General features: G+C 72.9%; 37 protein-coding genes, 1 tRNA gene and 2 pseudogenes. 20 read left to right on the top strand and 20 right to left on the bottom strand.

The window, feature by feature from the left end; genetic code table 11:
- Window positions 1–122: 122 nt before the first annotated feature.
- From ACWFQ8_RS24200 to ACWFQ8_RS24185, 4 genes are read right to left on the bottom strand one after another with little or no spacing between them, the layout of a single operon-like run.
- Window positions 123–1,523: an O-antigen ligase family protein gene (locus tag ACWFQ8_RS24200; protein WP_453788350.1), complete on the bottom strand. Its 1,401-nt coding sequence runs from the start codon at window positions 1,521–1,523 to the stop codon at window positions 123–125.
- Window positions 1,523–3,067: an exopolysaccharide biosynthesis polyprenyl glycosylphosphotransferase gene (locus ACWFQ8_RS24195; RefSeq protein ID WP_453788349.1), complete on the bottom strand. Its 1,545-nt coding sequence runs from the start codon at window positions 3,065–3,067 to the stop codon at window positions 1,523–1,525. Before ACWFQ8_RS24195 ends, ACWFQ8_RS24200 begins: the two co-directional genes overlap by 1 nt.
- The gene (locus ACWFQ8_RS24190) at window positions 3,064–4,251 is read right to left on the bottom strand and encodes a glycosyltransferase (RefSeq protein ID WP_453788348.1); all 1,188 of its coding nucleotides are present in this window, start codon (window positions 4,249–4,251) and stop codon (window positions 3,064–3,066) included. The genes ACWFQ8_RS24195 and ACWFQ8_RS24190 overlap by 4 nt, the downstream gene beginning before the upstream one ends.
- Window positions 4,252–4,267: 16 nt before the next feature.
- Window positions 4,268–5,362, bottom strand: a complete 1,095-nt coding sequence (locus ACWFQ8_RS24185) for a DUF3344 domain-containing protein (protein ID WP_453788347.1) — start codon at window positions 5,360–5,362, stop codon at window positions 4,268–4,270.
- Between the two features lie 399 nt (window positions 5,363–5,761).
- Between ACWFQ8_RS24185 and ACWFQ8_RS24180 the strand changes: the two genes are divergently transcribed.
- The 4 genes from ACWFQ8_RS24180 to ACWFQ8_RS24165 all read left to right on the top strand — a co-directional run bounded on the left by ACWFQ8_RS24180 (window position 5,762) and on the right by ACWFQ8_RS24165 (window position 8,264).
- Window positions 5,762–6,172 carry a rodlin gene (locus ACWFQ8_RS24180; protein ID WP_453788346.1) on the top strand — a complete coding sequence of 137 codons (411 nt, stop codon included), beginning with the start codon at window positions 5,762–5,764 and terminating at the stop codon, window positions 6,170–6,172.
- Between the two features lie 262 nt (window positions 6,173–6,434).
- On the top strand, window positions 6,435–6,668 hold the full coding sequence (locus tag ACWFQ8_RS24175; protein WP_453788345.1) for a chaplin: 234 nt from the start codon (window positions 6,435–6,437) through the stop codon (window positions 6,666–6,668).
- Between the two features lie 121 nt (window positions 6,669–6,789).
- Window positions 6,790–7,746, top strand: a complete 957-nt coding sequence (locus tag ACWFQ8_RS24170) for a chaplin (RefSeq protein WP_453788344.1) — start codon at window positions 6,790–6,792, stop codon at window positions 7,744–7,746.
- A 170-nt stretch (window positions 7,747–7,916) separates the two neighbouring features.
- The gene (locus ACWFQ8_RS24165) at window positions 7,917–8,264 is read left to right on the top strand and encodes a hypothetical protein (protein ID WP_453788343.1); all 348 of its coding nucleotides are present in this window, start codon (window positions 7,917–7,919) and stop codon (window positions 8,262–8,264) included.
- A 69-nt stretch (window positions 8,265–8,333) separates the two neighbouring features.
- Here ACWFQ8_RS24165 and ACWFQ8_RS24160 read toward each other — a convergent pair whose 3' ends face one another.
- Both ACWFQ8_RS24160 and ACWFQ8_RS24155 read right to left on the bottom strand, forming a co-directional pair.
- A complete protein-coding gene (locus ACWFQ8_RS24160) occupies window positions 8,334–8,573 on the bottom strand; it encodes a chaplin (RefSeq protein ID WP_453788342.1) in 240 nt (79 codons plus the stop codon).
- Window positions 8,574–8,718: 145 nt separating this feature from the next.
- The gene (locus ACWFQ8_RS24155; RefSeq protein WP_453788341.1) at window positions 8,719–9,123 is read right to left on the bottom strand and encodes a hypothetical protein; all 405 of its coding nucleotides are present in this window, start codon (window positions 9,121–9,123) and stop codon (window positions 8,719–8,721) included.
- Window positions 9,124–9,392: 269 nt separating this feature from the next.
- Here ACWFQ8_RS24155 and ACWFQ8_RS24150 point away from each other — a divergent pair, with 269 nt between their 5' ends.
- Window positions 9,393–9,803 carry a rodlin gene (locus ACWFQ8_RS24150; RefSeq protein ID WP_453788340.1) on the top strand — a complete coding sequence of 137 codons (411 nt, stop codon included), beginning with the start codon at window positions 9,393–9,395 and terminating at the stop codon, window positions 9,801–9,803.
- Between the two features lie 130 nt (window positions 9,804–9,933).
- On the opposite strand, the gene ACWFQ8_RS24145 is transcribed toward ACWFQ8_RS24150, so the two are convergent.
- Window positions 9,934–10,575 carry a vitamin K epoxide reductase family protein gene (locus ACWFQ8_RS24145; RefSeq protein ID WP_453788339.1) on the bottom strand — a complete coding sequence of 214 codons (642 nt, stop codon included), beginning with the start codon at window positions 10,573–10,575 and terminating at the stop codon, window positions 9,934–9,936.
- A gap of 192 nt (window positions 10,576–10,767) precedes the next feature.
- Here ACWFQ8_RS24145 and ACWFQ8_RS24140 point away from each other — a divergent pair, with 192 nt between their 5' ends.
- Entirely contained in the window at window positions 10,768–11,535 is a 768-nt protein-coding gene (locus ACWFQ8_RS24140; protein WP_453788338.1) for a DUF6227 family protein, read from the top strand.
- A gap of 24 nt (window positions 11,536–11,559) precedes the next feature.
- Here ACWFQ8_RS24140 and ACWFQ8_RS24135 read toward each other — a convergent pair whose 3' ends face one another.
- The 4 genes from ACWFQ8_RS24135 to ACWFQ8_RS24120 form a co-directional block, all read right to left on the bottom strand.
- Window positions 11,560–13,560, bottom strand: a complete 2,001-nt coding sequence (locus tag ACWFQ8_RS24135) for a PTS fructose transporter subunit IIABC (RefSeq protein ID WP_453788337.1) — start codon at window positions 13,558–13,560, stop codon at window positions 11,560–11,562.
- Window positions 13,561–13,580: 20 nt separating this feature from the next.
- Window positions 13,581–14,531 (bottom strand): 1-phosphofructokinase, encoded by a 951-nt coding sequence (gene pfkB / locus ACWFQ8_RS24130; RefSeq protein ID WP_453788336.1) that lies wholly within the window; start codon window positions 14,529–14,531, stop codon window positions 13,581–13,583.
- Window positions 14,528–15,289 (bottom strand): DeoR/GlpR family DNA-binding transcription regulator, encoded by a 762-nt coding sequence (locus ACWFQ8_RS24125; protein WP_453788335.1) that lies wholly within the window; start codon window positions 15,287–15,289, stop codon window positions 14,528–14,530. Before ACWFQ8_RS24125 ends, pfkB begins: the two co-directional genes overlap by 4 nt.
- 132 nt (window positions 15,290–15,421) lie before the next feature.
- Complete coding sequence (locus ACWFQ8_RS24120; RefSeq protein ID WP_453788334.1) at window positions 15,422–17,068, bottom strand: MFS transporter; 1,647 nt, start codon at window positions 17,066–17,068, stop codon at window positions 15,422–15,424.
- Window positions 17,069–17,131: 63 nt separating this feature from the next.
- Here ACWFQ8_RS24120 and ACWFQ8_RS24115 point away from each other — a divergent pair, with 63 nt between their 5' ends.
- Window positions 17,132–18,118 (top strand): helix-turn-helix transcriptional regulator, encoded by a 987-nt coding sequence (locus ACWFQ8_RS24115; protein WP_453788333.1) that lies wholly within the window; start codon window positions 17,132–17,134, stop codon window positions 18,116–18,118.
- A gap of 165 nt (window positions 18,119–18,283) precedes the next feature.
- On the opposite strand, the gene ACWFQ8_RS24110 is transcribed toward ACWFQ8_RS24115, so the two are convergent.
- The 4 genes from ACWFQ8_RS24110 to ACWFQ8_RS24095 all read right to left on the bottom strand — a co-directional run bounded on the left by ACWFQ8_RS24110 (window position 18,284) and on the right by ACWFQ8_RS24095 (window position 23,079).
- Window positions 18,284–19,261 (bottom strand): sigma-70 family RNA polymerase sigma factor, encoded by a 978-nt coding sequence (locus ACWFQ8_RS24110; RefSeq protein WP_453788332.1) that lies wholly within the window; start codon window positions 19,259–19,261, stop codon window positions 18,284–18,286.
- 442 nt (window positions 19,262–19,703) lie between these two features.
- Window positions 19,704–20,552, bottom strand: a complete 849-nt coding sequence (locus ACWFQ8_RS24105) for a dioxygenase family protein (RefSeq protein ID WP_453788331.1) — start codon at window positions 20,550–20,552, stop codon at window positions 19,704–19,706.
- Window positions 20,553–20,661: 109 nt separating this feature from the next.
- Window positions 20,662–22,200 carry an MFS transporter gene (locus ACWFQ8_RS24100; RefSeq protein ID WP_453788330.1) on the bottom strand — a complete coding sequence of 513 codons (1,539 nt, stop codon included), beginning with the start codon at window positions 22,198–22,200 and terminating at the stop codon, window positions 20,662–20,664.
- 69 nt (window positions 22,201–22,269) lie between these two features.
- The gene (locus tag ACWFQ8_RS24095) at window positions 22,270–23,079 is read right to left on the bottom strand and encodes a TetR/AcrR family transcriptional regulator (RefSeq protein WP_453788329.1); all 810 of its coding nucleotides are present in this window, start codon (window positions 23,077–23,079) and stop codon (window positions 22,270–22,272) included.
- A gap of 257 nt (window positions 23,080–23,336) precedes the next feature.
- On the opposite strand from ACWFQ8_RS24095, the gene ACWFQ8_RS24090 reads away from it, so the two are divergent.
- The 3 genes and pseudogenes from ACWFQ8_RS24090 to trxA all read left to right on the top strand — a co-directional run bounded on the left by ACWFQ8_RS24090 (window position 23,337) and on the right by trxA (window position 25,539).
- Window positions 23,337–24,614, top strand: coding sequence for a M6 family metalloprotease domain-containing protein (locus ACWFQ8_RS24090; RefSeq protein ID WP_453788328.1), 1,278 nt, complete (start codon window positions 23,337–23,339; stop codon window positions 24,612–24,614).
- A 156-nt stretch (window positions 24,615–24,770) separates the two neighbouring features.
- A pseudogene (locus ACWFQ8_RS24085) lies at window positions 24,771–24,986 on the top strand (helix-turn-helix domain-containing protein); the annotation flags it as partial.
- A 220-nt stretch (window positions 24,987–25,206) separates the two neighbouring features.
- Complete coding sequence (gene trxA / locus ACWFQ8_RS24080) at window positions 25,207–25,539, top strand: thioredoxin (RefSeq protein WP_453788327.1); 333 nt, start codon at window positions 25,207–25,209, stop codon at window positions 25,537–25,539.
- A 71-nt stretch (window positions 25,540–25,610) separates the two neighbouring features.
- Here trxA and ACWFQ8_RS24075 read toward each other — a convergent pair whose 3' ends face one another.
- Window positions 25,611–25,940, bottom strand: a complete 330-nt coding sequence (locus ACWFQ8_RS24075) for a hypothetical protein (protein ID WP_453788326.1) — start codon at window positions 25,938–25,940, stop codon at window positions 25,611–25,613.
- On the opposite strand from ACWFQ8_RS24075, the gene ACWFQ8_RS24070 reads away from it, so the two are divergent.
- The 3 genes from ACWFQ8_RS24070 (at window position 25,939) to ACWFQ8_RS24060 (ending at window position 27,771) form a co-directional block, all read left to right on the top strand.
- Window positions 25,939–26,331 (top strand): TOBE domain-containing protein, encoded by a 393-nt coding sequence (locus ACWFQ8_RS24070; protein ID WP_453788325.1) that lies wholly within the window; start codon window positions 25,939–25,941, stop codon window positions 26,329–26,331. The genes ACWFQ8_RS24075 and ACWFQ8_RS24070 overlap by 2 nt on opposite strands.
- A 159-nt stretch (window positions 26,332–26,490) precedes the next feature.
- Window positions 26,491–26,563 (top strand) — tRNA-Arg (locus tag ACWFQ8_RS24065).
- 362 nt (window positions 26,564–26,925) lie between these two features.
- A complete protein-coding gene (locus tag ACWFQ8_RS24060) occupies window positions 26,926–27,771 on the top strand; it encodes a nitroreductase/quinone reductase family protein (RefSeq protein ID WP_453788324.1) in 846 nt (281 codons plus the stop codon).
- A 109-nt stretch (window positions 27,772–27,880) separates the two neighbouring features.
- On the opposite strand, the gene ACWFQ8_RS24055 is transcribed toward ACWFQ8_RS24060, so the two are convergent.
- From ACWFQ8_RS24055 to ACWFQ8_RS24045, 3 genes are all read right to left on the bottom strand, one after another.
- Window positions 27,881–28,084, bottom strand: a complete 204-nt coding sequence (locus tag ACWFQ8_RS24055; protein ID WP_453788323.1) for a hypothetical protein — start codon at window positions 28,082–28,084, stop codon at window positions 27,881–27,883.
- Window positions 28,085–28,192: 108 nt separating this feature from the next.
- Window positions 28,193–30,082, bottom strand: coding sequence for an MFS transporter (locus ACWFQ8_RS24050; protein WP_453788322.1), 1,890 nt, complete (start codon window positions 30,080–30,082; stop codon window positions 28,193–28,195).
- 235 nt (window positions 30,083–30,317) lie between these two features.
- A complete protein-coding gene (locus ACWFQ8_RS24045) occupies window positions 30,318–33,122 on the bottom strand; it encodes a hypothetical protein (RefSeq protein ID WP_453788352.1) in 2,805 nt (934 codons plus the stop codon).
- Window positions 33,123–33,294: 172 nt separating this feature from the next.
- Between ACWFQ8_RS24045 and ACWFQ8_RS24040 the strand changes: the two genes are divergently transcribed.
- The 3 genes from ACWFQ8_RS24040 (at window position 33,295) to ACWFQ8_RS24030 (ending at window position 35,716) form a co-directional block, all read left to right on the top strand.
- Complete coding sequence (locus ACWFQ8_RS24040; protein ID WP_453788321.1) at window positions 33,295–34,029, top strand: GOLPH3/VPS74 family protein; 735 nt, start codon at window positions 33,295–33,297, stop codon at window positions 34,027–34,029.
- Window positions 34,030–34,409: 380 nt separating this feature from the next.
- Window positions 34,410–35,294 carry a helix-turn-helix domain-containing protein gene (locus ACWFQ8_RS24035; RefSeq protein WP_453788320.1) on the top strand — a complete coding sequence of 295 codons (885 nt, stop codon included), beginning with the start codon at window positions 34,410–34,412 and terminating at the stop codon, window positions 35,292–35,294.
- A 209-nt stretch (window positions 35,295–35,503) separates the two neighbouring features.
- Window positions 35,504–35,716, top strand: a complete 213-nt coding sequence (locus ACWFQ8_RS24030) for a DUF397 domain-containing protein (protein ID WP_453788319.1) — start codon at window positions 35,504–35,506, stop codon at window positions 35,714–35,716.
- A 168-nt stretch (window positions 35,717–35,884) separates the two neighbouring features.
- On the opposite strand, the gene ACWFQ8_RS24025 is transcribed toward ACWFQ8_RS24030, so the two are convergent.
- Window positions 35,885–36,736, bottom strand: coding sequence for a hypothetical protein (locus tag ACWFQ8_RS24025; RefSeq protein ID WP_453788318.1), 852 nt, complete (start codon window positions 36,734–36,736; stop codon window positions 35,885–35,887).
- A 156-nt stretch (window positions 36,737–36,892) separates the two neighbouring features.
- On the opposite strand from ACWFQ8_RS24025, the gene ACWFQ8_RS24020 reads away from it, so the two are divergent.
- The 4 genes and pseudogenes from ACWFQ8_RS24020 to ACWFQ8_RS24005 all read left to right on the top strand — a co-directional run.
- Entirely contained in the window at window positions 36,893–37,675 is a 783-nt protein-coding gene (locus ACWFQ8_RS24020; protein WP_453788317.1) for an SDR family oxidoreductase, read from the top strand.
- Between the two features lie 40 nt (window positions 37,676–37,715).
- Entirely contained in the window at window positions 37,716–40,313 is a 2,598-nt protein-coding gene (locus ACWFQ8_RS24015) for a bifunctional FO biosynthesis protein CofGH (RefSeq protein WP_453788316.1), read from the top strand.
- Window positions 40,314–41,105: 792 nt separating this feature from the next.
- A complete protein-coding gene (locus ACWFQ8_RS24010) occupies window positions 41,106–42,218 on the top strand; it encodes an ADP-ribosylglycohydrolase family protein (RefSeq protein ID WP_453788351.1) in 1,113 nt (370 codons plus the stop codon).
- Window positions 42,219–42,329: 111 nt separating this feature from the next.
- Window positions 42,330–44,577, top strand: a pseudogene (locus ACWFQ8_RS24005) (hypothetical protein); the annotation flags it as partial.

Genomic DNA, 44,577 nt, shown 5'->3' with positions numbered 1-44,577 from the left:
GGTGCTCGTCGGCTGTGTCTTTTGTGTATATCCGCCCGGCCGGGCCGGGGGGGGCGGAGGGCCCGCGGCGGCGGCGACAGAGGTCGCCGCGCCCGCGGGCCGCTGCCAGGGCGTCGTGTCCGTCACCGGGCCGCCGGCCCGTCGTGGGCCGCACGGCCCGGTCCGCCACCGCCGCCGCCGGGGGAGGGCAGGGCCCACCAGGCGGCGAGCCCGATGATCACTCCGGTCAGGACGGTGGACGGCCCGCCGATGTCCGCGTAGAGGAAGTCGATCAGCTGCCAGACGAGCAGGCCGACGGCGACGAGCCCGCAGTCCCGGATCGGGCTGTCGGCCCGGGAGTCCTTCGCGAAGACGGACCGGCGGACGCCGGCGACCAGCAGGGCCGCCCAGCCGCCCGCCAGCGCGGTCAGCCCGATCAGCCCCTGCTCGCTCAGGATCAGCAGGTACATGTTGTGCGGGGACAGCAGCGGCTGGCGGACGTACGCCTGGCCCGCGCCCGCGGTGTCGCTGCCGGAGGACAGCCCCAGCGAGGAGTGCCCGTCCCGGTGCGCCGGGAAGCCCTTGAGCCCCACTCCGGCCACCGGGCGCTCCCGCCACATCGACTCCGCGGCGGCCCACATCGTGTAGCGGTCGATCACCGACTGGTCGGGTGCGCTGGAGACCTGGGTGATGGACGTCAGCCGCTCCGCGACCATCTCGGAGCCGACCCCGAGCCCGCCCACCAGCACGACCCCGGCCGCGGCCAGCGCGAGGAGCACCTTGAGCGCCCGCCGGATCCCGGCCATCACCATGACCAGCACCGCGGCGGCGAGGGTGGCGATCCACGCGCCCCGGCTGAACGACAGCACCAGCGGCAGCACCAGCACCAGCGCCGCTCCCCCGGCGACCTGCCGGACCCGGCGCGGCAGCCCCGGCGCCAGCGCGACCGCGGTCGCCGCGACCAGCCCGTAGGCCACCACCGTGGCCATGCCCATGACGTCGCCGGGACCGAAGGTGCCCACGGCGCGGATGTGCTCGCCCTGGTACGAGGCCCCGGTGCGGGTGGCGTACTGCACCACGCCCACCGCGCCCTGCACGAGCGCCAGGACCACGAAGCACCCGGCGGCGATCCGGAACTCCCCGGCGTCGCGCACCAGCAGCACCACGGCCGCCGGCACCAGCACGAAGACCTGGAGGTACCGCACGAAGCCGGGGAGGGCCGCGTACGGGTCCCCGGCGGTCACCGTCGCCACCGCGAGCCCCACGGCCGGCATCCCGAGCACGAGCACGCCGAGCGGGGTCGGCGTCCGCACCCGGCCGCGCAGCGCCCGCAGGGCGCAGACCAACACCAGCAGCAGCGAGGCCGCGTCGGCCGGGCCCACCTTCCCCGAGGTGGTCGCGTCCCCGGCGGGCAGCGGGGTGAGGAGGAAGAGCACGGTCGCGGCGAGCGGCAGCAGCGGCCAGTGCCGGCGCAGCAGGACCGCCGCGGCGGGGCGGCGCCCGCCCTCCTTCCCCCACGGGGAGAGCGGTACGGCGAGGCTCATCAGCTGCCCCCCAGCCGGAAGCGGAAGAAGGAGGCCGCGGTGCGGGCGAGGATCCACAGGTCCTGCCACAGCGACCAGGTGTCGATGTAGTGGTTGTCGAAGCGGGCCCGGTCCTCGATGGAGGTGTCGCCGCGCAGGCCGTTGATCTGGGCGAGGCCGGTGATGCCGACGGGCATCCGGTGGCGGGCTTCGTAACCGGGGTGCACGGTGGAGAACTTGGCGACGAAGAAGGGCCGCTCGGGGCGCGGGCCGACCAGGCTCATGTCACCCCGCACCACGTTCCACAGCTGTGGCAGCTCGTCCAGCGAGGACTTGCGCAGGAAGGAGCCGACCGCGCTCATCCCGCGGTCGCCCGCCACGGTCCAGCGGGTGGCGGCCTCGTGCGCGTCGGCCCGCAGCGTGCGGAACTTCAGCAGGGTGAAGGGACGCCCGTACAGGCCGATCCGCTCCTGCCGGAAGATCACCCCGGGGCCGTCGCACAGCCGGACGGCCAGCGCGCAGGCGCCCATCACGGGCGCGGCGGCGACCAGCGCGACCAGCGCGAGCACGGCGTCGATGACCCGCTTGGCCGCGCGCTCGGCCGGCCGGGACGGGCGCGGCAGCAGCGGCTGTACGGCGTACCCCCAGAGCTGGTCGGCGGGCTGCGCCACCCGCATGCCGGTGACCTTGGCGGTGCCGGCCGGGTCGGCGAGCCAGAGCCGGCAGCCGTGGTCGTGGAAGAGCCGGACCAGGGAGGCGGTGCGCTCGTCGGCCTCCGGCGGGCGGGTGAACACCGCGTGCCGGACGGAGTTCTGGATGACCGCGCGGCGGATGTCCTCGTGGGTGGTCAGGACCGGCAGGGCATTTCCGCCGGCCCCGCCGCCGATCCCGTCGGCGGCGGTGTCGGCGAGCCCGACCGGGCGCAATCCGTACTCGGGCCGGCCGTGCAGGGCGGCGGCCACGGCGCCGGTGCCGGTGCCTGGTCCCACGACAAAGGCCGAGGCGGGCCTGCGGACCGCGCCGCGGCGGGCGAACTGGTTGACGAGGCCGCGTCCCGCGCAGGCCAGGACGACCTGGAGGCAGACGGCGGTGAGCAGTGTGCTCCAGCCCAGTGCCCGGCCCGGGTCGAGGGCGGCCACGACGGCGGCGGCCCCGCACCACAGGACGGCGGACCGCCCCGCCAGCGCGGGCAGTTCACGCAGCGCGGAGGGCGCGAGCCTCGGCCGGTACAGTCCGGCCTGCGCGTGCAGGACCGCGAGCAGTACGGCGGCGGGCGCCGCGGCCGCGGCCGGCAGGACCGGGCCGGGCAGAGCGGCCGCGGTGACGACGGCGGCCAGGACGTCGGCGGTGAGCAGCGGGAGCAGCGCCGTCGTGCTCCCGTGGCGGCGCAGCCGCTGCGACCGTACCGCCGGGCGGGACGGGTCCGCCCGGGGGCTGCGCGGCGGGTGGATCGCGGTCGCGGACCGGCGGGCCGTCGCGTGGGGCGCGGGCGCGAAGGCGCTGCCGCCGGTGGGCCCCGTACCGCCCTGCCCGGTGTGCCGGGCGGGTGCGCTGTCCATCGTCATCGGCTGATGCGCTCCTGGTTCAAGGGACGGGGCCTGCCCAGCAGTTCGTGGTACAGGCCGGTGACCGCGTCCGTGGTCCGCCGTACGTCGCATTCGGTCCGGGCGTGCTGCCGGGCCTGCTCGCCGAGTTCGGTGAGCAGCCGCGGCTCGGCGAGCAGCCGTCCCAGGGCCTTGGCCAGGGCCGCCGGGTCCTCCGGCGGCACCAGGCAGAGCCGTTTCTGGCCGGGCGGCAGACTCTCCCGGGCACCGCTGACGTCGGAGACCAGGACCGGGCGGCCAGTGGCCATGGCTTCGAGCGGCGCGAGCGCCATGCCTTCCCACCGCGACGGCAGTACAACGAGATCGGCGGCCCGAAGCCACGGTCGGATGTCGGAGGCGGCGCCCGCGAAGTGCACTCCGGGCGGGGCCGTCCGGCGCAGCCGTTCGGTGTCGGGGCCGTCGCCGACGAGGGCCAGGCGCGCGCCGGGGACGGCGCCCAGCACCTCCGGCCAGGCGCGCAGCAGGATGTCCTGGCCCTTCTGCGGGCAGAGCCGGCCCACGCAGACGGCGAGCGGGCCGTCGCCCCGGAAGGCGGCGGGCAGGGGCAGTTCGGCGCGGGCCGCGGCGCGGTCCTCGGCGGGGTCGCCGGCGCCGGGTCGGAAGTGGCCGAGGTCCACGCCGTTGCGGATCACCGACCAATGGGCGGCGATCCCCTCGGACTCGCCGGCGCGGCGTTCGGCCTCGCTGACGCAGAGCACCCGGTCGGCCCAGCGGGCCCCGTAGCGCTCCCAGCGCAGGGCGAGGGCGCCGGTGGCCCCGGCCACGGCGTCGAAGGACCACGCGTGGGGCTGGAAGACGGTGGGGACGGCCCGGCGGACGGCGAGCCGTCCGGCCAGTCCTGCCTTGGCGCTGTGCGCGTGCAGCAGGTCGGGGCGGACGCGGGCGACGATCCGCCGTGCGCCGAGGACTTCGGCCGGCAGTCCCGGCCCGGGGGCGCGGCCGGCGCGCCAGGTGAGCACGTCGGCTCCGGCCTCGCGGGCGGCGTCGGCGAGCATGCCGTCGCGCGGGCAGCCGACGACGGGGCGCAGGCCGGACGCGGACTGCGCGCGGACGAGGTCGACGACGACCCGGGCGACACCGCCTTCCACGGGCTGGACCAGGTGGAGGACGGTGAGGGGCGGTGCCGGCGGAGGTGGTGCGGTCACGGAGTGGTCCCTGCGTTCAGCGGCGCGCGTCTGTCTGAACGAAGAGCACACCGAGGAAATAACCCTGACTTTCGCCCGTGAACCTGAAGTTCAGGCTGCGGGCACCCTCGGACAGGGCGGGACTCAGGTCGAACACGTCCGCGTCATATCCGAGGTTATTCATATGTTCGGGCTGTCGCGCGAACGAGTGAGTTCCGAATTCCGTGATCGTGGAATTCATAACATCATTAAAAGGATTTTCTGAATCGCTGAGGCTCACGCGGCGCCCCCTGTCGGCCGTCACCGTGAGTGAGTCCCCCAGGGTCCCGCGGTCGCCGTCGTACGCGACCACCCCGGCCCGCCCCGACGCGCCGGCCGGCGCGTCCAGACCGGTGACCTCGACCGTCCCGTCACCGGCCCGGGCGGCGAGCGCTTCGAACCCGTCCCAGAGCGAGACCCGGCGGACCGGCTCGCGCGGGTGCTCGTAGGCAGCGACCAGCGTCCAGCCGCCCCAGGCGCCCACGTCGGAGTGCCCCATGGCGATGTTGAGCTGGGCCACCGTCCACATCCCCGCGCCGCCCTCGCGGACCAGCGGGGTCACGTCCGCGGATGCCTGGTAGGCGTCGCTGGCGGCGTCCGCGCGGTGGCCGATCACCGTGTCGGCGAGGACCTCCTTGTACGCGCCGCCCGGCTCGGCGACCAGCACCCGCCCGTTGTCCTCGGGCGGCTTCTGCTCGCCCACCCGCAGGTTCCCGCCCCAGTACAGGCGGGCGTACGCGATCCTCGCGCCCGGCGGGACCTTGAGTTCGGCCCGGGTGGAGTTGTAGGTGTCCGGGTCCTGGTCGACCTCGCTGTAGAACATGTCGAAGTCGCTGTTGACCCCCGCCGCGCCCCGCTTGACCTCGGGGCACGGCTCGGCCCGCGGGGACCTTTCCCCACGGCAGCTGATGCCGGCGTTGGAGGCGCGCACCAGCCCGCCGTTGAGCACCGCCTGATAACGCTCGGTGAACGGGACGCGGGGCAATTCCTTCGGCCCGGCGGGGGCGGCGACCCCCGCCGGAGCGATGTGCGCGGAAAGTGCGAGACAGGACAGCAGACCGATCGTGCCGAGGATTCTGCGGGAGGAACCCATGACCCTGACTCCATTGTGATCAAGGGGGACAAAACAGGAGTGCACTTTGTCAGAAATCAGGCTGGAAATCACGCCGGACTCGCCCGTACGGCCTTTTGGGCGATATCACGCACCCTTGAAGCGGGCGGGTCGTTATCCGGTGCACCGTGTTCCGAAAGGAAATGCGCCTCGCTTCCGCGCGGGCCGGGGCCGGCGCGTCGGCGGGCGGGTGCGCGGTCGGGTCGCCTGGTGTCCGCGCCCTGCCGGGTCCCGCGTTCGGCCAGACCCGCGTGACCGCCTGAACGTCAACGGAGGCGGCTGAAACGACGGCATCCGAGTGAAGCCACGCAACCCGAGCGGGGGGACGGCCGTTGATCCGGGTGCTCCAGCACCGGGCAATCCTGCAAAAAAGGGACGACAATGATCAAGAAGATGATGGCCACGGCAGCGGTTGCGGCCTCGGTCGTGGGCATGGGTGCCGCCATGGCGCCGCAGGCGATGGCCATCGGGAACGACAACGGCATCAACACCGTCAACGGCAACGGTGCCTCCCAGATCTACGGCAACCAGGCCACGTACGGGAACATGAGCCCGCAGATGGCGCTCATCCAGGGCTCCTTCAACAAGCCCTGCATCGCCCTGCCCGCCAAGGCCAACGTGCAGTCCGTGCTCGCCCTGGTCAACGTCGGCGTCCAGGACATCCCCGTCCTGTCCAGCCCGCAGAACCAGCAGTGCACCGAGAACTCCACGCAGGCCAAGGGCGACGAGGCCCTCTCCCACATCCTCAGCAACATCCCGGTGCTCTCCGGCAACGTCTCCCAGGGCAGCTGACCGGGCGTCGTGCCAGCGAGGCCGCCGCACCTTCGGGTAGCGGCGGCCTCGCCGCGTATGAGGCCCGAGCGGCCACGAAAGCCATGAGGCCCCGGACAGCGGCCTTCGCGAATAGCCAAACAATTGCGCCGGCCGCCTCGAATTGAAGCCCGGCAAGGGGCGAATGGGCGACTGGCCGCCGAAAACATGCGGTTTCTTTTCTTCGGCCCACTCGTTGTTGATTCTGCAGCGGATACGCCGCTGCGGGAAGGATCAAAATCAAATGAAGTACAAGAAGGCAGTGGTGCTGGCCGCCGGCGCGCTGATGGCAGCCGGTGCAGCCTCCCCCGCCATGGCCGACGCCGACGCCGCCGGTGCGGCCGTCGGCTCCCCCGGTGTCCTCTCGGGCAACCTGCTCCAGGTCCCGGTGCACGTCCCGGTCAACCTCTGCGGCAACACCGTGAACGTGATCGCGCTGCTGAACCCGACGTTCGGCAACACCTGCGTCAACGCCTGACGCAGCTCTTGTGCCCGCAAGGGCCGACCTCCTCGGGGTGGCCTCGGAGTGCACGGCGGTGCACTCCGGGGCCACCTTCGATTCAGCACCGGCGCCAGCGCCGGAAGACAGGGAAGGACCCATGCGACAGGTACTGAGCCGACAGGTACTGGGCAAGGGGATGCTCACGGCAGCGGCCGCGTCGAGCCTGCTGTCGATCGCGACGGGTGCGGCTTACGCGCATCCCGGCGCGACGTCCGAGGTCTCGCACTCGCCGGGCGTGCTGGCCGGAAACAGCGTCTCGGTACCGGTCACCTTCGCCCCGAACGTCTGCGGCAACAGCGTGGACGGCGGTGCGGCGCTGAACCCCACGACGGGGAACAACTGCGCCACCACCACCGGCTCGCACACCGGCCACGGCCACGACCACGCGCGCTACCTGAGCCCCGAGAACGCCGAGGCCTTCGAGCGCTACCTCGACGAACGCGAGGCGCGGCATGCCGTGCCGGAACAGCGCGACCGGGGGCCGCGCCACGCGAAGCCCCGCGAAGAGCAGCCCCGACACGAGGCGCCCCGGCACGCGGCGCCGCACCACGAAGCGCCCCGCCCCGAGGTGCTCCGGGGCGATGGGCCCCGGCACGCCGCGCCCCGCCACGAGGAACCGCGCGGCCGGGGTGGCTACGGCGGCCCGGGCGAACAGCCCGAGGAGGAGTGCGACGACCACCCGGAGTCCGCCCCGCCGCCGCAGCATGCTCCCCCGGCGTCCGAGCGGCCCCGCCCGATGCCGGAGCCCGTGGCGGAGCACCCGGCCCCGCTGCCCGCGCCCCCGGGCGCACAGACCCCGAAGCCGCTGCCCGCCCCGGCACCCGGCCCCGAGACCCCGAAGCCGCTCCCGAGGCCCGTACCGGAGCCCCCGGCGCCGGCTCCCGCCGTCGAGGAGGCGCCCGTCCCCGAGCGGCCCCCGTTCGAGCCGCCCGCGCGGGCGACCGGGCCCATGCTCGCCGAGACCGGCGCGGGCCGGCCCGCCGCGGCGGCGGCCCTCGCCTCGGCCCTGATGCTGGGCGGCGCCATTCTCTACCGGCGTTCCCGTATCGCCTGACGGCCGTACACCGGAATACCGCTCATCGGAAGAGATATCGGCCGGAGAATCCCTCGTCGGATTCTCCGGCCGCGATCATGTCCCGGTGCGTACGCGTTTCCGTAGCGGCGGGGAATCGTTACCCAGGGCGAAAGCGGCGCGACGGTCGCCGCTGGAAAAGGATTTCGATAATGAAGCTCTCGAAGGTCGCCGCTGTCGTCGTCGGCTCCGTCGCCGCCCTCGGCGCCGCCGCTCCCGCCTTCGCGGCAGAGACCCCGGCCTCGCTGCCCCCCATGAGCCTGACGGGCGGGGTGACGGAGACGCTGAACGCCGTCGGACCCGTCAGCGAGTCGCTGCCGCAGACCGTGGGCAACGGGCTGGCGGAGCAGAACGACACCGTCAACAAGGTCGCCGGGACGGCCCAGGGCCTCAACAAGATCCGCAACAACGCCCCGGGCGAGGTGCTGAGCCTGGCGAACGGCGCCACCCAGGCGTCCCCGCTCCTCGGCGGCGTACAGCTCAACGGCGGCAAGGGCTGAGCAGCCCCGACACGACTGTGGGCGCCACCGGCGAGGCCGGGGCGCCCACAGTCGTGTCTGCCGCTGACGTCAGTCGTTGACGCAGACGTTGCCGAACGCGGGGTTCAGCGCGCCGATGATGTTCACGGAGTTGCCGCAAATGTTGATCGGGATGTGGACCGGGACCTGAGCCAGGTTGCCCGAGAGGACACCGGGGGAACCCACGGCCGCGCCCTCGGCCGACGAGTCGGCGACGGCGGAGCCGGCGGCACCGGCCGCAGCGAGACCAGCGGTGGCCAGGACCAGAGCGGCCTTCTTGGCAGAGTTCATGGGAAGTGCACCTTCTGTTCGATGTTCTGCCCCGATCCGGGGCTCACACCGAGCGAAACGCTCCTTCTTCCCCGACGGACACGGCTGCGCACCCGATCGGACCTGTTCAGCCCAATAGTCGTAACCGTGGTGCGGGTCCGGACCGTTACGGTAGGCCCCCGCCTCCGGTCGGAAGGCCGGGGATCACGACGCCGGGGATCTCGGGGATGTCCGGTACGAGTTCCACCGGCGCCGGCGGCAGCGCCGGCGGGGTGAGCGGCAGCTCGGGGAGCGGGACGCCCGGCACCTGCGGCAGCGTCACGCCGGGGATCTCGGGCAGCTCGATCGACGGAATCTTGATGTCCGGCAGGCTGACGCCGGGCGGGAGGAGGCCCTTGACGGCTTCCAGGATGCCGTTCACGAGATCGTCGACGGGGCCGGCGGCCGCGGCCCGGGCGCTCACCCCGCGGTCCCCGCCGTCCAGAGCGCTCGCGGGGGCCGCGGCGCCGAAGAGTATGGCGGCGGTCAGGGCCGAGGAGACGAGGACGCGAGTCGCCTTCTTGAGTTCCATGGCTTTCCTTCTGTGTTGACGTGCGGAAAACGGGCCACAGCGCCCCGTTTCCTCACCCACCGTGCGAACACCCTTCACGGGCCGCAACCGGACGGCGGACCACTGCGGCTGCGTACGGGCTTCGCGCACGCGTCCGGGGGCCTCTCACCCTGGCGGGGAAAAATTCACCCCTCGCAGGCCGTTTGAGTGAAGGACCGGAACCAACCCCCGGGCGGGCCAGTTGACCAGGACGCTCCGCTAGCGGGCACTCGTGCGACAGAAGGATCAAGATGTTCAAGAAGTTCATGACCGCCGCCGCAGTCTCCGCCGTCGCCGTCGGCGCGGGCGCTGCCGTCGCGACCCCGGCCATGGCCATCGGCAACGACAACGGGATCAACACCGTCAACGGCAACGGTTCCCAGCAGATCTACGGCAACCAGAAGACCCACGGCGACCTGAGCCCGCAGCTCGGCCTGGTCCAGGGCACCTTGAACAAGCCCTGCATCGGCCTGCCGGCGAAGGTCAACGCCCAGTCGCTGGTCGCCCTGCTCAACATCGGTGTCCAGGACATCAACGTGCTGTCCAACCCGCAGAACCAGCAGTGCACCGAGAACTCCACCCAGGCCAAGGGTGACGAGCCGCTCTCGCACATCCTCAGCAACATCCCGGTCCTCTCGGGCAACGGCTCGGTCAACAGCTGATCACCGCTCTCCGCGCCCCTTCGGCGCCACCGGGCCCCCGCGCCCGTGGAGTGATGTGACGAGGGCCCCGGCGGCGTCCAGCTGCCGGGGCCCTCGCGCGCGTCCCGCCGTCCTCGCGGCCGGCCGGTGCTCAGCCGGTCCAGAAGTCCCACCAGCGGGTGAGGATCAGCATGCCGATCACCCCGATGTGCAGGGCGGGCGGGGCCCAGCCGAACTCGCCGAAGAACCCGCGCACCGCCCCGGGTGCGGGGAGCACGCCGGTACGGACGTTGTGCGCGGTGACCGCCCAGAACATCAGCAGCGTCGCGACCCAGGCCAGGCAGCACCACAGGCACAGGGCGTTGATCTCGTACAGCGACTGCACCATCAGCCAGGAGCAGAAGCCGACGCCGAAGAGGGTGCCGGCGTGCAGACCCAGCCAGAACCAGCCGCGGTAGCGGGCCCCGGCGAGCAGGCCGGCGCCCACGCACACCACGACCGCGTAAGCGACCAGGCCGAGCACGGGGTTGGGGAAGCCGAAGACCGCCGCCTGGTCGCTCTTCATGACGCTGCCGCAGGAGACCACGGGGTTGAGGCTGCACGCGGGCTTGAAGTCCGGGTCCTCCAGCAGGAGGAACTTGTCGAGGGTGATCACCCAGGAGGCCAGCACCCCTGCCGCTCCGGTAAGGGCCAGCAGCCAGGCCAACCCCCGCGGCGCGGCTTCCCGTTCGCCTTCGCGCCGGTCGAGGGACCGACCCTGCCGGCGGGGGACGTCCACTGTATTCGTTGCCATGCGGCCCATAGTCCCGCGCTTCGACACAGAGGGTGCCTAACCATGAGTATCTGTACGCAAGTTGACCTGAAGGTGTGGCGGGAACCCCTGATGCTTCCCGGACGTTTTACCGAACCCCGGACGTGATGTCAGAGCCAGGGGTTACGTTGAGCTTCCGTGAAGTGACGAGCTGCGACGGCCTGGAGACCCACCTTGAGCGATCCGTACGAGACAACCGAGGCCCACCTCGATCGACTCCTGGGCCGCGCCCTCAACTCCTTCGACCTGCCGGACCATGTGGTCGAGCGCGTCGGTGGCGCGCTCGCCCACAGCTCCTCGCTGTACACCACCCATCACGGACCGGGGGCGGGTGTGTGGCGGGAGACCAACCGGCACACCTACCTGCTGACCGACGGCGGCTCGGTGTCGCTGTGGGAGCTGGCGTACCGGCAGGGGCAGGACCGGGAGATACGGTACGAGGTCTTCGCGAGCAAGGCGGAGACCTGCCTGGCCGTGTCCCGGCTGTTCGGCGGGACCCCGGCCGAGGCCGGTGCGGATCCCGCGCTGCTGCCCGGTGACGAGGAGCCGGAGAACGACGCCGCGCTGCTGAGCGAGCTGTTCGCGGCGTCGGTGCCGTTACCGCGTCAGGAGTACATGGTGGAGCAGTCGGCCGACCACGCCCGCCGCGTGCTGCGCCGCGCGGAGAACCCGGACCGTCCCGGCGAGGCGGTGGCGGAGCGGCTGCGGTCGGCGTACGCGCACCGGATCACGCAGGCGTTCGGTGGGCGGCAGTGCCTCTCGGACGGGCGGGACGCCGGCTTCCACCTGTACGAGCACGCCTTCGTGCTGCTGGACGGGACCGAGATCAGTCTCTGGGAGGTCGAGCACACGGCGACGCCGGACGGACGGCACATGTGCGAGGTGTACGAGAGCGAGGCGGCCGCGCGCGGAGCCATGGAGCTCCGCGCGCGGGTCCGCTGAGCCTCGGCGTCCGCAGCGGCGGGGTCAGGCCGCGGTGGTGACGGTGACCGGGGCGGACTCGGGAGCCGTCGCCCCGGCCGGGCGGCGCATCCCCTTGAGGAGAATCACCAGGCCCGCGGTCGTGGCCGTGCCGGCGGCGATCGCGGTCAGGTAGAGCAGCGGGTTGCCGATCAGCGGGATGACGAAGATGCCGCCGTGCGGGGCCCGCAGGGTGCACTCGAAGGCCATCGACAGGGCCCCGGTGACGGCGCCGCCGGCCATGGCCGCCGGGATGACGCGCAGCGGGTCGGCCGCCGCGAACGGGATGGCGCCCTCGGTGATGAAGGAGGCGCCGAGGAACCAGGCGGCCTTGCCGTTCTCCCGCTCGGACCGGGAGAAGAGCCGGCCGCGGACGGTGGTCGCCAGGGCCATGGCGAGCGGCGGCACCATGCCGGCGGCCATCACGGCCGCCATCACCTTGAGGCTGCCCTCGTTGGGGTTCGCGAGGCCTCCGATCGCGAAGGCGTACGCGACCTTGTTGAGCGGGCCGCCGAGGTCGAAGCACATCATCAGGCCGAGGACGACGCCGAGGATGATCGCGTTGGCGCCGGAGAGGCCGGACAGCCAGTCGGTGAGGGCCCGTTGGAGCGAGGCCACGGGTTTGCCGACGACGAGGAACATCAGGAACGCGGTGACGGCCGAGCCGATGAGCGGCAGCACGACGACGGGCATGATGCCGCGCAGCGCAGCCGGGATCCTCAGCCGCTGGAGGGCGAGGACGGTGGCGCCGGCGATGAGTCCGGCGATCAGGCCCCCGAGGAAGCCGGCGTCGATGGTGAGGGCCACCGCGCCGCCGACGAATCCGGGAACGAGGCCCGGCCGGTCGGCCATGCCGTAGGCGATGTAGCCGGCGAGGACCGGGATCAGGAATCCGAAGGCGAGCCCGCCGGTCTGGAACAGCAGGGCGGCCCAGCCGGCGGCCTCGGTCCAGACGAAGTGCTCGGCGACGGAGGGCGCGTCGTTGATCTCGTAGCCGCCGATGGCGAAGGCGAGGGCGATGAGCAGCCCGCCGGCCGCGACGAAGGGGACCATGTAGCTGACGCCGGACATGAGCCAGGTGCGCAACCGGGCGCCGTAGCCGTCGGACTCCTCCCCGGCCCGCTCGACGGGGGTCGGGGCGTGGTCGGTCACCTCGCCCCGGGCGGCCTTGTCGCGGGCCTCGGCGAGGAGTTCGGCGGGCCGGTTGATGCCGGCCTTGACCCCGACGTCGACGGTGGGTTTGCCGGCGAAGCGGGCGCGGTCGCGGACGGGGACGTCGTGGGCGAGGACGACGGCGTCCGCCGCCGCGATGTCCTCGGGCGTGAGCCGCGTGAATCCGGCCGAGCCCTGGGTTTCGACACCGAGCTCGATCCCGGCCTCGGCGGCGGCCCGCTGGAGGGCCTCGGCGGCCATGTAGGTGTGCGCGATGCCGGTGGGGCAGGAGGTGACGGCCACGATCCGGAACGGTTGCCGCTGCCCCGCGGGGCTCTCCCCCACCCCGTCGTTTTCCGGAACCGGGGTCCGCGCTGCGGAGCCCCCGTCCGGGGGCTGCGCCCCGGACGTCGGCGGAGCCGGAGAGATCAGGGCCGCCGCCTCCCCCGGGGTGGTTGCCGCGCGCAGGGCGGTGGTGAACTCCGGGCGCATCAGGCGGCGGGCCAGCGAGGAGAGGATCGTCAGGTGCGCGTCGTCCGCGCCGGCGGGGGCCGCGATCAGGAAGATCAGGTCCGCCGGGCCGTCCGGAGCGCCGAAGTCGATGCCGGCCGGGGCCCTGCCGAAGGCCAGGGTGGGGGCGCTGACGTGGGCGGACCGGCAGTGCGGGATGCCTATCCCGCCGTCGAGGCCCGTCGGCATCTGCGCTTCCCGCGCCGCCACGTCCGCCAGGAAGCCCTCCAGGTCGGTGACCCGGCCCAGGGAGGCCATCCGCCGCGCCAGGGCGCGCGCGGCCTCCTCCTTCGAGTCGGCGGACAGGTCGAGGTCGACCAGTTCGGGGGTGATCATGTCGCTCATCACGGGCTCCTTCGCGCGCGTCAGACCGTGGCGGGTCCGGACAGGGTGAGGTCCAGGGGCAGGTCCTGGGTGACGTGGACCTCTGCGGGACGCAGGTCCGCGGGGGTCGGCATCGCGCTCCCGGGCAGCCGGACCGCGGCGGCGCCGTGGGCCAGGGCGGAGGCGAGCGCCTTCGGGCCCTCTCCCCCCGCTATCAGGAAGCCGGCCAGGGAGGCGTCGCCCGCACCGACGTTGCTGCGGACGACGTCGACGGGGGCGGTGCCGTAGTAGGCGCCCTCCTCGCAGACCAGCAGCTGGCCGTCGCCGCCGAGGGAGGCCAGTACCGCGCCCGCGCCCAGCGAGCGCAGCTCGTCCGCCGCCTTGACCACGTCGCCGAGGATGGCCAGCGGGCGGCCCACCGCGGCCGCCAGTTCCTCGGCGTTCGGCTTGACGACCTCCGGCCGGGCCGCCAGCGCCGCCAGCAGGGCCGGGCCCGAGGTGTCCAGGGCCACCCGGGCGCCGGCCTGGTGGGCGCGGGTGACCAGGTCGGCGTACCACTCGGGTCGGGCGCCACGGGGGAGGCTCCCGCAGCCGGCGATCCAGGTGGCGCCGGCGGAGCAGGTGCGGACGGTCTCCAGGAGCAGGGCGGATTCCTCCGGGGTGAGTTCCGGGCCCGGCGCGTTGATCTTGGTGAGGGTGCCGTCCGGCTCGACGAGCGAGATGTTCGAGCGGGTCCGGCCGGCGATCGAGACGACCGTGACGTCGACGCGCTGCGCGCCGAGGAGTTCGGCGACGAGCGTGCCCGGGAGGCCGCCGAGCGGGAGGACCGCCGTCGTACGGACGCCCGCGGCGGCGACGGCGCGGGCGACGTTGACGCCCTTGCCCCCGGGGTCGACCCGGTCGCCTCCGGCGCGCAGCACCTCGCCCCGGTCCAGCGAGGGGATCTCGTAGGTCCGGTCGAGGGAGGGGTTGGGCGTGACGGTGAGGATCATACGAGCGCAACTTCCGTACCGGCGGCTTCGATCGCCGCCTTGTGGGCGGGGTCGAGCCCCGCGTCCGTGATGAGGAGGTCGACGTCGGCGAAGGAGCCGAAGCGCGCGAAGTGCTCCTGCCCGGCCTTCGCCGAGTCCGCGAGGAGCACGACGCGGCGGGCGGCGGCGATCGCCGCCCGCTTGACGGCCGCCTCGGCGAGGTCGGGGGTGGTCAGGCCGCCCCCGGCGGTGAAGCCGTTGGTCGCCAGGAAGAGGACGTCGGCGCGGATCTCGGCGTACGCGCGCAGCGCCCAGGCGTCCACGGCGGCCCGGGTGCGGTGGCGGACGCGGCCGCCGACGAGGTGGAGGTCGATGCCGGTGTGGTCGGCGAGCCGGGCGGCGACGGGCAGCGCGTGGGTGACCACGGTGAGCGGGGTGTCGACCGGGATGGCGGCCGCGAGGCGGGCCACGGTGCTGCCGGCGTCCAGGACGACGCTGGCTCCGTCGGGCAGCTCGCGGAGGGCGGCGGCCGCGATGCGGTCCTTCTCGTCGGCGGCGGTGGCCTCGCGTTCGGTGAGGTCCGGCTCGAAGTCGAGGCGGCCGGCCGGTATGGCGCCGCCGTGGACCCGGCGGATCAGGCCGGCCCGGTCGAGGGCGGTGAGGTCCCGGCGGACGGTCTCGGCCGTGACCTGGAAGCGGTCGGCGAGGGAGAGCACATCGACTCGGCCCGCCTCGCGGGCGAGGCGGAGGATCTCCTGCTGGCGCTCCGGTGCGTACATGTGGGTTTACATCCGTTCGATGCCCGACTCTGTGGTTACTTTCCACAGTACGCCTGATCCTGGAAGTAAACAAAGAAAAACGGGCATGCCCGCCAACAAAGCGGACATGCCCGTGATGAAAGCAGTGCCGGGTCAGACCGCCGGGACCTTTTCGGCGTCCGGGGTCGCGGCGGGGCCGGGGACCGGGCCGGGGATCGGGCCGGGGATCGGGTCGGCGCCCTCGCGCCGCTCCGTCGGGACCTGCGCGCGGGGCAGCGTGAACATCACCGCGAAGATCACGACGAGGACGGCCACGACCCACCACAGCGCGCCACGGAAGGCCTCCACGTACGGCGGGCCGAAGACCATGTCGTCCTCGATCAGCCCGAAGAAGACGACGGAGGTCAGGCCGAGGCCGAGCGCGTTGCCCATCTGACCCGTGGTGTTGATCAGGCCGGAGGCGGAGCCGGCGTGCTCGCGCGGCACCTCGGAGAGCACCGTGTCGGTCAGCGGGGCCACGATCAGCCCCATGCCCACGCCCATGACCGCCAGCGGGAGGGCCATCTGCCAGGAGGCGATCTCCAGACCGTAGTGCTGCGACTCCCAGATGTAGAGGAGCAGCCCGGCGGCCATGGTCAGGGCGCCCGCCTGGAGCACCTTGCGGCCGAAGCGCGGTACGAGCTTCTGGACCGAGATGCCGGCGGCGACAGAGACGGCGATGGAGAACGGGATGCCGGTGGCGCCGGCGCGCAGGGCGCTCCAGCCGAGGCCCATCTGCATGTACAGCGTCCAGACCAGGAAGAAGATGCCGGTCGCGATGCCGAAGGTCAGCTGGACGGCGATGCCGCCCGCGAAGCTCTTCACCTTGAAGAGGGAGAGCTCGACCAGCGGGGAACCGTCCTTCCTGATCTTGTACTTCTCGTACGCGATGAACGCGGCGAAGACGAGCGGCGCCGCCCCCATGCACAGGAAGCCCCACAGCGGCCAGTCGTTCTCACGGCCGTGGGTGAGCGGGAAGATCAGCATGACCAGGGCGAGGGTGGCGAGGACGACGCCGACCAGGTCGAGGCGCAGGGCCTGCGGGGCCTTGGACTCGGTGATGAACTTGCGACCCAGGATCAGGCCGGCGATGCCGACGGGCAGGTTGATCAGGAAGATCGGGCGCCATTCGAGGCCGAAGAGGTTCCACTCCGTGAGCAGCGCGCCGAGCATCGGACCGGAGACGGCACCGAGGCCCACGATCGCGCCGAACATGCCGAAGACCTTGCCGCGCTCGTGGGGCGGGAAGGTGACGTGGATGATCGCCAGGACCTGCGGGACCATCAGGGCCGCCATCGCGCCCTGGAGGAGGCGGGCGGCGACGAGCATGCCCGGGTCGGCGGCGATGCCGCAGAGCAGCGAGGCGGCGGTGAAGCCCGCGATGCCGACGAGGAAGAGGCGCTTGCGGCCGTAGATGTCACCGAGACGGCCGCCCGTGATCAGGCCGGCGGCGAAGGCGAGGGCGTAGCCGGCGGTGATCCACTGGATCGCGCTGGTGGACGCGCCGAGGTCCTGGCGCATGCTGGGTATCGCGATGTTGACGATCGTGACGTCGACCAGGTCCATGAAGGCCGCGGTCATCACGATGGCGAGCGCCAGCCAGCGGCGGCGGTCGGCGGAGGAGGCAGCGGCGGCGGCAGCGGCGACTTCGGCCGGGCCGGGTGCGGGGGTCGGACCGGGTACGGCGGGTGGCGCGTTCCGCTCTTCTCGTACGGGCCCGTTCTCTCTTTCGGGCGATGTCTTGGGCGTCTCGGTGCTCATGAGGAGAAACCTAGACGGCATGTAGGTCAGTTGGTGTCCTATTTCACTGGCAACCTGGATCGCATGACCGACACCCCGGCACGGCTCCTGTCCCTGCTGTCCCTGCTGCAGACCCCGCGCGAATGGCCCGGGAGCGAGTTGGCGCAGCGGCTGCGGGTGAGCGCCCGGACGATCAGGCGCGACATCGAGCGGCTGCGGGAGCTCGGGTACCCGGTGGAAGCCACGCTGGGCGCGGAGGGCGGCTACCGACTGGTGGCGGGGGCGGCGATGCCGCCGCTGCTGCTGGACGACGAGGAGGCGGTGGCGATCGCGGTGGGGCTGCGGGCCGGGGCCGGGCACGCGATCGAGGGGGTCGAGGAGGCGTCCGTACGGGCCCTGGCGAAGCTGGAGCAGGTACTGCCCTCACGGCTGCGGCACCGGGTGAGCGCGCTGCAGTCGGCGACGGTCGCGGTCACGCGGGGCGACGGGGCGCGCGTGGATCCGCGGACGCTCACGACGATGGCGGCCGCGGTGGCGGGGCCGGAGCGGCTGCGGTTCGCGTACCGGGCGCGGGACGGGGTTGAGTCGCGGCGGCTGGTGGAGCCGTACCGGCTGGTGAGCACGGGCAGCCGGTGGTACCTGGTGGCCTACGACCTGGAGCGGGAGGACTGGCGGACGTTCCGGGTGGACCGGGTGGACGAGGTGCTCGCGACGGGGGCCCGGTTCGCGGGGCGGCCGATGCCGATGGACGCGGAGGAGTTCGTCCGGCGGGGGCTGGGGGGTGCGCGGACGTACGCGGTGGAGGTGTCCTTCGACGTGGCGGCCGGGTCGGATGCGCTGCCGCCGTGGCTTGCGGACCGGATCGTCTCGGTACCGGGAGCGGCGGCGGCGGGCGCTGAGGGGTGCCGGGTGCGGTTCGAGTCGACGGACAACGTGGAGTGGCTGGCGGCGCGGCTCGCCCTGGCGGGCGTGCCGTTCACGGTGCAGGGGCCGCCGGAACTGGCGGCGGCGGCCGGGGCGCTGGCCGCGCGGTTGGCCGGGGCCGTGCCGGTCCCGCCGCCGGGGGCGTGAGCTGCCGCTCGCGGTTCGGGGCCCCGCCCCCGCGACCGTGGCGGGCGTCCAAGACCCGGGGCTTCGCCCCGGCCCCGCGCCTCAAACGTCGGCGCGGGGCCGGATTCGGTCCAGGGAGCCCCGACGCCTGGGGGGGGTGGCGCCGGGGCTCGTACGGGGGGTGGGTCAGGCCACCGCGTCGAAGCCGGTGTCGCGGGCCATGCGCTTCAGTTCGAGCAGCGCGTGCTTCTCGATCTGGCGGATCCGCTCGCGGGTCAGGCCGTGCTGCTTGCCGACCTCCGTCAGGGTCCGCTCGCGGCCGTCGTCGATGCCGTACCGCATCTTGATGATCGACGCCGTGCGCTGGTCGAGCTTCCCGAGCAGTTCCTCCAGCTCCTCGCTGCGCAGCAGGGAGAGCACGGACTGCTCCGGCGAGATCGCGGAGGTGTCCTCCAGCAGGTCTCCGAACTGCGTGTCGCCGTCGTCGTCGACCGACATGTTCAGGCTGACCGGGTCGCGCGACCAGTCCAGTACGTCGCCTACGCGCTTCTCCGTCGTGTCCAGCTCCGCGGCGATCTCGGCGTGCTCCGGCTCCCGGCCGTTCTCGCGGTTGAACTCGCGCTGGACGCGGCGGATGCGGCCGAGCTCCTCGACCAGGTGGACGGGGAGGCGGATGGTGCGGGACTGGTCGGCGATGGACCGGGTGATGGCCTGCCGGATCCACCACGTGGCGTACGTGGAGAACTTGAAGCCCTTGGCGTAGTCGAACTTCTCCACCGCGCGTACCAGGCCGGCGTTGCCCTCCTGGATCAGGTCGAGCAGGGGCAGCCCGCTGCGCGGGTAGCGGCGGGCGACCGCCACGACCAGGCGCAGGTTGGAGCGGATGAAGACTTCCTTCGCGCGCTCGCCCTCGGCGGCCAGCGCCTCCAGCTCCTCGCGTGCGGGGGCCTTGTCCCGGGGCTCCACCGCGCCGTCGAGGATCTGCTGGGCGTACACGCCCGCCTCGATGATCTGGGAGAGCTCGACTTCCTTGGCCGCGTCGAGGAGCGGGGTGCGCGCGATCTCGTCCAGGTACATGCCGACCAGGTCGCGGTCTGCGATCTCCCCGCCCCCAGCGCGGGCGCTGCTCGCGGACTGACGACGGGCGACGGCGCGGGTTGCCATGCGTGCTCCCTTGCGATGAGTTCTGTCGCGGTGTCCCCGGACACTCTCCCGAGTGCCCGCTTCCGAAGGAAACAACGACTGGAATCGGGACAGAATTCCCACGTCGGTGCCTCTCTCGCGAGATCTTGCAGTATCCTGCCCCGCCACGAGAGCGGAGCTGGCACTTCCAGATCTTCAAGAGCGCAGGTCAGGGCCGGGATGACCGTTACTGCAAAGTCTCTTGCGGGCCCGCGCCACCCGGGCTGTGAGACCGCCGTCACACGTGACCCGGCCGTCGCACTCCGCCCCTGAAGACGGCGGGGACCGGTTTCCGGTTGCCTGGACAACTCTCGGATTTCCGGCCGTACGGGTACGGGCCGGGCACCCCCTCACTCGCACGGGTGAAGGGCCGGCAGGCCCCTCCGGCACGGGACGACGCCTCCTACCGTCGGGGAGGAGAGGATCACCGGGAAGCCGCGGGCCGGCCGAACTGGAGCGAGCGCTTCGAGAGGCCCATCCAGAAGCCGTCCACCGCGTCGCGGCGGATCCCGAGGTCACCCGCCGCCTCCGCCGCGCCGAGGGTGACGAAGAGGGGTGCGAAGTGCTCCGTGCGGGGGTGCGCCAGTCGCCCCGACGGGGACTTGGACTCGAAGTCGAGCAGGGAGTCGAGGTCGCCGGCGGCGAGTGCCTCGTGGCCCCAGGCGTCGAACTCGGCGGACCAGGCGGGGACGCCCGGGCCGGTGTGGCGCAGGGCGGCCAGGTTGTGGGTGAAGAAGCCGCTGCCGACGATCAGGACTCCTTCGTCGCGCAGGGGGGCCAGGCGACGGCCGATGTCCATCAGGCGGCGCGGGTCCAGGGTCGGCAGCGAGATCTGCAGGACCGGGACGTCCGCCTCCGGGTACATCTCCACCAGGGGGACGTACGCGCCGTGGTCGAGGCCCCGGTCGGGCATGTCCTGGACCTGGGTGCCCGGGGCGCGCAGGAGTGCGCGGACCGAGGCGGCGAGGCCGGGGGCGCCCGGGGCCTCGTAGCGGACCCCGTAGTAGTGCTCGGGGAAGCCCCAGAAGTCGTACACCAGGGGAACGGTCTCGGTGGCGCCGAGGGCGAGCGGGGCCTCCTCCCAGTGCGCGGAGACCATCAGGATCGCCGTGGGGCGGGGCAGGCCCGCGGACCATGCGGCCAGTTCGGCCGGCCAGAGCGGGTCGTCGGCGAGCGGCGGCGCCCCGTGGCTGAGGAAGAGCGCCGGCATCCGGGCCCCCTGCGGGGCCGTGGCCATGGGGATCGGGGGTGCGGGGGCCGGGTCCGTGGTCATGGGGGCGCTCCTGCGTCGTCGGGGCAGGGCCGCCACAAAAAGACCGACCCCGCTTGGTTTAAATTTAAACCAAGCGGGGTCGTCAGTCATTCCCGAGCGGGAACCGCCGTCAGTGGGCGATCACCGGCACCTTGAACTCGGCGTCCTCGCCCGCGCCGGCCCCGGAGGCCACCGGGCCACCGGCACCCGGACGGCCCGTGTTGATCAGCGTGAAGGCGATGGCCGCGCTCGCGGCCAGGATGCCCACGGCCCACCAGATCGCGGAGGCGTACCCCTCGACCATGGCCTGGGCCTGGATCAGTTGCGCGCCCGGACCGCCCGCCGCGGCCTCGGCCGCGTGGTCGGTCAGGTACGCGGTCGTCGCGGAGGCCGCGATGGTGTTCAGCAGTGCCGTGCCGATGGCGCCGCCGACCTGCTGCGAGGTGTTGACCATGGCCGAGGCCACACCGGCGTCCGCCGGGTTCACCCCGTGCGTGGACAGGGACATGGCCGGCATGAAGGCCGTGCCCATGCCGAGGCCCAGCAGCAGCTGCGCCGGCAGGATCAGCGCCGGGTACGAGGACCCGACCTCCAGCTGGGTCAGCATCAGCATGCCCGCGGCCGCCAGCAGGAAGCCCGGCCCCATCAGCAGGCGCGGCGCGACGCGGGTCATCAGACGGGCGCCGATCTGCGTGGAGCCCGTGATCATGCCCGCGATCATCGGCAGGAAGGCGAAGCCGGTCATGACGGGCGAGTAGCCCTTGACGACCTGCAGGTAGTAGGTGAGGAAGAGGAACAGGCCGAACATCGAGATCACGGCCAGGCCCAGCGAGAGGTAGACACCGCCGCGGTTGCGCTCCAGCAGGACCCGCAGCGGCAGCAGCGGGGACTTCACCTTGGACTCGACGAGGACGAACGCCCCCAGCAGCACCACCGAGGCGACGAACATGCCCACGGTCAGGCCGTCCGACCAGCCGGCGGACTCGGCGCGCGTGAAGCCGTACACCAGCGCGACGAGGCCGAGCGTGGAGAGGACCACACCGGGGATGTCGAGCGGCGCGCGGTTGCGGGAGCCGGCGGGCTCGCGGATGACCATCCACGCCCCCACGGCCGCGACGATCGCGAACGGGATGTTGACGAAGAAGGTCCAGCGCCAGTTGAGGTACTCGGTCAGGACACCGCCGAGGATCAGGCCCACGGCGCCGCCGCCACCGGCGATCGCGCCGTAGATGCCGAAGGCCTTGGCGCGCTCCTTGGCGTCGGTGAACATGACCGCGAGCAGCGACAGGGCCGCCGGTGCGAGCAGCGCGCCGAAGGCGCCCTGGAGGGCGCGGGCGCCCAGCATCATGGCCTCGCCGGTGGCGGCGCCGCCGAGCGCGGAGGCCAGGGCGAAGCCGATCAGGCCGACGACGAAGGCGTTCTTGCGCCCCCACTTGTCCGCGATGCGGCCGCCGAAGAGCAGCAGTCCGCCGAAGGCCAGCGCGTAAGCGGTGATCACCCATTGGCGGTTGGCGTCGGAGATGCCGAGGTCGCTCTGGGCGGAGGGGAGCGCGATGTTCACGATGGTCGCGTCGAGCACGACCATCAGCTGGGCCAGCGCGATGAAGACGAGCGCCTTCCAGCGGCTCGGGTCCGCGAGCACCGGGGGTGTCGTGGCTGTTTTTGGCATGGGTGTACCCACTCACTGTGCGGAATGACTGAAATAAGTGAAAAACCCTAGGGGGGAGACCTCAGTGCGTCACATGGTTTTCCGCCTCAAGGTCTCCGCCGTCGGTGCCGAACCGGGAAGCACGGAGCGGGCCGGCGCCCGCAACCCGTCGAGGAACAGCTGGAGGTGACGGTGGGTGAAGTGGTTCACGTCGATGCAGGCCGTGCCGGGAAGGGGTCGGCTGAGCTGGGACAGGGCGACCATCAGGTCGCCGACGCCGATGTCCGGGCGGACCAGTGCGGCGTCCTGGCCGGCGGTCAGCAAGGCTTGGACCGCGGCCTCCAGGACGTCGCGCGCGGCCAGGAGTTCGGGGTGGTCGTGGCCGAAGTCGGCGGCGAGCATCGGGCACAGGGCGCCGATGCGCTCGTCGGCGGCGGCGTGCGTGAAGCGGCACAGCGCGTCGAAGGCGTCGGCCTCCTCGGCGAGGGCGCGCTCCGCGTGCCCGGTGACCCGGTCCATGACGAAGAGCACGACGTGGCGGACCAGCGTCGGACGGTCGGGGAAATGTCGGTACAGGGTGGCGTTGCCGACGCCGGCCCGGCGGGCGACCTCGTCGAAGGCGGCGCCCGGGCCGAACTCGACGAACAGCTCGCGGGCCGCCACCAGGATCCGCTCGCGATTGCGGACGGCGTCGGCGCGCGGGCGGGTCGCGGCGCCCGGCGCCGCGTCCGCCGGGGGCGCGCCGAGCCGGACCGCGTGCGCCGGGGCCGCGTCCCGCGCCGCGTCCGCGGCAGCGGTCGGCCGGGCGGGCGGAGCCGCCGGGTCGGACGGCGCCGCCAGGTCCACGGCCGCCCCGCGGGCGGTCGGCGCCGCCGGGGCGGTGGTGGTGGGGCGCTTCATCGAGGGCCTCTCCGGCAGGTGATCCGTACGGTCCCGCCGAAACGGGGAGCCGGTCCCCACTTCCGGGGACTCACGTACAAACGGGGATCGGGTCCCCGGTTATTTCACTCCCGCGTGTGACCTGGGTCACGAGCCCGGCCGCCGCCGGTCACCGTTTGGCCTCGCTCGACGCGCGGGCGCGCCGCAGCCGTCGGAGGGTGGGCGAACAGAGCGCAGTCCGGACCCGGCCGGCTGCCGCGGACCCGAAGGCGAGCTCCATGCCGCAGACCCGCCACCGGATACGCACACCACGCCTCACCAGCGCGTTCATCGGCCTGACCGCGCTGGCCCTCGGCGTCACGGCGACCGCGAGCGCGGGCATCTCCGGCCGGGGCCGGTCCGCGGCCGGACCGGTGGCCACCACCGTCGAGTCGGCCCTCGCGCCCTGCCGCATCGCGGGCACGATGGGCGTGCAGATGTCCGAGGGCCTGCCGACCCCGCCCGGGTACGCGCGATCGACCGGCGAGGTCAGGGCGCTGAACCTCATGATCGACTTTCCCGATGCCAAGGGCGAGGGGACGGCCGCGGACCGGATGGCGGAGTTCTTCCCCAAGACCGCGGACTGGTTCCGCACCAGCTCCTACGGCCGGCTCACCTACCGCCCCGAGGCCCCGATAAGGACCTGGCTGCGGATGCCGATGCCGTTCGCCGCGTACGGCATCGAGCGCGGGTCCCCGTACGAACCGGGGTACCGGCAGCTCGTCGAGCACATCGCGAAGGCCGCCGACCCCGACGTGGACTTCAACCGGTACGACCTGATCAACGTCCTGGTCACGCCGAACGCCGGACCGTCCGCCCTGGACACCGTCCTGTCCGTGACCTTCTCCGGCAACGGCGAGGCCCCGGTCGCCGACGGGGTCCCGCTGTCGAACACGTCCTTCGTCTACAGCCGCCAGGACGACGGCTCCGGCACCTACCGGGAGACCGGCTACCGGGTGCTCCCGCACGAGAACGGGCACGTCTTCGGGCTGCCCGACCTGTACACGCCCGACGGCGGGGGCACCGTCGGGCACTGGGACATCATGAGCGAGGACTGGGGGGCCAACAACGATCTGCTGGGCTGGCACAAGTGGAAGCTGGGCTGGCTGGACAGCACCCAGATCAGCTGCGCGTCGAAGTCGGGCGTCAGCGACCACGTGCTGTCCCCGCTCGCGGTGCGGGGCGGCACGAAGCTGGCCTTCGTACCGCTCTCGGAGAGCACCGGGTACGCGGTGGAGGTGCGGACCAGGGCCGGCAACGACGAGGCCGTCTGCAAGCCGGGGGTCCTCATCTACAAGGTTGACTCCGACGTGGACACCGGGCAGGGCCCGGTGACGGTTTCGGACAGCGCCGCGTCGAGCGGCGGCTGCACACGGCGGCCGAACGTCCACGCGGAGCTGTCCGACGCGCCGTTCCGGCCCGGTGAGACCTTCACGGACGAGCGGTCGGGCATCAGCGTCTCCGTGGTGGGCGAGCTGCGCAACGGCAGCTACCAGGTCCGGATCACCCGCCCCTGACGCTCCCCCGGCCGGGGCCGCCGCCCGGGGCCGCCGCCCGGGGCCACCTGCCCGACCGGGCGCCGCACCGGCCGAACCGCCGCGCACCGGACGGTCTGCGCCGACTCGGACACCGGCGTCGCCCCCCGCTGCGTAGCGTGGTCCGCATGACGACGATTGCCCGAGGCCCCGCACCTGGCGCTGTGGCACGCGGCGGCCCTGCTGCGGGAGCACCGCGGTGACGGCCACGTACTCGCCCTCGTGGAAGCCGGCCTCGACGGCCTGGAGGCGCTGGTGTCCCACACCGCCACGGGAACGAACTGGAAGCCCGGCTACCTGCGGGCCGCGCGCGGCTGGTCCCCGGCCGAATGGTCCGCGGCGGGCGGCGGGCTGCCGCTGCGCCTCGTCGGCAAGCGGTGAGCTGTCGGGTCGGCCGGGGCGCAGGGCGCCCGTCGTCCGGTGGCTGTCACCGCGCAACCCCGTGGCAGGAAACGGGAATTGCTTGCCGCACCGGACCGTTCGGGGTTACGGGACCAGGTTGGCGCTCCGCCTGCCCGGGCCGAGGTCCGCGCGGTCGGGAAGCGGCCGCGCGGCGACGAGAGGGGCACATGGGATGACGCAAGCAGAAGGCCTGGGTCAGGTCACCGACGTCACGTTCGCCGATGAGGTACTCAACTCCGACCTGCCGGTGCTGGTGGACTTCACCGCCGACTGGTGCGGTCCCTGCCGCCAGATCGCGCCGGTGCTGGCCGCGATCGCGCAGGAGAAGGCCGGCGAGCTGAAGATCGTGCAGCTGGACGTGGACACCAATCCGGAGACCCAGTCCAAGTACGGGGTGCTGTCGATGCCCACGCTGATGGTCTTCCGGGGCGGCGAGCCGGTGAAGTCGCTCGTGGGCGCGCGGCCGAAGGCCAAGCTCTTGCGCGAGCTGGAGGACGTCATCTGACGCCGGCACTCGGACCGGACCGGCACGGGGACGGCCAGGCGCACTGAGCGCCGGGGCGTCCCCGTACGCGTTCAGCCGTGTTGCGGCACCCGCGTCGCGCGGCCTGCGGCGATCGTGGCGGCGGTGATCCGGCGGGCCGGGGACCGCGGGTGCTCCCGGAGGTAGAAGTGGCCCCCGCCGTAGAGGTACAGGCCCCGGAAGAGCGGGGCGCGTTCGGCCCGGGCGGCCAGCCGGTGGCGGGTGACGACCATGCCACTCTCGCCGCCGAAGACGGTGAGGGGCACCGCGAGCGGCGGGGCCCCGGCGTCCGGGTCCCACGTGTCGACGAACCTTCGGGCGCGGGCGGCAAGGGGACGGCGGCGAGAGGCGGACGGGAGCGCCGCGCTTAGGGTGGGCCGCATGGAGTCCTACACCATCGGACAGGCCGCCCAGCTGCTGGGCGTCAGCGTCGACACCGCCCGCCGGTGGGCGGACGCGGACCGCTTCCCCACCCACCGGGACGGCAACCGCCGCATGGTCTCGGGCCCCGACCTCGCCGCGTTCTGCGTGGCGGCCGCGCGGGAGGGCGCCGAGGGCGAGGACGTCCCGCACACCTCGGCGCGCAACGCCTTCCCCGGCATCGTCACCGCGATCACCCTCGGCGACGTCGCGGCGCAGGTCGAGGTCCAGGCGGGCCCGCACCGGGTGGTGTCCCTGCTGACCCGCGAAGCGGTCGAGGAGCTCGGCCTGGAGGTCGGCATGCGGGCCACGGCCCGGGTGAAGTCCACCAGCGTGCACATCGACCGGGGCTGACCAGCCACGACGGCACCGCCCGGCCGCGTCGGGGGACCCCGCCGACCTGATCGTCGACCTGTCCGGCGTCTACGACGAGAGCCGGTAACCCCGTCTGCGGATCATGCACCACCCGCTACACTGACGGCGGTGGCTCCACCCTCACGGGCAGCCACCGCTGCCTTCGTAGCTCAGGGGATAGAGCACGGCTCTCCTAAAGCCGGTGTCGCAGGTTCGAATCCTGCCGAGGGCACAACCTGCGCAGCAGGACACAGAGGCCCCCCGTTCTCCGGACCGGGGGGCCTCTCGTCGTCCCCACCGGGCGCTCGGGACTCACCCCCGACGTCGTGGCACGGCTGAGGCGCAGCATCCGGCCGGCTTCCGAGAACGCGCAGGGGCCGACCGCGGTGCAGTGAAGGGGTAGTTGACGGGTTCTGGTTACGATGGGGGCGTGTCGCGTGGCGCCGCCTACTGAGATGTGGGCCGGGCGGTGGTTGGGCAGGCACCTGTTGTTGAAGGACCGGACCCATGGGTGTCTACACCACCGGCTACGGGTGATCTCCCTCGGTTGTTTCGCTGCCGTCGCACGCACACACCGTGAGGAACCCACACCCCGTGTCATCGTTCACCGATTTCAACACATCCGTCATCGCCGAGTTCCGGGCCAACGCCGGGCGGGTCGGCGGGCCCTTCGAAGGCTCCGAGCTGATCCTGCTCACCACCACCGGCGCCAGGTCCGGCAAGCCGCACACCGTGCCCCTCGGCTTCGTCCGAGGGGACGGGAACCGGCTGCTCGTCGTCGGATCCGCCGCCGGGGCCGACCGGCACCCCGCCTGGTACCACAACCTGCTCGCCCGTCCCCTCGTCCAGGTCGAGACCGGGACCGAGGAGTACGAGGCCGTCGCCGTGCCCGCCCAAGGGCCCTCGCTGGACGAGCTGTTCGCCCGCGTAGTGCGGGAGGAGCCCGGCTACGGGGAGTACCAGGAGCGGACCGCACGGGTGATTCCCGTCGTGACGCTCCAGCGCACCCACGAGGTCGCCTCCGGGGAGGCCGGGATCGCCGGGAAGCTCCTCGACGTGCACGGCTGGCTGCGGGCGCAGCTGGCCCTCGTACGGGAGGAGGCTGCGCACGGCGACGGAACGGCGACGCTCACGCTGCAACTGCGCCAGCACTGCCTGGCGTTCTGCCACACGCTGGAGTTCCATCACAGGAGCGAGGACGCCGGGCTGTTCCCCTACCTGGAGCAGCAGCACCCCCACATGGGGGAGTTCTTCCGGCGGATCGCGGCCGAGCACGAGGCCGTCGCGGGGCTCCAGGAGGAGCTGGTACGGGCGCTGGACGGGCCCGGCACCGGCGCCGGCCTGAGCGACCGGGTGGAGCGGCTGAGCCGTGAGCTGGAGGCGCATCTCGACCACGAGGAGGAGCAGTTGCTGCCCGTGCTGAGGGCCCTGGACGTCTGACGCGCGCGTCCGGCGCAGGCACCCGCGGGCATGCGGGCTCGCGGGGCCTACGCCGCGACAAGCACGGGCACGAGCACGAGCACGAGCCGGGGCGGCGCGGCGCCCCGGGTCAGCTCAGACCCCGGCTGCGTTCGCCGATGCGGTCACCCTGGGGAGTACCGGCCCGCTTGAGGGCCGCCTTCGTGTGCACTCCGCCCTTCACCTTGCTCCGCACCGGACCCTCGAAGCCGTGCCCCTGCGCACGCGGCACCTGGAACGGGTCCTGCGCCTTCGCGAGGGCCGCCTGGACGTCCTGCTTCTGCTCTTTGCTCATCCCGTCGTCAACTCCTTCGGGAAGCACCCAATCGGACTACTCGGATCGTATGCAGATATACGGACCAACGCACCCGGACCGGACGTAAAGAATTTCGGATCAAGGACGCTACGCGTCCGGCGCCGGCCGCTCCCGCGGCCCCAGCACCTGGTGGAGCAGCTCCTCCGGGCAGGGCGTCCCGCGCGGCAGCTGGTACTTCGCGGCCACCCGGTACTCCCCCGGCGCCGCGACCAGCAGTTCCGTCCACACGTCGCCGGCCGCGTCGGGAGCCGCCTTGAACAAGCAGCCGGCCGTGTTCGCGTACTCCTTCGGGAGCGAGCTCCCGCCGCCGCTCCGCGCCTTCGACGCGAAGGTCTCCTGCGGCGGCGGCACCGCCTTGCCCGCCCCGTCCACCAGCCCCAGCCACGGCGAGTGCGGGATCCGCACCAGCACCCGGCCGGGCTCCTTGACGTCCACGACGAGCTGGTCGGCGCTCGCACGCACCACGCTCGCCGGCCCGGCCACCAGGTCGGTCGGTCGGTGCACCTTGAAGAGCTGCCAGTTCTTGTCGCCCCACACCTGCTGGAGGTAGGGCAGCCCGCCCTCCCGCACCAGCTCGGCCTCGTCCTTCCCGCCCTCGTCGGGCTTGTCGGCGGGCAGCACCACGTAGTGCACGGCCCAGCGGTCCAGCCAGTCCCGGTAGGTCGCGGCGGTGAGCGTGTCGTCGTAGAAGAGCGGGTTGCGCTCCAGGTCGGCCTGCCGGTTCCAGCCGCGCGCGAGGTTGACGTACGAGGGGAAGGCCGAGGACTCGCGGTGGCTGCTGGCCGGGACCACCTCGACCCGGCCGCGCTCGGCACCCGCCTTCTGCAGCTGGTCGACGAGCGGGGCCAGCTCCCGGTTCCAGGCCGCGACCGGGGTGGTACGGACGATGTCCGTGATGCTGTTGGTGGTGATCCACAGGTTCACCCCGGCGAAGGCCAGCACCAGCGCGTACCAGCGCCGCGAGCGCGGTACCGCGTACGGGAGGGCGGCGATCAGCACGGCGCCGCCGAACAGCATGGCCAGCCGGGTGACGTTCGAACCGACCTGCGAGTCGACGGCCCAGGTCAGGAACACGCCGAGGGCGTAGACGCCCGCGGCGATGCGGACGGTCTTCCACGTGCGCGGTACGAGCACCAGCACCGCCACCGCGGCCGCGAACGGCAGCGCCGCCGAGCCGAGCTTCATCGGCTGGGTCCCGGAGAAGGGGAACAGCCACGCCGACAAGCCGACCACGGCCACCGGCGCCAGCCCCAGCGCGTACGCACCCGGGCGCCGCCGGCTCAGGAACAGCGCGGCGGCGACGACCCCGAGGAAGAGCCCGGCGACCGGGCTGGCGGCCGTCGCCAGGCCCGCCAGCGGGGCCGCCGCGGCTGCCTTCGCCCAGCGCCGCTCGGCCCATTTGCGGGGCCAGCAGAAGACGGCGGCGATCGCACCCAGGGCGAACAGCACACCGAGGCCGAAGGTGACGCGGCCCGACAGGGCGTTGCAGAACAGCCCGTACACCCCGGCGAGCGCGGGCCACAGCGGCTCCCGGACGGCACCCCGGCAGCGGGTCAGGATCAGCGCGAACAGTCCGGCCGAGACGGTGCCCGCGATCATCATCGTGGTCCGGACGCCGAGCACGTGCATGAGGTACGGGGAGACCACGCTGTACGAGACGGGGTGCATGCCCCCGTACCAGGCGAGGTTGTACGCCGAGTCGGGATGGCGCCCGACGAACTCGGCCCAGGCGTCCTGAGCGGCGAGGTCGCCGCCGCTGTTGGCGAAGGCGAAGAACCAGACGACGTGCAGCAGCCCGGCGAGGACCGTCGCCACGACCACCGGGTGGCGTCGGGCCGGGCCGAGGACCCCGCCTCCCGCGCCGGAGCCCGGGCGGCGCCCCTCGGACACCCCGGACACCCCGGACGCCCCGGAAACGCCGCCGTCTACCGACGGAGCGGGTCCGAGGCGCGGGCCCTGCTGCTCAGCGGTGGTCACTGCCGTACTCCCCAACACCCGAGTCCACCCATGTGGACGTACATGCACACGCACACGCAGGCGTCCGCGCACCGGCATCACACTGGCACCCTCACCCGCACCGCCACCACCCCGGCCGCGCATCCGCTCAGCCCGTCGGGCGCGCGTACGGGCCGCGGGTACCGTCCCCCGTGCCAAGACGCGCTCCGGCGCCCCGGGGTTGCCCGGGGCGCCGGAACCACGCTCTCACCGATGGTCAGCCGACGCGCGTCAGCTTGCTGCCGAGGCCCGGCGCGGCGAGATCGCTCTGCAGCACCACCGGCACCTTCACCTGGCTGGCACCCTCGCCGACGGTCAGCATGCCGACCTCGGTACCGGCCTTCGCCGTCTGCGGCAGCTTGCCGCCGCCGTCCCCCAGCTTGATGCCGACGGTCAGCCCGCCCCAGCCGACCGCCTGCACGTCGGCGGACGCGATCACCGGGGTCCGGCCGCCCAGTCCGTCGTCCACGTAGCCGACGACTTGGCCCTTCTTCACCACCGGAGCGCCTTCGAGGGACTTCTGGGTGGCCTGCATCAGCTGCTTGCTCGCGGCGAGCACGCTGTCGATGATCGGCGGCTTGTGCTGGCCGAGGACGGCTCCGACGATCAGCTGGTTGGTGTTGCCGATCTTCTTCTGGGCGGCGAAGAGAAGGTTTCCGCCGGCCTTGGTCGTCGTACCGGTCTTGATGCCCAGGGCGCCGGTGGGACCGGTCAGGCCGTTCCAGTTCCGCCAGTTCTTGCCGGACGGGTCCACCCAGCTGGTCTTCTTCGTGATGTCCAGCAGCGTTTCCATCTCGACCAGCCGCAGACCCAGCTTGACCTGGTCCTCGGCGGTACTGACCGTCGTCGCGTCCAGACCCGAGGGGTCCGTGTACGTGGTCTTGGTCATGCCGAGTTCCTTGGCGGTGTCGTTCATCTTCTTGACGAACGCCTCCTGGGAACCGGCGTCCCAGCGCGCCAGCAGCCGGGCGATGTTGTTGGCCGACGGGATCATCAGGGCGGCGATCGCGTCGTACTCCGAGATCTTGTCGCCCTCCTTGACCGTGTCGAGGGTCGACTCGTTGTCGGTCGAGTTGTTCTTCTTGCCCTCGGCCTCGGCCGTCTTGTCGACGTCGATCATCTCGCCCTGCTCACCCTTCTTGATGGGGTGGTCGCGCAGGATGATGTACGCCGTCATCGACTTGGTGACGCTCGCGATCGGCACCGGCTTCTGCTCGCCGGACTGGCCGAGCGTGCCCAGACCGGCCGCCGCCATGTACGCCTGGCCTTCGGTGGGCCAGGGCAGCTCGGGCTTGGCGCCGGCGAAGGCGTACGAGGACTTCTCCGTCATGACCAGCTTCGGCTCCGGCAGCGGGCGCACCAGCTGCACGACGGCGAGGATCACGGCGAGGAGCACGACGAGCGGGGCGTAGATCTTGACCCGCCGGACGGCGGTACGCAGCGGGCTCGGCGGCGGGGGCGGGTTGTTCGTGAGGTCCGCCAGCATGTCGAGCGGCGGCTTCGGCGGCAGGGGCTGCTGGGTGGTCCGCTCGGACGACTCGGCCGGCGCCGCCCCACGCGTGGCGGCCGTCTTCGGCGCGTAGGGCGCCGCGGGGGCCGGGGCAGGCGCGGGGGCCGGGGCAGGCGCCGGGGCAGGCGCGGGCCGGGACGCCGGCGCGCCGGCCGGCTTCGGAGCATCGGCGTCCGTGCGCAGCGGTACGAAGGTACTGGCCTTCGGCGGCGCACCACCGGGCCGGACCGCACGGAAGACCGCCGTGCGCTCGCTGTCGACGGGCTCGGCGGGCTCATCGGCGGCCGGCTGGGACCGCTCCGGAGCGGCGGCGGAACCGGAAGCGGGCGGAGCGGTGGGACGGGGCGCCGACCCGGGGGCCGGCGTGCCTGCGGGCGCAGAAGGGGAACGAGAACCGGAACCGGAACCGGCCGCAGTGCCGGACGCCGGCTTCACGGCACGGAACACGGCGGTCCGCTCGCTGTCCGCAGGCTCGGCGGCAGTCGACTCCGACGGACCGGAACCGGAATCCTCCCGCGGCGGTACCGCATCCGGCTTGAAGGCACGGAACACGGCGGTCCGCTCGCTGTCCGCAGGCTCCCCGCCGGACGGCTTCGGCACCTCGGGAGCCGGCGCGGAGGGCGGCTTCACCTTGCGGAACACGGCGGTGCGCTCGCTGCTCCCGGAGTCCTCGGCGGCCGGCTCGGGCTTCCGGGGGACGACCGAGTCGGCGGCAGCCGAAGACGAAGGAGAACCCGAGAGGGAAGCGGAATCGGAGGCGGAAGCAGAAGCGGAATCCCGGTCCGGCGACGTCGCAGCCGACTTCGGGAGCCGGAACACGGCGGTGGCGCCGTCCTCGGCGGACTCGTCCTCGACGGCGGAACCGGAACCCGCGGGCTCCGCGGCGTCCGCGCCCCGTACACCGGAACGGGCCTCGGCGGAGGCGTCGCCGTCGCTGTCGCTGTCGCTGTCGCCGTCGGCATCGCCGTCACCGGGCTCGGCGGAGGCGACCCACGCCGCCACCGCCTCGCGCAGGGGATCCCGCGGCCGGGCGCCTGAGCCGGCACCCTCGTCGTCACCCCCGCCGCGCTCGGCGGCGGATCCGGGCTCGACCTCGGCCCCGGTCGCGGAGCCGGTCGCGGGTTCGACCTCGGACCCGGTCGCGTCCTCGGACTCGACCTCGGTCGCCTCGGGACCGGCCACACCGGCCCCGGAAGCCTCCGGGTCGGCCGCATCCGCACCGGAAGCCTCGGCCTCGCTCGCGTCGGGCTCCGCCGCCGCCCCGGCACCGGAACCCGACGCCGAACCCGACGCCGGACCCGGGGCGGACTCCGACGCCGGACCCGGGGCGGACTCCGACGCCGAAGCCGCCGTCCGCGCACCGGCGCGGGACGGCGAACCGCCGCCCTCCGGCTCCCTCGGCCGGAACACCGAGAGCCTCGGGTCGTGCTCCGCGGAGGACTCCGCCACCCCCGGCGCTCCTTCATCAACCGACTTGTCGGGGGACTCGCCCGCCACCAGTTCCTCCTCCATCGCCGCCACGTCCGGCTGTCCGAATGTCTAACAGTGTCCCGTCTCGGGGGCATCGCCCCCGAGACAGACGAGAACGACATAGTTGCGGGTTCCACCACAAACCGGTCACGCGCTCTCGACAGATGAATGTGAGAGGCGTCACCCTGTCACTCATCCACGCGGGGAGGCATGGATGGGCAGGAGCCGCAGAACAATTCCGGAGGAGCTTCTGCTGCTCGCCTTGGACCCGGCCACGGGTACCACGGCGCAGCCGCAGTCGCTCGACCTCGGCCTGGCCGGGGCACAGCTAGTGGAGCTGGCTCTGGCAGGACGGATAGCCCCTGACGGGGATCGTATCGCCGTGGTGATGCCACGGCCGACAGGAGATCCGACTTTGGACTCCGCACTGGAACTGCTGCGCAGACGCGGCAGCCCGGTCCGGGCCGTCCACTGGATCGGTGGACCCCGACTGGGGCTCCGCCAGATCTACCTCACGCACCTGGAGCGCTGCGGCATGGTCCATGCCGTCGCGGGACAGATGTGCGGGGTGCTGCCGACGACTCGCTACCAGGCGACCGACACGGCGATCAGCCGGGAGATCCGTGCCCGGCTCGACAGTGCGATCCGCACCGGCGTACCGCCGGACCCGCGGACCGCGGCGCTCGCCGCACTGGCCCACGCGGTCGGACTCGGCAAGCACCTGTACCCCGGCAACGAGGGGCGGTCGTCCAGGTCCCGGCTGCGGGACCTGATCCGGCACGACCCGATGGGCGGACTCGTGGCGCACGCCGTGATGGACGTCCAGAACGGTGTGGCGGCACAGCCACGCCGTGACCGCGCGCCGGTACCACCGGCCCGGGCCACGGCGAGCGGTGTCCCGATGCAACCGCGCCGGACCGGTGCGATGGCCCGCGTGGCCGCGCACTGATCCACGCCCGGCACCGCGGGCACCACCGCGGGGGCGCGACCGCACCACCGCGGGACGCGTCGCCGCGGGCCCGCAGGACCGCACCGCCCGCACCACCGCACGTACGCGCTCGGATCCACCGCTCCGTCGCACCGCCATCGCACCGCCACAGCACCGCCACAGCACCGCCACAGCACCGCCATCGCCGTGACCGGCGTCCCCGAGGACCCGGTTGGGGAGCCGCCAGCGCGCGGGGTGGCGGGCCCGGTTCGCCGGTCCCGCCGCCCCGCGCGTCTGTTTTCCGGGCCGTTCCCCAGCGGCGCCGCACGCTTCGGTGGCAGTCTGCTCAACATCAGACACGCAGCGAGACAGCGACAGAAGAAGGCGGAGGTGCCGTTCACGTGGCGTCCAATGTCAATCCCACCGTCCGACGTCGCCGACTGGGGATGGAGCTGCGCAAGCTCCGCGAGGACAAGGGCATGACGGCCGAGCAGGTCGCCGAGCGCCTCCTCGTCTCCCAGTCGAAGATCAGCCGACTGGAGAACGGCCGCCGTTCCATCAGCCAGCGCGACGTCCGCGACCTGTGCGACGTGTACGAGGTCGAGGACCGCCGGCTCGTCGACTCCCTCATGCAGATGGCCAAGGACTCCCGCCAGCAGGGTTGGTGGCACGCCTTCGGCGACATCCCGTACAGCGTCTACATCGGCCTGGAGACGGACGCCGCCAGCCTGCGCACGTACGAGCCGCAGATGGTGCCGGGCCTGCTCCAGACACCCGAGTACGCCCAAGCCCTCATCCGCGGCGCACTGCCCGAGACGGCGCCGCTCGACGTGGAGAAGCGCGTCCAGGTCCGCATGCACCGGCAGAAGCGGCTCTCGGAGACCGAGAACAACAATCCCGACGTCGGCCCGCTGCGCCTGTGGGCGGTGATCGACGAGGCGGCGCTGCGCCGGCACGTGGGCGACGCGCAGTTGATGATCCGGCAGCTGGAGTACCTGATAGAGCAGTCCGAACAGCCCTACATCACGGTGCAGGTGATGCCTTTCACGATGGGCGCGCACCCCGGCGTGAACGGCCAGTACGCCATTCTCGAATTCCCGGACGCCTCCGACTCGACCGTCGTCTACATCGAGGGCGTGACGAGCGACCTGTACCTGGAGAAGGCCAACGACGTGCAGAAGTACAGCGTCATGTACGAGCACCTGCGGGCCCAGGCCCTCAACGTCGAGCAGACGCGGCAGTTCATCGCCGAGATCATCGACAATTACGCGGGCAAGGGGAAGTGAACGCGGAGAGTACGGGCAGGTGGCGGGACGGCGCAGCACCGTACACCGTCGGTCCCCGGGCGCAGAAGACCTGATGGAATATGCCACTCGGTCGGGTGAATGACCACTTCACCCGTCGGGCGGTGCCGGTAGCGTCGATCGCGTCGGCCAGGAACAACGGAATTCGGCCGACGCCCCCACCGGCACTACTCGCTGAACCGGAGAACAACATGGCTATTCGTCAGGGCGGCACCGAGAACTGGATCAAGTCCTCCTACTCCGGCGGGAACGGCGCTTGCGTCGAGGTCAAGTCCCCCGTCATGGAATCCATCGCGGTCCGCGACTCGAAGGTGCAGGAGGGTCCGTCCCTCACCTTCGCACCGGGCTCCTGGACCTCGTTCGTCGCCGACGTCACCGAGGGCCGGCTGGGGCGTCTCGCCTGAACTTCCCGGTATGTGCCCTCCCTGTCCCCTCTGTACGGCCGGCACCTTCCGAACACCGCGAGCAGCACTGACTGGAGCCCCCCTCGACCGGCCGCCGTCCTGGCCGAGGGGGCTCGGCCATGTCCGGGGCCGGTTTCGCGGGCGGTCGCCGGGCCTGCGTCCGGACGGCTACCTCAGCTGGTCCACGTAGCGGTCCGTCCCCACCACCGTGGGAATGAACGGCGCCACGAGCTCCACCCGGCCCAGCCCCACCCCGGCCACCTCCGCGTCCAGTCCCCGGAAGCGGTCCCAGCACCCGCGGGGGTCGGACTCCAGGAACCACAGCAGCGTGAGCCGGGTGTCGACCCCCTCGACCTGCTTGACGTAGGTCATCCGGTCGCCGGGCAGCGGCGTGGGCCGGAAGACCGTCACCATCGCCGCCGGGGATCCGTGCAGCCGCTTCGGCAGCGCACGTGAGCGCAGCCACTCCAGCAGCTCGGCGCGCCGCTCGGGACCGTCGGCGTCGACGACCTGGAGGACCAGCCCGGAGTACGGGTGGTCGAGCGCGTGGTGGTCGCGCGGGCCGGCGGCGCCGTCGCGGTAGACGGTGGCCGCGTGGTCCTGGAACGACGTGAAGACGTGGGTGCGGTCCTGATAGACGCGACCGTCGCGGTTCAGCCGCTTGTTGATGCCGACGGTCCACTTCATGTGCTCGTCGTACCGGCCCTCGGTGACCCAGTACGTGGACAGGTAGCACCCGTCGGTCACCGGCTGGGCGACGGCCGACTTCTCCGGGTAGCGCAGCTCCCGCAGCTCCCGGGTGGCCACCCAGCGGCGACCCGCGTACATCCAGGGCATGGCCATCGCGCCGGCGTAGTAGTGGTCGTCCTCGTACCAGCGGTTGTACGCGTACTCGTGGCCCGGATGCGGCTCCACCAGGGTGATCAGGGCGTGGCCGGGGCGGACCCCGTAGGGCCCCACGGCCGCCAGTTCGGCGTAGTCCTCGACGCGGGTGTCGGGGCGCTGCTCTCCTGTGGTCATGGGACCGGTCTAGCTGATGCCGCGTCAGATGGGGAGGGGTCGAGGACCGCCGTTCGACATCCGCCACACCCCCTTCCCAACCCCGCCCCTCTCCCCTACCCTGACGCATCGTCAGATCTAGACCCCGCGACGCCCCCACCCCCCGGAGGTCCCGCCGTGCTGCTGCGAGGGAAGACCGTCGTCGTCTCCGGAGTCGGGGCCGGGCTCGGGCACCAGGTGGCCGCCGCCGTCGTGCGGGACGGGGGGAACGCCGTGCTCGGGGCGCGGACCGAGGCGAACCTCGCCAAGTCCGCCGCCGAGATCGACCCCGGTGGTACGCACACCGCCCACCTCCCCACCGACATCACGGACGAGGCCCAGTGCGAAGCCCTCGCCGCACTCGCGCAGGAGCGGTTCGGCGGCCTCGACGGGGTCGTGCACGTCGCCGCCTGGGACTCGTACTTCGGCGGTCTCGCCGACGCCGACTTCGGCACCTGGCAGCAGATCCTCGACGTGAACCTGCTCGGCACCCTCCGGATGACCCGGGCCTGCCTGCCCGCACTCAAGCGCGCCGGCGGCTCCGTCGTCATCATCGGCACGCAGTCCGCGGTCGCCGCCCCCAACGAGGTCCAGCAGGCCGCGTACGCCGCGTCCAAGGGGGCCCTGACCTCGGCCATGTACTCCATGGCCCGCGAACTGGGCCCGCACCGGATCCGGGTCAACACCGTCCTGCCCGGTTGGATGTGGGGGCCGCCCGTCCAGGCGTTCGTGACCTTCACCGCCCACGCCGAGGGCGTGCCCGAGGCCGAGGTCCACGCCCGCCTCACCGCGCGCACGGCCCTGCCCGACCTGGCCACCGACGGGGACGTCGCCGACGCCGCCGTCTTCCTCGCCTCCGACCGGGCGAGGGCGATAACCGGCCAGTCCCTGCTGGTCAACGCAGGTGAGCTCATGCGATGACCCGCCCCGCCCCCGCGGACGCGGATCGTATGCTCGGCCCATGACCACTCCGAGTGACGCCCCGACCGAAAACGCGATGCGCCGCGCGCTCCGGCGGGCCCGTGACGGCGTCGCGCTCGACGCGGCCGAGGCAGCCGTCCTGCTCCAGGCGCGCGGCGAGGCCCTGCGGGACCTCGCCGCCTCCGCCGCGCGGGTGCGGGACGCGGGGCTCGCCGCCGCCGGGCGGGCCGGTGTCATCACGTACTCGCGCAAGGTCTTCATCCCCTTGACCCGGCTGTGCCGCGACCGGTGCCACTACTGCACCTTCGTGACCGTCCCCGGCAAGCTCCGCCGGGCCGGCCACGGCCTGTACCTGTCCCCCGACGAGGTCCTCGACATCGCCCGCCGGGGCGCGGCGGCGGGCTGCAAGGAAGCCCTGTTCACGCTCGGCGACCGCCCCGAGGACCGCTGGCCCGAGGCCCGCGAGTGGCTCGACGCGCACGGTTACGACGACACCCTCGCCTACGTGCGCGCCATGGCGATCCGGGTCCTGGAGGAGACCGGCCTCCTGCCGCACCTCAATCCGGGGGTGATGTCCTGGTCCGACCTCCAGCGCCTCAAGCCCGTCGCGCCGAGCATGGGCATGATGCTGGAGACCACCGCAACCCGCCTGTGGTCCGAGCCCGGCGGCCCCCACCACGGGTCCCCCGACAAGGAGCCGGCCGTACGGCTGCGGGTGCTGGAGGACGCGGGCCGCTCCAACGTGCCGTTCACCACGGGCGTGCTCATCGGCATCGGCGAGACGTACGAGGAGCGGGCGGACGCCTTCTTCGAGCTCCGCCGCATCCAGCGCAGCTACCACGGCATCCAGGAGGTCATCGTCCAGAACTTCCGCGCCAAGCCGGACACCGCGATGCGCGGGATGCCGGACGCGGAACTGGAGGAGCTGGCCGCCGCCATCGCCGTCGCGCGCCACATCCTGGGGCCCGGTGCCCGCATACAGGCCCCGCCGAACCTGGTGGACGCCGAGTACGCCCTGCTCATCGGCGCGGGCATCGACGACTGGGGTGGCGTCTCCCCGCTCACCCCCGACCACGTCAACCCCGAGCGGCCCTGGCCGCACATCGAGGAGCTGGCCGAGCGCACCGCCGCCGCCGGCTTCGAGCTGCGCGAACGGCTGACCGTGTACCCGGAGTTCCTGCGGCGCGGCGAACCCTGGCTGGACCCCCGGCTGCTGCCGCACGTGCGGGCGCTGGCCGACGCGAACACGGGCCTCGCGAACGAGGGGGCGGCGGTGGAGGGCCGCCCGTGGCAGGAGCCGGACGAGGGCTTCACCGCGTACGGGCGCACCGACCTGCACGCCACCATCGACACCGAGGGCCGTAGCGGCGACCGCCGCGAGGACTTCGACCACGTCTACGGCGACTGGGAGGCCCTGCGCGAGGCGGCGGCGCCCGGCATGCGCGCGGAGCGCATCGACACGGACGTGCGGGCCGCGCTCGCGCGGGCCGCCGACGACCCGACGAAGCTCACCGACGCGCAGGCCCTCGCCCTGCTGCACGCGGACGGCCCGGCCCTGGACGCGCTCTGCCGGATCGCGGACGACCTGCGCAAGTCGGTCGTCGGTGACGAGGTCACGTACATCGTCACGCGGAACATCAACTTCACCAACGTCTGCTACACCGGATGCCGATTCTGCGCGTTCGCGCAGCGGCGCACGGACGCCGACGCGTACACGCTCTCCCTGGACCAGGTCGCCGACCGCGCCGCGCAGGCGTGGGACGTCGGCGCGGTCGAGGTGTGCATGCAGGGCGGCATCCACCCGGACCTGCCCGGGACGGCGTACTTCGACATCGCGCGGGCGGTGAAGGAGCGGGTCCCGGGCATGCACGTGCACGCCTTCTCCCCGATGGAGGTCGTCAACGGCGCGACCCGTACGGGGATGTCCGTACGGGACTGGCTGGCTGCGGCCCAGGAGGCCGGGCTGGACTCCATCCCGGGCACGGCGGCGGAGATCCTGGACGACGAGGTGCGCTGGGTCCTCACCAAGGGCAAGCTGCCGACGGCGGACTGGATCGACGTCGTGGCCACCGCGCACGAGCTGGGGATCCGGTCCTCGTCCACGATGATGTACGGCCACGTGGACCAGCCGCGGCACTGGCTGGGCCACTTCCGCACGCTGGTCGGGATCCAGGAGAGGGCGCTGGCGAACAACGTGGCGGGCTTCACGGAGTTCGTCACGCTGCCGTTCATCCACACGAACGCGCCGGTCTACCTGGCGGGCATCGCCCGGCCAGGCCCGACGGTCCGGGACAACCGGGCGGTGACGGCGATGGCGCGGCTGCTGCTGCACCCGCACATCACCAACATCCAGACGAGCTGGGTGAAGCTGGGTGCGGAGGGTGCGACCGAGATGCTCCGCTCCGGGGCGAACGACCTGGGCGGGACCTTGATGGAGGAGACCATCTCCCGGATGGCGGGTTCCAGTTACGGCTCGTACAAGTCGGTCCGGGACCTGGTCGCCGTGGCCGAGGCGGCGGGCCGCCCCGCGAAGCCCCGTACGACGCTCTACGGCGAGGTCTCCCAGGAACGCCGGTCCGCGGCCCACGCCTCGGACGGTCACCTCCCGGCCCTCCTCCCCCTCCTGGACACCCCCTAGCCACCCGGAGGTCCGGGCCCGACGGGCCCGGACCCCGCGTGGCCGGATCCGGCCCCCGCCAAGGACAGCGGCCCGCGTGCCGTCGGCCAGGGGGCGGCTGGAAGTATTCGGATTCCGGCCGTTCTCCGCTCGCTTACGGACCACGTGACGGACTCCGTCCGAGTTCGACCGAAGCTGTCCACTACAGTGCGCGCCAGTGCTATCGCGGGGGCGGTGGCAGGCACGGGCCAGGGGACGGTGAGCGCGGTGGACGCGACAACCAGTGCGGAAGCGGTCGCCCTTCCGGGCACGGCGACCGGTACGACCACACCTGGGGGACGCGAAGCCGCCACCCCGCAGGCACCGCTGTCCGGCCCGGCGGGTCCGATGCCGATGCCGCCCCTTCCGGCTGCTCCGACGGCGGGCGCTCCGATACCGATGCCGGGCGCTCCGGGGCCTCCGATGCCGGCCGCTCCCCTACCGATTCCGGCCGCTCCGGGGCCTCCGATGCCAGGCGCTCCGGTGCGGGTTCCGGGGAGCGGGCCTGCGCCCGGCCTCGACCCGGTTTCCGGCGCGGGGCCGGTCCCGGGCCACGGACACCTGCCCGTACCGGGCTCCGCGACCCCGCACGGCCACGGCCCGACCGAGCCCGCGACCGGCGCGGCACGACAGGACGCCGGCCCCCGGCACGGGTCGGGCCCGGCCGAGCCGGTGGCCGGGGCGGCACCGCCCGGCGCCGGGCGCGGGTCCGGATCGCGGATTCCGCCCGGCCAGGGCAACGGCACCGACGGGCGAGGCCTGCGGGCCGCCGCCGTGGCCACCGCGTTGTGGGGGCGCGTCGAGCAGCAGGACTTCCGCAGCCGGGTGCGCGGCACCCTCCTCGGCTCCGCCATCGGCGACGCCCTCGGCGCACCGCTCGCCGGCCTCTCCCTCGGCGCCGTCCGCGAGGCCCACGGCGCCGCCGGGCTGACCGAGCCGGCGCCCGCCCACGGCCGGCGCGGCACGGTCACCGCCGCCACCCAGCTCACCCTCTTCACCGTGGACGGGCTGATACGGGCCCACGTACGCCGGGACACCGGCAACTGGCACCCGCCGACCGACATCCACCGCGCCTACCTCCGCTGGGCCGCCACCCAGAGCGACTGGGGCCCCGACGAGCGCCGCGAGGACAACGGCTGGCTCGCGCAGGAGGAATGGCTGTACGCCCGCCGGGCCCCGGACCGCGCCAGCCTTCTCGGCTTCGCCGACGACGTCCTCGGCACCCTCGACCACCCCAAGAACCCGGCCGCCCACGACGCGGGCGCCGCCGTCCGCTCCGCCCCCTTCGGGCTGCTCGTCGGCTGGGAGCCCTCTCTCGTCCTCCAACTCTCCGTGGAGTGCGCCGCGCAGAGCCACGGCCACCCCACCGCGTACCTGTCGGCCGGGGCGCTCGCCGTCATCGTGCACGGGCTGACCCGAGGCGACTCCCTCGACTCCGCCGTCCGGCGCGCCCTCGGCCTGCTGGCCCCCCGGCCGGGCCGGCAGCCCGTCACGGACGCCCTGGAGCGCGCACTGGCCGCCGTCACCCAGGCCCCGCCCGGCCCCGAGGCCGTCGAGTCCCTCCGCGCGGGCCGGCCGGGCGACGCCGCGGACGCCCTCGGCGTCGCCGTCTACTGCGCGCTGGTCGCCGAGGACGTCCCGAGCGGGCTGCGCCTGGCCGTCAACCACGGCGGCGACTCCGCCGCCGCCGGCGCCCTGTGCGGGGCCATGCTCGGCGCCCTCCACGGCGAGACCGCCCTCCCCGCGGCCTGGCTCGCCGGCCTGGAAGGCCGCGCCACCCTGCTGGAACTGGCCGACGACTTCGCCCTGGAGATGACCCAGGGCCCCGCCCTCCACGGCCCGTCCTTCTCGACCCCCGGCTGGCTCGCCCGCTACCCCCGCGGGTAGGGGGCCCGGCCTTTGGTCCGCACGGCGACGCATCGCGCATATCGCTCCCGCCACCCCCGTACGGATGTGCGACGATCACTCGTCGCACATCACCCTGGGGGGTTCATGCCAATGACATTGGCATCCGCAAGACATCCGATTTCCACCGTACTGACGTGCCTGCTCGCCGTCCTCGCCGCGCTCCTCCTCCCGGTGAGCACCGCTCATGCCGCGCCGGCCTCACCGGGCGCGCAGGACTGCGTCGCCGTCGCCGAGGGACGGCACTCGGGTACGTTCACCACGGCCGGACAAACACACTGCCTGGAGCTGCCGAGCCCGCAGGGGGCCCGGATCGCGGCGCTCACCTCGCTCGGCGGCGCGAGCGTGACCGTCCAGGTCGAGGTCGTCGACAAGAACGGCACCGCACAGTGCACCGGCGGGGATCTCACCTGGGGCGGCTGTGCCCTGACCGGAACAGCACCGTTCCGCGCGCTGGTGCGCGCTGACGACGACACTGCGACCGGGGCGTACGGAGTCCAAATTGTCCGTACGGACGTCCTCCAGAAGGGCTGCCCGATCCTGCCCGCCGGGAGCTTCGCCGACAACTCGGGGAGCGTGCGGCTGGAGACCGGCAACGGCGTCTTCTCGCACTGCCTGACGATCCCGGCCGACGCTCACTCCACCTCCGAGCTCCTGCGCATCCGCTACGGCCTCCCGGACGAGGACGAGGGGCCGTTCCCGAGCTTTGCGATCCGCATGGTCGACACCGACGGCAACGGCCCCCACAACTGCTACAGCCACCCCGCGCCGGGCCAGCAGCTCCGGAGGGACGGCCTCACCAGCTGCTCCTTCACCTCCGGAAAGGCGTACACCGTCCTCCTGCAGGGCCAGGACGCCCCGCGCACTCACACCCTGGACCGCTGGGACACCACCGCCACGGCTCGCGGCTGCGCCGTCTCCGCGGCGACGGCGGTCGGCGCCCCGGCCGCGACCGGTGCGTCCGGCCAGAACGGCACCCTGCGCTGCCACCGGATCGCCACGGGCGCCGCCACGGACCGGCTGCGCGTCAACGTCCGGGACGCGCAGGACTCCACGCACATGCTGGTCATGAGCGCCAACGGCGGCATCGCTTGCCACCAGAAGACCTGGGAGTGCACGGTCACCGGTTCCACCAGCTACCAGGTCGTCACCCAGGTCCCGGAAGGCTGGCCCCTGCCCGCTTCTTACCGCCTCGACGCCTGGCGGATCGCCACGGCCGCCGGACCCGCACCCGAGTGCACCCGGGCTGGATCGGTCGCGTACGGGTACGGCCCGCTGACCGGCACGCTCTCCGAGCAGCGCACGGGCGTGTGTGCCGTCCTGACGAGCGTCTCGGGTGACTCGTTCCGGGCCGACATCACCACCACGGACGGCGGGACGCGCACCCCGGAGCCCGCGCTCTACAGCAACGCCTGGACCAACCTCTGCATGGGCAACTCCTCCCCGTACACGTGCACCGGCACCGGCACCGGCACCGGCACCGAACAGAGCGTGTTCGTCCTCGCACTGCCGGACCGGACGGACCGTACGGCGTACCGCGCCGAGCTCGTCTGCACCACCGCACCCTGCGGTTCCGAGGACCTCTCCGTCGGGACGGTCACACCGGACACCGCGCAGAGCGGCACGGTCGCCACCCTCACCGTGCAGGGCTCGGCGCTGGGCATGGACACCACCGTCCGGCTCACCGGCGGCCCGGCGCCCCTGACGGCCACGACCGTCTCGGTCTCCGACGACGCCCGCACGCTGAAGGCCACCGTGGACCTGCGCTCGGCCCCTGCCGGGCACTGGAACATCAACGTCCACGCCCTCGGCTCCCAGTACCCGCGCGGCACGCTGACGGTGACACCGCCCACGGCCTCAGACCTAGGTACGTACAGGCCGATCACGCCCACCCGGCTGATGGACACCCGCAGCGGCCTGGGCGTACCGAAGGCCAAGGTGGGCCAAGGCGGCACGGTCACCCTCCAGGTGAGCGGCACCGCGGGCATCCCGACGTCCGGGGTGACCGCGGTCGTCCTGAACGTCACGGCCACCGACCCCACCACGGACAGCCACGTGTCGGTCTACCCCAACGGCACCACCCGCACCAGCGCCTCAAACCTCAACTTCACCCAAGGGCAGACGATCCCGAACCTCGTCGTCGTCCCCGTCGTGAACGGAAAGGTCAGCTTCTACAACAACGCGGGATCCGTCGACCTCATCGCCGACGTCGCCGGCTACTACACGACCGACGGCACCGGCTCCACGTACAGGCCGATCACGCCCACCCGGCTGATGGACACCCGCAGCGGCCTGGGCGTACCGAAGGCCAAGGTGGGCCAAGGCGGCACGGTCACCCTCC

This window comes from Streptomyces sp. NPDC055254, assembly GCF_053606025.1.
Note: the sequence above shows the minus strand (reverse complement) of the source record. Positions and strands in the feature narration are given on the sequence as shown.

Bases quoted from the DNA above. Each gene is read 5' to 3' on its own strand.
- ACWFQ8_RS24200 (WP_453788350.1), bottom strand. From the start codon at position 1,523: ATGAGCCTCGCCGTACCGCTCTCCCCGTGGGGGAAGGAGGGCGGGCGC.
- ACWFQ8_RS24195 (WP_453788349.1), bottom strand. From the start codon at position 3,067: ATGACGATGGACAGCGCACCCGCCCGGCACACCGGGCAGGGCGGTACG.
- ACWFQ8_RS24185 (WP_453788347.1), bottom strand. From the start codon at position 5,362: ATGGGTTCCTCCCGCAGAATCCTCGGCACGATCGGTCTGCTGTCCTGT.
- ACWFQ8_RS24180 (WP_453788346.1), top strand. From the start codon at position 5,762: ATGATCAAGAAGATGATGGCCACGGCAGCGGTTGCGGCCTCGGTCGTG.
- ACWFQ8_RS24175 (WP_453788345.1), top strand. From the start codon at position 6,435: ATGAAGTACAAGAAGGCAGTGGTGCTGGCCGCCGGCGCGCTGATGGCA.
- ACWFQ8_RS24170 (WP_453788344.1), top strand. From the start codon at position 6,790: ATGCGACAGGTACTGAGCCGACAGGTACTGGGCAAGGGGATGCTCACG.
- ACWFQ8_RS24165 (WP_453788343.1), top strand. From the start codon at position 7,917: ATGAAGCTCTCGAAGGTCGCCGCTGTCGTCGTCGGCTCCGTCGCCGCC.
- ACWFQ8_RS24160 (WP_453788342.1), bottom strand. From the start codon at position 8,573: ATGAACTCTGCCAAGAAGGCCGCTCTGGTCCTGGCCACCGCTGGTCTC.
- ACWFQ8_RS24155 (WP_453788341.1), bottom strand. From the start codon at position 9,123: ATGGAACTCAAGAAGGCGACTCGCGTCCTCGTCTCCTCGGCCCTGACC.
- ACWFQ8_RS24150 (WP_453788340.1), top strand. From the start codon at position 9,393: ATGTTCAAGAAGTTCATGACCGCCGCCGCAGTCTCCGCCGTCGCCGTC.
- ACWFQ8_RS24145 (WP_453788339.1), bottom strand. From the start codon at position 10,575: ATGGCAACGAATACAGTGGACGTCCCCCGCCGGCAGGGTCGGTCCCTC.
- ACWFQ8_RS24135 (WP_453788337.1), bottom strand. From the start codon at position 13,560: ATGAGCGACATGATCACCCCCGAACTGGTCGACCTCGACCTGTCCGCC.
- pfkB (WP_453788336.1), bottom strand. From the start codon at position 14,531: ATGATCCTCACCGTCACGCCCAACCCCTCCCTCGACCGGACCTACGAG.
- ACWFQ8_RS24125 (WP_453788335.1), bottom strand. From the start codon at position 15,289: ATGTACGCACCGGAGCGCCAGCAGGAGATCCTCCGCCTCGCCCGCGAG.
- ACWFQ8_RS24120 (WP_453788334.1), bottom strand. From the start codon at position 17,068: ATGAGCACCGAGACGCCCAAGACATCGCCCGAAAGAGAGAACGGGCCC.
- ACWFQ8_RS24115 (WP_453788333.1), top strand. From the start codon at position 17,132: ATGACCGACACCCCGGCACGGCTCCTGTCCCTGCTGTCCCTGCTGCAG.
- ACWFQ8_RS24110 (WP_453788332.1), bottom strand. From the start codon at position 19,261: ATGGCAACCCGCGCCGTCGCCCGTCGTCAGTCCGCGAGCAGCGCCCGC.
- ACWFQ8_RS24105 (WP_453788331.1), bottom strand. From the start codon at position 20,552: ATGACCACGGACCCGGCCCCCGCACCCCCGATCCCCATGGCCACGGCC.
- ACWFQ8_RS24100 (WP_453788330.1), bottom strand. From the start codon at position 22,200: ATGCCAAAAACAGCCACGACACCCCCGGTGCTCGCGGACCCGAGCCGC.
- ACWFQ8_RS24095 (WP_453788329.1), bottom strand. From the start codon at position 23,079: ATGAAGCGCCCCACCACCACCGCCCCGGCGGCGCCGACCGCCCGCGGG.
- ACWFQ8_RS24090 (WP_453788328.1), top strand. From the start codon at position 23,337: ATGCCGCAGACCCGCCACCGGATACGCACACCACGCCTCACCAGCGCG.
- trxA (WP_453788327.1), top strand. From the start codon at position 25,207: ATGACGCAAGCAGAAGGCCTGGGTCAGGTCACCGACGTCACGTTCGCC.
- ACWFQ8_RS24070 (WP_453788325.1), top strand. From the start codon at position 25,939: ATGGAGTCCTACACCATCGGACAGGCCGCCCAGCTGCTGGGCGTCAGC.
- ACWFQ8_RS24075 (WP_453788326.1), bottom strand. From the start codon at position 25,940: ATGCGGCCCACCCTAAGCGCGGCGCTCCCGTCCGCCTCTCGCCGCCGT.
- ACWFQ8_RS24055 (WP_453788323.1), bottom strand. From the start codon at position 28,084: ATGAGCAAAGAGCAGAAGCAGGACGTCCAGGCGGCCCTCGCGAAGGCG.
- ACWFQ8_RS24045 (WP_453788352.1), bottom strand. From the start codon at position 33,122: ATGGAGGAGGAACTGGTGGCGGGCGAGTCCCCCGACAAGTCGGTTGAT.
- ACWFQ8_RS24040 (WP_453788321.1), top strand. From the start codon at position 33,295: ATGGGCAGGAGCCGCAGAACAATTCCGGAGGAGCTTCTGCTGCTCGCC.
- ACWFQ8_RS24030 (WP_453788319.1), top strand. From the start codon at position 35,504: ATGGCTATTCGTCAGGGCGGCACCGAGAACTGGATCAAGTCCTCCTAC.
- ACWFQ8_RS24025 (WP_453788318.1), bottom strand. From the start codon at position 36,736: ATGACCACAGGAGAGCAGCGCCCCGACACCCGCGTCGAGGACTACGCC.
- ACWFQ8_RS24015 (WP_453788316.1), top strand. From the start codon at position 37,716: ATGACCACTCCGAGTGACGCCCCGACCGAAAACGCGATGCGCCGCGCG.